Annotated in this window: 57 protein-coding genes and 1 tRNA gene (1 of these 58 running past the window's edge); 13 read left to right on the top strand and 45 right to left on the bottom strand. The window is 42.7% G+C overall.

From position 1 onward, the window contains the following. Positions 1-380: the 5' end (the start) of an oxygen-independent coproporphyrinogen III oxidase gene (gene hemN, locus PHP90_RS00635; RefSeq protein ID WP_299923725.1), read on the bottom strand. 988 nt of this gene lie to the left of the window's left edge; 380 of the gene's 1,368 nt are visible here — the first part of the coding sequence; the start codon lies at positions 378-380; its stop codon lies beyond the left edge, outside the window. A gap of 182 nt (positions 381-562) precedes the next feature. Between hemN and PHP90_RS00630 the strand changes: the two genes are divergently transcribed. Next, entirely contained in the window at positions 563-1,312 is a 750-nt protein-coding gene (locus tag PHP90_RS00630) for a response regulator (RefSeq protein ID WP_299923682.1), read from the top strand. 3 nt (positions 1,313-1,315) lie between these two features. Here PHP90_RS00630 and PHP90_RS00625 read toward each other — a convergent pair whose 3' ends face one another. The 4 genes from PHP90_RS00625 to PHP90_RS00610 all read right to left on the bottom strand — a co-directional run bounded on the left by PHP90_RS00625 (position 1,316) and on the right by PHP90_RS00610 (position 6,245). Beyond that, positions 1,316-3,592: a hybrid sensor histidine kinase/response regulator gene (locus PHP90_RS00625; RefSeq protein ID WP_299923679.1), complete on the bottom strand. Its 2,277-nt coding sequence runs from the start codon at positions 3,590-3,592 to the stop codon at positions 1,316-1,318. A 70-nt stretch (positions 3,593-3,662) separates the two neighbouring features. Next, positions 3,663-4,472, bottom strand: a complete 810-nt coding sequence (locus PHP90_RS00620; protein WP_299923676.1) for a peptide deformylase — start codon at positions 4,470-4,472, stop codon at positions 3,663-3,665. 68 nt (positions 4,473-4,540) lie between these two features. Next, a complete protein-coding gene (locus PHP90_RS00615) occupies positions 4,541-4,708 on the bottom strand; it encodes a hypothetical protein (protein ID WP_299923673.1) in 168 nt (55 codons plus the stop codon). Positions 4,709-4,775: 67 nt separating this feature from the next. Next, complete coding sequence (locus tag PHP90_RS00610) at positions 4,776-6,245, bottom strand: FAD-dependent oxidoreductase (RefSeq protein WP_299923670.1); 1,470 nt, start codon at positions 6,243-6,245, stop codon at positions 4,776-4,778. Between the two features lie 297 nt (positions 6,246-6,542). On the opposite strand from PHP90_RS00610, the gene PHP90_RS00605 reads away from it, so the two are divergent. Further along, positions 6,543-7,712: an FAD-dependent oxidoreductase gene (locus PHP90_RS00605; protein ID WP_299923667.1), complete on the top strand. Its 1,170-nt coding sequence runs from the start codon at positions 6,543-6,545 to the stop codon at positions 7,710-7,712. 18 nt (positions 7,713-7,730) lie between these two features. Here PHP90_RS00605 and PHP90_RS00600 read toward each other — a convergent pair whose 3' ends face one another. After that, entirely contained in the window at positions 7,731-8,201 is a 471-nt protein-coding gene (locus PHP90_RS00600; protein WP_299923663.1) for an ATPase P, read from the bottom strand. Between the two features lie 119 nt (positions 8,202-8,320). Here PHP90_RS00600 and PHP90_RS00595 point away from each other — a divergent pair, with 119 nt between their 5' ends. Beyond that, entirely contained in the window at positions 8,321-8,710 is a 390-nt protein-coding gene (locus PHP90_RS00595; protein ID WP_299923659.1) for a c-type cytochrome, read from the top strand. 15 nt (positions 8,711-8,725) lie between these two features. Here PHP90_RS00595 and PHP90_RS00590 read toward each other — a convergent pair whose 3' ends face one another. Continuing rightward, positions 8,726-9,352, bottom strand: coding sequence for a DUF134 domain-containing protein (locus PHP90_RS00590; protein ID WP_299923656.1), 627 nt, complete (start codon positions 9,350-9,352; stop codon positions 8,726-8,728). A gap of 184 nt (positions 9,353-9,536) precedes the next feature. On the opposite strand from PHP90_RS00590, the gene PHP90_RS00585 reads away from it, so the two are divergent. From PHP90_RS00585 to PHP90_RS00575, 3 genes are read left to right on the top strand one after another with little or no spacing between them, the layout of a single operon-like run. Next, a complete protein-coding gene (locus PHP90_RS00585; RefSeq protein ID WP_299923653.1) occupies positions 9,537-9,911 on the top strand; it encodes a NifB/NifX family molybdenum-iron cluster-binding protein in 375 nt (124 codons plus the stop codon). A 9-nt stretch (positions 9,912-9,920) separates the two neighbouring features. After that, positions 9,921-10,346, top strand: coding sequence for a NifB/NifX family molybdenum-iron cluster-binding protein (locus PHP90_RS00580; RefSeq protein WP_299923650.1), 426 nt, complete (start codon positions 9,921-9,923; stop codon positions 10,344-10,346). Between the two features lie 3 nt (positions 10,347-10,349). Next, on the top strand, positions 10,350-10,727 hold the full coding sequence (locus PHP90_RS00575) for a hypothetical protein (protein ID WP_299923647.1): 378 nt from the start codon (positions 10,350-10,352) through the stop codon (positions 10,725-10,727). Positions 10,728-10,739: 12 nt separating this feature from the next. Here PHP90_RS00575 and pepN read toward each other — a convergent pair whose 3' ends face one another. Continuing rightward, a complete protein-coding gene (gene pepN / locus PHP90_RS00570; RefSeq protein WP_299923645.1) occupies positions 10,740-13,343 on the bottom strand; it encodes an aminopeptidase N in 2,604 nt (867 codons plus the stop codon). A 75-nt stretch (positions 13,344-13,418) separates the two neighbouring features. On the opposite strand from pepN, the gene PHP90_RS00565 reads away from it, so the two are divergent. Beyond that, positions 13,419-14,624 (top strand): hypothetical protein, encoded by a 1,206-nt coding sequence (locus tag PHP90_RS00565; RefSeq protein WP_299923643.1) that lies wholly within the window; start codon positions 13,419-13,421, stop codon positions 14,622-14,624. Here PHP90_RS00565 and PHP90_RS00560 read toward each other — a convergent pair. The 15 genes from PHP90_RS00560 to PHP90_RS00490 form a co-directional block, all read right to left on the bottom strand. Next, positions 14,608-16,035, bottom strand: a complete 1,428-nt coding sequence (locus PHP90_RS00560) for an FAD-dependent oxidoreductase (RefSeq protein ID WP_299923640.1) — start codon at positions 16,033-16,035, stop codon at positions 14,608-14,610. The two genes, PHP90_RS00565 and PHP90_RS00560, sit on opposite strands and share 17 nt — an antisense overlap. Before the next feature lie 100 nt (positions 16,036-16,135). Beyond that, entirely contained in the window at positions 16,136-16,885 is a 750-nt protein-coding gene (locus tag PHP90_RS00555; RefSeq protein WP_299923637.1) for a DUF695 domain-containing protein, read from the bottom strand. A 3-nt stretch (positions 16,886-16,888) separates the two neighbouring features. Then, positions 16,889-17,230 (bottom strand): hydrogenase maturation nickel metallochaperone HypA, encoded by a 342-nt coding sequence (gene hypA / locus PHP90_RS00550; protein ID WP_299923634.1) that lies wholly within the window; start codon positions 17,228-17,230, stop codon positions 16,889-16,891. After that, positions 17,231-18,223, bottom strand: a complete 993-nt coding sequence (gene hypE, locus PHP90_RS00545) for a hydrogenase expression/formation protein HypE (RefSeq protein WP_299923631.1) — start codon at positions 18,221-18,223, stop codon at positions 17,231-17,233. A gap of 10 nt (positions 18,224-18,233) precedes the next feature. Next, entirely contained in the window at positions 18,234-19,325 is a 1,092-nt protein-coding gene (locus PHP90_RS00540; RefSeq protein ID WP_299923628.1) for a hypothetical protein, read from the bottom strand. Then, a complete protein-coding gene (locus tag PHP90_RS00535) occupies positions 19,322-21,142 on the bottom strand; it encodes an AAA family ATPase (protein WP_299923625.1) in 1,821 nt (606 codons plus the stop codon). The genes PHP90_RS00540 and PHP90_RS00535 overlap by 4 nt, the downstream gene beginning before the upstream one ends. A gap of 78 nt (positions 21,143-21,220) precedes the next feature. Then, positions 21,221-21,445: an HTH domain-containing protein gene (locus PHP90_RS00530; protein WP_299923623.1), complete on the bottom strand. Its 225-nt coding sequence runs from the start codon at positions 21,443-21,445 to the stop codon at positions 21,221-21,223. Positions 21,446-21,536: 91 nt separating this feature from the next. After that, the gene (gene hypD, locus PHP90_RS00525; protein ID WP_299923620.1) at positions 21,537-22,658 is read right to left on the bottom strand and encodes a hydrogenase formation protein HypD; all 1,122 of its coding nucleotides are present in this window, start codon (positions 22,656-22,658) and stop codon (positions 21,537-21,539) included. Next, complete coding sequence (locus PHP90_RS00520; protein ID WP_299923617.1) at positions 22,655-22,948, bottom strand: HypC/HybG/HupF family hydrogenase formation chaperone; 294 nt, start codon at positions 22,946-22,948, stop codon at positions 22,655-22,657. The genes hypD and PHP90_RS00520 overlap by 4 nt, the downstream gene beginning before the upstream one ends. Before the next feature lie 2 nt (positions 22,949-22,950). Beyond that, a complete protein-coding gene (gene hypB / locus PHP90_RS00515; protein ID WP_299923614.1) occupies positions 22,951-23,826 on the bottom strand; it encodes a hydrogenase nickel incorporation protein HypB in 876 nt (291 codons plus the stop codon). Positions 23,827-23,850: 24 nt separating this feature from the next. Continuing rightward, a complete protein-coding gene (locus PHP90_RS00510) occupies positions 23,851-24,561 on the bottom strand; it encodes an ABC transporter ATP-binding protein (protein WP_299923611.1) in 711 nt (236 codons plus the stop codon). Beyond that, entirely contained in the window at positions 24,554-25,102 is a 549-nt protein-coding gene (locus tag PHP90_RS00505; RefSeq protein ID WP_299923608.1) for a hypothetical protein, read from the bottom strand. The genes PHP90_RS00510 and PHP90_RS00505 overlap by 8 nt, the downstream gene beginning before the upstream one ends. Then, positions 25,092-25,394: a PDGLE domain-containing protein gene (locus PHP90_RS00500; protein ID WP_299923605.1), complete on the bottom strand. Its 303-nt coding sequence runs from the start codon at positions 25,392-25,394 to the stop codon at positions 25,092-25,094. Before PHP90_RS00500 ends, PHP90_RS00505 begins: the two co-directional genes overlap by 11 nt. Continuing rightward, the gene (gene cbiM, locus PHP90_RS00495; RefSeq protein WP_299923602.1) at positions 25,391-26,059 is read right to left on the bottom strand and encodes a cobalt transporter CbiM; all 669 of its coding nucleotides are present in this window, start codon (positions 26,057-26,059) and stop codon (positions 25,391-25,393) included. The genes PHP90_RS00500 and cbiM overlap by 4 nt, the downstream gene beginning before the upstream one ends. Positions 26,060-26,174: 115 nt before the next feature. Further along, positions 26,175-27,377: an OprD family outer membrane porin gene (locus PHP90_RS00490; protein ID WP_299923588.1), complete on the bottom strand. Its 1,203-nt coding sequence runs from the start codon at positions 27,375-27,377 to the stop codon at positions 26,175-26,177. A 161-nt stretch (positions 27,378-27,538) separates the two neighbouring features. Here PHP90_RS00490 and PHP90_RS00485 point away from each other — a divergent pair, with 161 nt between their 5' ends. Further along, the gene (locus PHP90_RS00485) at positions 27,539-28,225 is read left to right on the top strand and encodes a transposase (RefSeq protein WP_299923585.1); all 687 of its coding nucleotides are present in this window, start codon (positions 27,539-27,541) and stop codon (positions 28,223-28,225) included. A 4-nt stretch (positions 28,226-28,229) separates the two neighbouring features. Here the strand turns inward: PHP90_RS00485 and PHP90_RS00480 are convergent, their stop codons facing one another. From PHP90_RS00480 to PHP90_RS00380, 21 genes are all read right to left on the bottom strand, one after another. Beyond that, complete coding sequence (locus tag PHP90_RS00480; RefSeq protein ID WP_299923582.1) at positions 28,230-29,312, bottom strand: DUF4424 family protein; 1,083 nt, start codon at positions 29,310-29,312, stop codon at positions 28,230-28,232. 12 nt (positions 29,313-29,324) lie between these two features. Next, the gene (locus PHP90_RS00475; RefSeq protein ID WP_299923579.1) at positions 29,325-29,867 is read right to left on the bottom strand and encodes a HyaD/HybD family hydrogenase maturation endopeptidase; all 543 of its coding nucleotides are present in this window, start codon (positions 29,865-29,867) and stop codon (positions 29,325-29,327) included. 3 nt (positions 29,868-29,870) lie between these two features. Continuing rightward, positions 29,871-30,428 (bottom strand): hydrogenase maturation protease, encoded by a 558-nt coding sequence (locus tag PHP90_RS00470; RefSeq protein ID WP_299923576.1) that lies wholly within the window; start codon positions 30,426-30,428, stop codon positions 29,871-29,873. Then, entirely contained in the window at positions 30,425-32,665 is a 2,241-nt protein-coding gene (gene hypF / locus PHP90_RS00465) for a carbamoyltransferase HypF (RefSeq protein WP_299923573.1), read from the bottom strand. The genes PHP90_RS00470 and hypF overlap by 4 nt, the downstream gene beginning before the upstream one ends. 108 nt (positions 32,666-32,773) lie before the next feature. Further along, the gene (locus tag PHP90_RS00460) at positions 32,774-34,696 is read right to left on the bottom strand and encodes a hypothetical protein (protein WP_299923570.1); all 1,923 of its coding nucleotides are present in this window, start codon (positions 34,694-34,696) and stop codon (positions 32,774-32,776) included. 95 nt (positions 34,697-34,791) lie between these two features. Then, positions 34,792-35,508 carry a cytochrome b/b6 domain-containing protein gene (locus tag PHP90_RS00455; protein WP_299923567.1) on the bottom strand — a complete coding sequence of 239 codons (717 nt, stop codon included), beginning with the start codon at positions 35,506-35,508 and terminating at the stop codon, positions 34,792-34,794. Positions 35,509-35,518: 10 nt separating this feature from the next. Then, positions 35,519-37,294: a nickel-dependent hydrogenase large subunit gene (locus tag PHP90_RS00450; protein WP_299923564.1), complete on the bottom strand. Its 1,776-nt coding sequence runs from the start codon at positions 37,292-37,294 to the stop codon at positions 35,519-35,521. Continuing rightward, the gene (locus tag PHP90_RS00445; protein WP_299923561.1) at positions 37,287-38,525 is read right to left on the bottom strand and encodes a hydrogenase small subunit; all 1,239 of its coding nucleotides are present in this window, start codon (positions 38,523-38,525) and stop codon (positions 37,287-37,289) included. The genes PHP90_RS00450 and PHP90_RS00445 overlap by 8 nt, the downstream gene beginning before the upstream one ends. 197 nt (positions 38,526-38,722) lie before the next feature. Beyond that, the gene (locus tag PHP90_RS00440; RefSeq protein WP_299923558.1) at positions 38,723-38,962 is read right to left on the bottom strand and encodes a nickel-dependent hydrogenase large subunit; all 240 of its coding nucleotides are present in this window, start codon (positions 38,960-38,962) and stop codon (positions 38,723-38,725) included. Positions 38,963-38,966: 4 nt separating this feature from the next. Further along, positions 38,967-39,962, bottom strand: coding sequence for a cache domain-containing protein (locus PHP90_RS00435; protein WP_299923555.1), 996 nt, complete (start codon positions 39,960-39,962; stop codon positions 38,967-38,969). Between the two features lie 166 nt (positions 39,963-40,128). Next, positions 40,129-41,424 carry a nickel-dependent hydrogenase large subunit gene (locus tag PHP90_RS00430; RefSeq protein WP_299923552.1) on the bottom strand — a complete coding sequence of 432 codons (1,296 nt, stop codon included), beginning with the start codon at positions 41,422-41,424 and terminating at the stop codon, positions 40,129-40,131. Then, positions 41,411-42,307, bottom strand: coding sequence for a hydrogenase (locus PHP90_RS00425; protein WP_299923549.1), 897 nt, complete (start codon positions 42,305-42,307; stop codon positions 41,411-41,413). Before PHP90_RS00425 ends, PHP90_RS00430 begins: the two co-directional genes overlap by 14 nt. Then, positions 42,288-42,881 carry a TetR/AcrR family transcriptional regulator gene (locus PHP90_RS00420; RefSeq protein ID WP_299923546.1) on the bottom strand — a complete coding sequence of 198 codons (594 nt, stop codon included), beginning with the start codon at positions 42,879-42,881 and terminating at the stop codon, positions 42,288-42,290. Before PHP90_RS00420 ends, PHP90_RS00425 begins: the two co-directional genes overlap by 20 nt. Positions 42,882-42,925: 44 nt before the next feature. Continuing rightward, the gene (locus PHP90_RS00415; RefSeq protein WP_299923543.1) at positions 42,926-44,611 is read right to left on the bottom strand and encodes a nickel-dependent hydrogenase large subunit; all 1,686 of its coding nucleotides are present in this window, start codon (positions 44,609-44,611) and stop codon (positions 42,926-42,928) included. 75 nt (positions 44,612-44,686) lie between these two features. Next, positions 44,687-47,116 (bottom strand): hydrogenase small subunit, encoded by a 2,430-nt coding sequence (locus PHP90_RS00410; protein WP_299923540.1) that lies wholly within the window; start codon positions 47,114-47,116, stop codon positions 44,687-44,689. A gap of 3 nt (positions 47,117-47,119) precedes the next feature. Continuing rightward, positions 47,120-47,551 (bottom strand): 4Fe-4S dicluster domain-containing protein, encoded by a 432-nt coding sequence (locus PHP90_RS00405; RefSeq protein ID WP_299923537.1) that lies wholly within the window; start codon positions 47,549-47,551, stop codon positions 47,120-47,122. A 9-nt stretch (positions 47,552-47,560) separates the two neighbouring features. Beyond that, a complete protein-coding gene (locus PHP90_RS00400; protein ID WP_299923535.1) occupies positions 47,561-48,646 on the bottom strand; it encodes a nickel-dependent hydrogenase large subunit in 1,086 nt (361 codons plus the stop codon). Next, a complete protein-coding gene (locus tag PHP90_RS00395) occupies positions 48,643-48,987 on the bottom strand; it encodes an NADH-quinone oxidoreductase subunit C (protein ID WP_299923533.1) in 345 nt (114 codons plus the stop codon). Before PHP90_RS00395 ends, PHP90_RS00400 begins: the two co-directional genes overlap by 4 nt. Next, positions 48,980-49,501: an NADH-quinone oxidoreductase subunit NuoB gene (gene nuoB / locus PHP90_RS00390; protein WP_299923530.1), complete on the bottom strand. Its 522-nt coding sequence runs from the start codon at positions 49,499-49,501 to the stop codon at positions 48,980-48,982. Before nuoB ends, PHP90_RS00395 begins: the two co-directional genes overlap by 8 nt. Further along, positions 49,498-50,316 (bottom strand): complex I subunit 1 family protein, encoded by an 819-nt coding sequence (locus PHP90_RS00385; RefSeq protein WP_299923527.1) that lies wholly within the window; start codon positions 50,314-50,316, stop codon positions 49,498-49,500. Before PHP90_RS00385 ends, nuoB begins: the two co-directional genes overlap by 4 nt. Next, on the bottom strand, positions 50,313-52,133 hold the full coding sequence (locus tag PHP90_RS00380; protein ID WP_299923516.1) for a proton-conducting transporter membrane subunit: 1,821 nt from the start codon (positions 52,131-52,133) through the stop codon (positions 50,313-50,315). The genes PHP90_RS00385 and PHP90_RS00380 overlap by 4 nt, the downstream gene beginning before the upstream one ends. Before the next feature lie 274 nt (positions 52,134-52,407). Between PHP90_RS00380 and PHP90_RS00375 the strand changes: the two genes are divergently transcribed. Next, positions 52,408-52,908 (top strand): CZB domain-containing protein, encoded by a 501-nt coding sequence (locus PHP90_RS00375; protein WP_299923513.1) that lies wholly within the window; start codon positions 52,408-52,410, stop codon positions 52,906-52,908. Positions 52,909-52,980: 72 nt separating this feature from the next. Here the strand turns inward: PHP90_RS00375 and PHP90_RS00370 are convergent. Next, a tRNA-Met gene (locus PHP90_RS00370) sits at positions 52,981-53,057 on the bottom strand. Between the two features lie 210 nt (positions 53,058-53,267). On the opposite strand from PHP90_RS00370, the gene groES reads away from it, so the two are divergent. The 4 genes from groES to PHP90_RS00350 all read left to right on the top strand — a co-directional run bounded on the left by groES (position 53,268) and on the right by PHP90_RS00350 (position 57,230). Beyond that, positions 53,268-53,528, top strand: coding sequence for a co-chaperone GroES (gene groES / locus PHP90_RS00365; protein ID WP_299923510.1), 261 nt, complete (start codon positions 53,268-53,270; stop codon positions 53,526-53,528). 30 nt (positions 53,529-53,558) lie between these two features. Next, the gene (gene groL, locus PHP90_RS00360) at positions 53,559-55,187 is read left to right on the top strand and encodes a chaperonin GroEL (protein WP_299923507.1); all 1,629 of its coding nucleotides are present in this window, start codon (positions 53,559-53,561) and stop codon (positions 55,185-55,187) included. A gap of 375 nt (positions 55,188-55,562) precedes the next feature. Continuing rightward, positions 55,563-56,660 (top strand): site-specific integrase, encoded by a 1,098-nt coding sequence (locus tag PHP90_RS00355; protein ID WP_299923504.1) that lies wholly within the window; start codon positions 55,563-55,565, stop codon positions 56,658-56,660. A 135-nt stretch (positions 56,661-56,795) separates the two neighbouring features. Beyond that, positions 56,796-57,230 (top strand): hypothetical protein, encoded by a 435-nt coding sequence (locus PHP90_RS00350; RefSeq protein WP_299923501.1) that lies wholly within the window; start codon positions 56,796-56,798, stop codon positions 57,228-57,230. Positions 57,231-57,671 lie beyond the last annotated feature (441 nt).

Below are 57,671 nucleotides of genomic sequence, written 5' to 3'. Positions count from 1 at the left end.
TTGATCGCACTGATGATTCGGTTCAGTTGATCCGCATCGAAAAACGTCGGCGTCCCGCCGCCGAAGTGGAGCTGAATGACAGGACGATTCACATCAATATGCTGCGAAAGAATCTGAAGCTCACGTGTAAGATAGTCAATGTAACGCTCTTTCTTCTCTTCTTTAGAGGTAAAAACAACATTACAGCCGCAAAAATAGCAGGCATTCTTACAAAACGGCAAATGGAAATAAAGCGAAAGAGGTCTCGAAGGATCTTGTGAGTGGAGCTTTCCGAGGTAGCTGTCGTAATCAAACGTGTCACTAAACTCTAATGCCGTAGGATAACTCGTATAACGAGGTCCCGGTTTGGAATATTTGGTAAATTTATCAAAGTCAAGCATTGTCATCCTATCGTTACCTGTGAATGACGCGATTATGCCCCTTTTGGGTTGAATAACGGATAAAAAAGAAATATTATTCTACAATAGCGACCGCTCATCACAATATTTGCGTGCATTATCGTACAATTTCATCGACAATGTGATAAAATAATTACTAATAAAACTATAATAAAAGAGGATACATGAGTATGATCAAAGTGCTTGTCGTTGAAGACGACGAAGTCACGGCAATGAATTTGAAAATGTCCCTTGAAAAACAAGGGTACGATGTAATATCCATTGCCGATAATGCCGTTACAGCACGCAATAAAATTAAAATTTATAATCCTGACATTGCTCTGATCGACATCGGCTTACAAAAGACGATGGACGGAATCGAACTCGCACAATTTATCCGTGATAAACATCCGCTCCCCTTTATTTACCTAACAGCCCATTCAGACAATGATATGCTTGCAAAAGCGAAAAAAACCGAACCATATGGCTACATCGTCAAACCATTTGATCCTATTAATCTGCATACCACGATTCAAATGGCACTTTACCGGTTTAAAGAAGAGCGAAAACGCAATTCCAATATTGATGAACTCAAATCAGACCGGGAAGAGCTTGAAAAATTAGTCTACGCTAAAAAACTCTCCGACAAACCGATTGTCGAATTCGGCGAGGGGTATCGTCACGATACCGGATTGGGTGAAACCTATTACCAAAACCAAAAAATCAAACTCACCAAAAAAGAGAACGCATTTATCCGTCTGCTGGTTGCACAGCTAGGGAGTGTCGTCGATTTCGAACAGGCGATCAATTATGTTTGGGAGACCAAAGGGGCTACCGACAACAGTGTCCGGACACTTGTTTGGAGACTACGGAGTAAACTCCCAACCGACGTGATTAAAAACGCTTCGGGAGTCGGTTATTATTTGGAAGAATAGCCGCTATATAAACTTCTTTATAAATTCGGATCGGAGCACTTCGTAGGCTTCGATAAAATCAAACTCGTCATCTTCTCCTACCGCCGATTCTTCAATGACATATGCCAGTCTGGAGAGCTCCTCAAAACGGAAATTAGCGCTCGAACCTTTAATCGCATGGGCGATAAAGGCAATATCCTCATACGATTTTTTCTCTATCGCACTCAAAAGTTCATGAAGGGAATGTTCCATTTTATGATGATAGATTTCCAACAAATGTTCAATCTGGTCTTCTTCGAGCATTAAAGCACTCTTGAGATGATCCATATCGATAGCTCTGCTGCTCAACACTTTAGTCGATGCACTCTCTCGCAAAGGGAGAACCGTAGGTTCCAAATAGCGTTCGAAAATCTGCTCTATCTCACGCAAGACGATCGGCTTGCCTAAAAATGCGTCATACCCGTTTTGGATGGAGCGTTCACGTGCACCTTTAATGACATTGGCGGTTAATGCTACAATCGGAGTATGTTTTTCTCCTCTTTCTTTCTCGTATGCCAAAATAGCTGCCGTTGCTTCATTTCCGTCCATTTGAGGCATCTGCTCATCCATAAAAATGAGATCAAAATTCTCTGATCGGTACTCCATCAGTGCTTCTTGTCCGTTCGCAGCTATGACGTATTCCAAACCGTATCGTTCTAAAATAATTTTAATGAGTTCCTGATTGGCGAGATTGTCTTCGGCAACCAAAACCTTGCCGATAAAGCCGAGTCTCCCGTTTTCCCCTATTTCAATCGGATGACGGGAATGGGTAATCCCCAAAACCTCACTCAAAGCGCTTTGGAGTTTCGTACAATAGATCGGAAAGGTAAGCGGCACAATCGTAGAAGTTGTATCATAACGATCATCCAAAAAGTCCAAAATTGCGACGGATGGAATACGATGCCGTAGAATAATTTCCCGTTTTTCATCATCCATAGAACTCTCTAAAAAGATCAGAAGATCACACTCTTCCTGAACGGTTGATACCTGCTGTATATCCAATCCGAAATGTTCCCAATATCGCTGAAGCGATTCGAGTTTATAACTCTCGGAAGGGTCATACTCAAGAAGGCCGAATCGGATACCGTCAAAAATTGAAACATCGAATTTAGGTATTTCACACTCATAGTTGGCAACAACAGGTATTTTAAGCGTAAACAAACTCCCCGCCCCTAATTCGGTTTCAAGTTCGATTGTCCCTCCCATATGCTCTGCCAGCTGGTTACAAATGGATAAACCTAAACCGGTCCCCTCATTAATTTTCATCATCCCCTCTTGTGCTTGAGAGAAAGCGTCGAAAATTCGTTCTTGATCTCCCGGTGCGATACCGATTCCGTTATCTTTCACGGATAGGGATAGTATTCCATCTGTACATCTTGCTTCAACATGGATCGCTCCGCCGGGATGACTGAATTTAACTGCATTACTCAAAAAATTCCCGACAATCTGTTTGATTCGAAGTGCATCCGCAACAATTTCATACGGGATAGAGGGATCGATAAAACTGGTCAGGGTAATACTTTTGGAGTTGGCACTCGGAACAAAAAGCTCCATGGTATGCGAAATCTCGTCATGGATATTAAAGGGCTGAGGATCAACCGTAAATTCTCCGCTGCGGAGTTTTGAGAAATCAAGGATATCATTGATGATATGCAGAAGGTTCTCACCGCTGTTGCTGATAATATCGAGATACTGCTGATAACGCGGATTCGTTGTTTCATCACGCAAAAGGGATACAAATCCCAAAATCGCATTCAGCGGCGTGCGGATTTCATGAGACATGTTAGAGAGAAAATACTCTTTGGCTTTGGAAGCATTGAGTGCTTCCTGCTCTTTTTGGTAAATGGTATCCGTATAGAGTTTTAATACGCTGGCAAAATTTTGATCAAACAAAAAGCTGATCACATTGAATACCGACTGATCATTAATCCCTAAACGGTACGTTGCATTGATAACCGAACGCTTAAAATGGGTACATAAAACGAACAGTTCATCTGCCCGAAGATCTTTGTTTTTCAGGTAATCGATTAGATCAGCGATTACCGGACACTCACCGATCGCCATATTTCCGGAAACAACTCCCATGAAGTAATCATAAACACTGCCGGCATAATAGGTACGAAAAAAATCGGGTTCAATCTCATGACGCTCTAAAATCGAAATACACAGCTCGGATTCGACCCATTCGTGTAATATAGAGTCCTTTTCAAAGAGGAGTTTCTCCTTGGAACGGACTAAAGGGGATATATCCGGTAGAGACATTCGGATTCCTTACTGCTAAACAATTTTTAGGGTTATGATACTGAAAAAAGGGTAAAAATATAATTTTTTATTATTTTAGTGCAATCCAGAAAAAAACGCCTAAACTGATAATTGCATATTGAAAAAGCAAAATTGCCGTCGTACCGATAATATTTCCGGTTTGACAACTCGTACACTGTTTGTAGATCCTGGCCTCGTACTGCGCGTACAAAAAGTAAGCAACCAGCAATAACGGAATGAGGATCAAAATATAGGTGTCAATCGTATACACCCATTTTTGGATTTCAGGTGAAACAAAAAACGGAAGGATAAAGGTAAGCGCTGTAAAGGAGATCAAATATTTCGCACCTCGCTTAAAATAGTCCCGATAAAAGACAATCGGACATGAACCGCCCCCTTCTACGAGACCGTGTTCCAAATGATCATTAATCCGCTGTTTCATCTCTTTATCAACACGATCTACAAAGGTACTTCCAAAACAATAATCGAGCTGCTGCTGAAAGGTTCTGGACATTTCGGCATCCAAATCACGATGGTGAGGGTTCCCTTTTTCGTCTTCATAAATTACCGTTACATTCTCAAATCGATCAACATCTACACTGATTCCGGGGTAATAGGTACTCCGTTCGGTCTGCGTACTCATCCCTGAATGTTTGATCAAACGGGCATTTATATACGGGATATAGTTTTCCCCTTCTTTCATAACGATTACATTGTATTGGATACCTATCATAATGGCACTGAGGGCGCTAAGATCATTCGCTCTCATCGTGTCGATCATATCGGTGATCCACTGAGACAATTCGTCATTAAAGAAACGGACATTGGCGGATATAAGCCGGATAGTCGGATCGGGATAGGTGATGAGATTTTTAATCATAATTAAACTTTAACGGAAAGGTTATAAGGAAGACATGACGGCCGGATGGGCCGTCTAAAAAAAATCACTTAGTGGCTTTTGCCTACTACAATAATCATTTTAATGTTGATGATTACGAAACGGATAAATTGCCAAATTTTGCATGTACGCATTGCACGGGCAAATTTTCCAGGAATCATCGCGGTATTGAATTTATCATTCTTAGCGAAGTTAAACTCTTCTTCTTTTACTGCCATTTTTTTCTCCTATTACAATATTTTAGGTCCAAAGAGAGACATCTCTCTTTAGTAATTGACTTAATGCTTATTCCGGAATTACTTTCCAGAACGGTTTGAGTTTTGCTTTATAGATAAACAAATAATGCAAGATGTGTTTGATCCAGTGACCCGCAAGTCCGATTTCCCCGAAAGTATAATCGGTATCACGGCCTGTTCCAGGGTATTTATCAAAGTCAGGTACAACCGGATAAACCGTCATAGCTGCTGCTTGACCGTCTAACCATCCTTTACCGGCTGATGCAACACACGCCGCACCCATTTCTGCCATAGAAGCTTCGTGCAAGTGTGCACTTGGGCCGTGTTTGATCAAATCGCAAACACTGTGTGCAACCGCTTTACCCATGATTCCGCTTGGCATACCCGTACGCGGAGGAGTTGGATTGATCATTGTACCGTTAGGAGATTTCATCGGTTTAGAGATGATGTGCGGAGGTGCGAATGCAATCCCTGCAGCAAATAGATTTTTATAGGTCGGATTTTGGTATGTACGAGGCCAGTCAGACGCTTTCCACTCTTCGTACGGTTTCGGTGTATAGTTAGCATCAACTTTCATAAAGCCGTTTGGTGCAAATACCGTATCGGTAATATCTTCACCTGCTTTGTTGTATGCTTTAAGACCGACACCGGCGAACGGTGGAATCAACATTGAGAAATCAAATGTTTCTTCTCCGATAGAACCGTCAAGAAGTTCATACGTTACTTTCCCTTTTTCTACTTTGTTGACATGTGCACCTGTGATGTAGTTAACACCGCGCTCAGCAAACAAAGACTCGGTAAAGATACGTGAGCTTACAACGTAACCGCCCACTTTCATGTGAAGTCCGCCCATACCGAAGTCACCCATGAATGACTCATTCGAGATCCATTGGATATCGGCCATATCACGGAGACCTGCTTTACGGATTTCGTGTTCAATATTGAAAATATACTCGAATGCCGCACCTTGGCACGTACACATACCGTGTCCTGTACCAACTAGGATTTTTTGGCGTTCGCCTTTGCGCATTTTATCCATAACTTTTTTAAGTTCATGCGCTGCATGATCCGCGTGATCCGCTGTACATACAGAAACAGTGAATTCACCTAAGTTTGACCCTTCACCCAAGCCCGGAGTCGCACCGAAGTTAAGTTTCGGTCCGGTAGCATTGATAAGATAATCAAACGTAATCTCTTCGCTTTGACCCGCTTTGCCTTGTCCTGTAAATTCAATCGTTACAAAAGATTTATCCGTTGAGCCATTCCCCTCAGGATTGATGCTGACCGCTTTTGCTTGCTTGTACGTGATCCCTGCTTTTTCATAAACAGGAGCAAGATCAAAGGTTACGTCCTCTTTTGTCATTCCACCGACACCTACCCAAATATTGGAAGGGATCCAGTTCCATTTTGAGTTAGGGGTAACTACTACTACTTCGTGTTCTTTTCCGAGCCAATCTGCCGCAAATGTCGCTGCAGTATGTCCGGCGACTCCGCCGCCGAGGACAACTAATCTCGCCATATCTTCTCCTTAGATGAATTCCATAAAAAGTGATTATAACCCCAATCCATCACATTTATATCACATCCTTAAAATAAGCCTTGCATTTTATACTAAAAAAAAATTACAAGCAGCCAATGTTACATTTTTTCCCAATCTGTTTGGAAAAAAGCCTTTATATTTATTCTCTCAAACCCCCATAGTGACGTATAAATCTGTTTCTTGTATTGACTTTTACCGTCATTGCTATTATAATTCTTACTGATAGTTAAAAGCTATAATTATTATTTGTATATCGAAATACAACAAGGTATAACAATGCAAAATGTTCTTATCATCGGTGGTGGAATCGCCGGAGTCGAAGCGGCGATCTATTACCGAAAAGAGGGATTTGATGTTGAACTCATCAGCGATCGTCCCTATGTATTCATTTACCCTATTGCGATTTGGATTCCGGTAGGAACGACTACATTCGACAATGTTGCCTTTCCTTTAGAGAAACTCGCTGCACGACACGGCTTTACGTTGAGCATCGATCGAGTGACATCCATTAGCGCGAGACAAAGAACAATCACCCTCGAAAAAGGGGGTAAACGGACAACCGATCACCTCGTAATAGCGACAGGTGCAAGCAAGATGAAACACGCCGGAATCGAGCATACGCTCTCTATCTGCGGTGCGCCCGAACAATCCGTACAACTTAAAGAGAAGATCGACGCTTTAATAAAAAAAGGAAGCGGAAAAATCGCATTCGGTTTCGGAGGTAATCCCAATGACCCTAGCGGCGTACGCGGCGGACCGGGATTTGAGCTCTTTTTCAATCTCCACCACCAACTTAAAAAGCTCGGTATCCGCGACAATTACGAAATGACCTTTTTCGCTCCGATGCCGGAGCCCGGGGCAAGAATGGGGAAAAAAGCCCTCTCAATGATGGAAATGATGTTCAAACAAAATCGATTCGGTTCACGCTATGGTAAAAAAATTGCCCGTTTTGAAGAAAATGGAGTCGTCTTTGAAGACGAAAGTATTCTTGAAAGCGATTTGACGATGTTTATCCCTGCAGGAGATGGATCGGTGTTTATCAAAGAGAGCGATTTGCCGCTTAACAATGCCGGATTTATCCGTATAGATGATTTTTGTGAAATCGTAGGGGTCAAAGGATGGTACGCCATTGGTGATGCGAGTGCGTTAGAGGGCCCGGACTGGAAAGCAAAACAAGGACATATCGCCGAAGTGATGGCTCGAAATGCAGCGCACAACAGTGCTATTGCTTGGGGATTCAAATCAGGCGAGAAAAAAGGATACAAAGACCATCTCAACATCCTCTGTGTGATGGATATGGGAAACGGCGCGGGATTCGTTTACCGCGATGATAAAAAAGCAACTTTGATTCCGATGCCGATCATCGGACATTGGATGAAAATCGCTTGGGGCTGGTACTATAAAATGTCCAAAATGGGCTATATCCCCCGTATCCCTGGGATGTAAAAAAATATAAAATAACTATTAATTTCTAAGGGTTGCTATCAGCCGGTTAGGATTTAGCAGTGCTTCAAGGGCATCATTGATCGATTGAAACACAACATCCGAAGCCAAAAGTGTTTTTGTACTTATCCCCTCTTCTTGAATCACCGCAAATCCCAATGCCGCATGTGAGAGGATAAGCAGATCATTTTTCCCGTTTCCGATCGCGACACAGTGCTCGGGTTTGAGTGATTCGAGAAAAGTCAGTTTTTCCCGATCTTGATGATATTTTCCGATCACATGGACTGAAATATTATGTCCATGACATTGCTCGTGAACGGAGCCGTACGTATCGGCTGTTATAACATGAATATCCAGTAAGACCGAAAGTTTCCCCAATCGCTCCATAACTCCCTCGATGAGTATCCCGTTAATCGCTATTGTCCCGTTATAATCCAATACCAAATGCTCAATCTCTAACCTTTCCATTCCCGGAACTTCAATTCTCACCATTTATCTACTCTCTTCTTTTTAGATTTATCAATTTTTTGATTTACCTATCATTATATTAATAATAAGCTAATTTAAACTGTATTAGAATGAATCCTATAGATTCATATGGAGGTTCTGTTATGAAACTGCATCCGCTCACTTTAAGTCTTCTCGTCATTTCATTGGGAGCTGTAATATCAATGGCACAAGAAAAAGGCTCAACCTTATTCGAGGAAAAATGTGCCGCTTGTCATGTCAAACAAAGACCGGCCTACGAAGAGATGAAAAACTTGATTGCACCTCCGATTATGGGAGTTATGACCCATGTCAAAAATGCTAAAACCACCAAAACTGAAGCGGTAAGTTTTATCAATGATTATATCTTCGATCCGACACAGGCCAAAGCACTTTGTATGAAACAGTCAATCGAACGTTTCGGTCTTATGCCCTCACAAAAAGGGTCCCTAACAAAAGAGGAATCAACCGCTATAGCCGAGTATCTTTATGACAATTATGGGTATGGGAAATAAATTCCAATACTTTTTTCAGTCTATCAGCTCTGCAACCACCGCATCAAGATCGCTGGTTGCGGTTAGTGCAATGCTTATCCCCATCCCTTCTATATTGCGACGTATTCCATCGCCCAATGTTCGCGCAACTAAAATGTTTGCGTCTTCTAAAAGGGGTGGAATGATCCGTCCTGCCGCCAATCCTTTGGCACTCTCGTCATTGACAATCTCTTTTTTGGTTTGGAAAAGCTCTTTATAAATGGGATTCTCTTTATAGGTAATTGAGCCGATAACCCCATCTTCCACTTTGGCAAATGCAAAGTATTTTGCGATCAAAAAATAAGGGTGGACGGAGATACGGTCATCGCTGGGAAATACAAGGGTAAAACTATGAGGTTCTCGTATAAGCTCGATCCCTTTTCCGAACATTATCATCTCCACCATTTTTTTGCGGGCCTGTTTGATAAGCTTGGCAAATGTCGGACGCGAAACCCCTAATGAGTGTGCACACTCTTCATGATAGAGCGCTTTGAAATCGGCGAGATAAAGCGCTTCGAGTTCATCATCTCGTAACTGTATCATCTCTTTTGGAGCTTGCGTTAAAGGGCCGAATGAAAAGCACGTAGGTTTAAAGGTAATATTGCGTTTTTTACCGGTCTTCATCGTATTTCCTAATGTTTACATATGTTAATTATAGTCATTTTAACCCAAACAGTTTCTGAAGCCTTTAAATAGGGGATAAACATCAATACAATAGAACTTATACTCTTTATAAGCTACCATTAATATCCTTTTAATTTTACATATGTTAAATTGTTTCTAGATATTTTACATAAGGAGTTTCACTATGAATAGAAAAATAGTCTTTCCTACCAATGAACACCAAGGGCTTCTTTCAAAACGGGATGCCCATTTCGGCAGAGCCAACTTTTATACCGTTGTTGAACTGAATCCCGAAGGCAAAACCGTAGATGTTCTTGTCGTTAAAAACGAAGGGCACAAAAGCAGCGGATGCGGCGGTGCCGTCGAAAATATCTGTATTCTCGGAGCCGATGCCCTGATCGTATCAGGAATAGGCGGTTCCCCGTTGCAAGGATTTGCACAAAAAGGGTTAGCGGTATATCACGACAATATCTCCGTGAGTGTCGAACAATCGCTGAACGCTTTTTTAGCCAATCAGCTAACCCTCATGCAGCCTGATATGAGCTGCTCACACCATTAAGGATTTATTATGATTATCGCTATGCCGATTAAAACATCGTCCCTCGATGCTGCACTCGCTCCCCTTTTCGGGAACGCCAAATTTTTTGCTTTTGCAACCGATACAACACAGATCGATGTTGTCAAAATGGACCAGCTCGGAGGACGTGACGTCGCCCGTACCCTCGTTGCCAATAACGTTGATGTATTGATCACATCCCATTTGGGATTGAATCCGTTCGCCCTCTTGAAAAGTTATGGCATCAAAGTCTATTTTGCAGGAGAAGAGCGATTAACGATAAGCAATGCCCTAAAGCTTTTCTATGCCAATGAGCTCATAGAAGTAACTTCGAACAACTTTGATTCCCTTTTGGGGGAACATGACCATCACGGAGAAACTCACGGACATTCCCACTCCCATGGCCACAATTGCTGCGGCCAACACTCACATGCGTAACGTATGAGAAAAAACCTCTTTTTCTTTTTCTGTGCACTCGCGTTAAGCGGGTGTTTGGAACGGGAGATTTTTACAGAGATTAATGATCGGCATTTTGTCGGTCATCCTCCATCCGCACTCCGCATCGAAGATTTAAGCGGTACGCTGAAAAGTACAAATGATCCGAATGCCCGTGTATCGGTGATAGTATACATTCACAGTGCACACTGTACCAATGCGCAAAGCAGATCATTAGGATCTGATTTTGACGGATATATCCGTATCACAATCAAAGAGAACAATACCCAAATTGCACGCGCACAAATGGACTATAAAGGGGAACCCGACGGCGACAAAATCCGGCAGGTTTACGATCACCTTATCCAGCAGTTGAAATGGTGAACATTGTTGCGTTTACTCTGCTTCTAAAATCTTTGTAATAATCTCAAATACATTATTCGAAAGATCCGGATGATTTTTAATCCGCTCTAATTCCCTCTGCATCTGTACTTTTTGCAGTACGGAGAGTTTCCCGTAATTTTTAAATGCCCCTGCAAGCCCGGATGCGATTTGCGGATTCAAGGCATCAATTTCGATCACTTTGTCCGCTACAAATTTAAACCCTTCTCCGCTCTCATCATAAAAAGCGACCGGATTTCGGGCAAACGAACCGATCAACGCACGAACAAGATTAGGTACTTTTGGATCATATACCGGATCGTTTTGCAATGCCTGAACGCGTCCAAGTGTCCCATCCCGACGAGATGAGGCACAAACACCGAAGTATTTGTTCATGACCAGCGTTTGGTCTTTATAACGGGTATAAAAATCATTTAACGCTTCGCCAACATCATTTGGAGCATAGTTTTCCAGTAGATCCAGGGCGCTTAAACGATCACTCATAGAGAGCGACTCACGATATTGGCGTATACACAGGTTTCGGATCGATTCCTCATCCAAACTCATTACAAGAGCCAGCAATCGATTTTTGAGGGCACGTTTTCCCATACTTTCACCATCGATCAAAGTATTGGAAGGATCAAATAACGCTTCAATCATATTTTGCAATTCGGAGAAATAACGTCTGGCAATTACCTGTTTCAACTCCTCTTGCGCCTTCACGATTGCCGCTACGTCGATAATTTCCTGACGCTGCATCATAGTCGTGATGGTCGGAAGCTCTAATATTTGGGATTTAAACATCGGATCAATCGTCACGTCACGCAGTAATGCACCATAACTCTCGATATAGTGTTCATTGACCGTATCGCCCGCTATCATGGATTCCAATGTTTCAATACCGAAACGGTGTGCCGCTTCGAAACGGACAAATCCGTCACGCTCATTTGCCATCAAAAACGGGTAATCGATTGTATCGCACTCAATGATCACCGGTGCACTGAATCCGCGGTTTAAAGAGAGACGAGGCGGTTTTGGAATCTCTTTGAAACGAATCTCATGAATTTGGTTTTCTATCCATAGAACATCCTCATGCAAGAGGGTAATATCATCGCTGACCAGTGGGTATTCGCTCCCATCAGGGGCTAAAAGCGCCATTTTAAACGGCATTGCATACGGAAGCTGTTCGTGATTTTTAGTATTTTTCGGGATATTCTGGATGATTTTCATCACCAGTTCAGACGAATCCGGAAGGTATTCGGTTGAAATCTTGAGAGTAGGTGTTCGTTCTTGGGAATACCATCGTTTAAACTGGGTCAAATCAACAGGACTTTGCGTCTCCATTGCCCATAGGAAATCTTCCGTTCCTACCGCTTGGCCGTCAAAATTCTCAAAATATCGATCCATTGCCGTCCGAAACCGCTCACGTCCCAAAAGCGTATACATCATCCGAATTACTTCCGCACCTTTTTCATAAACGGTTGCGGTATAGAAGTTATTGATCTCCATATAATGATCCGGCTTGATCGGATGGGCGGTCGGGCCGGCATCTTCGACAAATTGACGTTCGCGCAATGCCCTTACATCATCCAGACGTTGAGTCAGCTCTGAGTTCATATCAGCACTGAAGGATTGATCTCTGAATACGGTTAGCCCCTCTTTGAGTGTCAATTCAAACCAGTTACGGCAGGTAATACGGTTTCCGGTCCAGTTATGAAAATACTCATGGGCAATGACACTCTCGATCCCCATAAAATCGGTGTCGGTTGCCGTCTCTTCATCGGCCAGGACATAATGAGAGTTAAAAATATTGAGCCCTTTGTTCTCCATCGCTCCCATATTGAAACTATCCACTGCAACGATGTTATAGACTTCTAAATCGTATTCACATCCGTAGGTAACTTCATCCCACTCCATCGATTTTTTCAAACTGCGCATCGCATGATGGCATTTATTTTCATTGCCCAGATCGCAATAGATCGCCAAATCGATCTTTTTACCGCTCATCGTCGTAAACGTATCATGGATACTTTCCAAATCTCCAGCGACTAGAGCAAACAGATAACACGGTTTCGGGATCGGATCTTCCCAAAGAGCCATATGCTTACCATTCTCCAACGTTGCCGTTCCGCGCAGATTTCCGTTACTGAGTAAAACGGGACACGTTTCTTTATTGGCAATGATTTTCGTGGTGAATTTCGCCATTACGTCGGGACGGTCGATAAAATAGGTGATACGACGAAACCCTTCCGGTTCGTTTTGGGTGCACCAAATACCGCCGGAACGGTACAATCCCTCTAATGCGGTGTTTTGATCCGGATAGATACGGTTGATGATCCGGATACGGGCACTATCGCAGTCGAGAGGAAGGATCAATGCCTCTTCGGTTTTGGTATACATCTCTTCGGAATAGAGAACATCATCCACCCAGATGAGTTCCAGATCGAGCATCTCACCATCGAGTCTCAACTCTTTCGCATTAGGATCGCATCGCTTGATTTCCATAATGTTTTCAACCCGAGTCGAGCTGTTTTCGATAATAAATTCAAGCGAACAGGTTTCAACTGTATATGAACTGGGTAGATAATCTTTAAAATAAATCGTTTTATGATCTTGCATGCTTAATCCATCTATTGTTTTTTGAAATAATACTCAAATTACGGTACACTTAAGACATTAAAATATAAAGTCACAATGATGCACAATAATCTAAACCTTGCACGACAACCGATTTTAGACCGATCCGAGAACATTATCGGCTATGAATTCTTTTATCGTGACAATTATGGAGAATGTGTCATCGATGATCCGAGACATGCAACCGCATCGGTTTTGGTCAATCTCCTCAACCAAATCGGCTCTAGTTCAGCATTTGGAGAGACGCTGGCCTTTATTAATACAGATGGTCCTCTGCTGCTCACCGATATCCTACGCACCTTACCCAAAGAAAAATTTGTCTTTGAGCTCTCGGAATCGACCAAAATTACAGCCCGTATTCATGAAGCCTTACGCCATTTTCACTCACTTGGGTATCGGTTTGCTTTGGATAATGCATCTTTTAATCCACATTACCTCGAAGCGTTCATGCCCCTCTTCCCTTATATGGAATTTGCTAAATTTGATGTGACACAAACGGATATCGAACAATTCAACCATGCACCGAACCCCTATGGAAAAATGAAGCTCATCGCTCAAAAAGTCGAGTTTTACGAAATGGCGGAAGCATATGAAGCACTCGGATTCGAGTATTTTCAAGGTTTTTATTTTGCCCATGCTCACCTCATCACCGGACGCCGAATCGATCCTCAATACATGGATGTTATGGAGCTCTTCACACTGCTCCAAGACGATGCCCCGATGGAAGAGATATGTGATTCATTTAAGTATCAGGGTATCCTCGCACTGCAGCTTTTCCAATTCCTCCGTTCGGCACATCCGGAATACATTGAGGGTGCCATTTCCATTCGGGAGATCATCGAACGTTTCGGCAAAAGTGCACTGATGCAATGGCTGTTGTTGATCATCTATTCCAAATCCGGAACCCGGGCGATCGATGAGAAAAATTCTCACGCCGTTTTCGCCCAAAACCGAATCGACCGAATGGTCTCACTCTTGGAAAAATGCACTCCATATCCGACTGAACTACAGTTAGAACAAATTCAGCTTATAGCGATGCTTTCGTTATTGGAAGGATTGATGAATGTTCCGATGGAGAGTCTCCTCCAAACGCTTCATCCAAACCAAGAGATTGAAGACGCATTGATAGCGCATACGGGGGTTTTAGGGAGAATTTACGCCGCTTCTCTCAAACTGGAAAAGGGCGATGTGAACAGTGCATCACTGTTGCTCAAGTCCTACGGGATCACTCCCGAGGAGATATCGATTACATCAATCCGTTGAGCATCAAATAGCGATACATCGGCTGAAGCATATACAAATCAAATGCCCACCATATCCAGCGAGGTTTCGCCGGATCGAGAGGGAAAGATGGAGCCAACCCGTCATAATTGAATTCTGCCATGATGATCTCTCCATAAGAGACTTTTAATGGACAAACAGTATAGCCGTCAAATTTCAACGTCGGCTCTTTTTTCTCCATGACCGAAATCAGATTCCCTACCATAATAGGGCCTTGATGTCGTGCACTTCCCCCCGTCTTACCGATCGGAATACCGCACACATCTCCGATACCGAAGACATTTTTATAGCGGCGGTGCTGAAGCGTCTCACGATCGACTTCAAGCCACCCTTTCGCTGTCCCTTTTTGCCATCCCAGCAAAGAGTTGGCAACCGCTTCCACCGCAGACGTCGGAGGAACGATATGGATAAAGTCGTATTCCATATCGACATCTTCTTCTTTATCAATCATGTCGTATTCGTTAAGGTCTTTATCAAATTCGCCTTGGACTTGATATTTGTGATGGAAAGTCGCTATTTTTTTCTCTGCATCGATACGGATAAGTTCATGAGCGAATTTATTGGTAATATTGCCGTATCCGTCTTGAACTTTATGCAATGCCGCATCGATTTCAGGAAGACCAAACAGTTTTTCACCTGCTGTTGCAAACGTAAATTCTGCAGTCAATTTGTCCCGTTTGAGGAAATCATCACTGAGATAGAGGATTTTTTGCGGTGCACCGCCGCATTTGAGCGGAGTGGACGGTTGGGTACAGATAACACGCGGTTTAGAGGTTTTAGCCGCTTCATGCAAAGCTTTGAACCAATCACGTGTGATTGTTCCGCCCTCTGCCGTTCCTGCCGCCAAATCGTTCAAATAGACACTTGAAATATTATTTTTTCCAAGCATATCAACAGTGAGACCTTCGATTTGCTCATAATGATATTGCACACCTGCCGCAACAACGAGGTAATCATACTCGACTACCGTTCCATTTTTGGTTGAGAGTTTGTTATTGTCGGGATCAAACGTTGCAACTTCATCTTTAATCCATTTGACTTCGTCACCAATATAGCCGGTGTTATCGAAAATAATATCTTCAGGATCGTATTCACCTGCAGCGACAAAAATTTGACCCGGCTGATAAACATGTTTTTCGTTAGGAGCGATAATGGTAATATCGGGTTTGGAAAGAGCTCTGCGTAAGCGTGAGAGTGCCATTAATGCACCGGAACCCCCTCCCACGATCACTACACGCCCTGTAGCATCCGAAGAAGCATTGGCGGTTGCCGGAGCACCTGCACTTGCCAAGACGGATGCAGCTACCGGTGATAGTGCCATCATTTTCAGCGCACTACGCCGTGAAAGCCCTTCATTCTCTTTTACTTTTTTAAATATCTCATCGTAATTCATTTTAAACTCCTTTTCCAGTAATCTATACATTTCTATCTCTATTATCACCGTGAATAGATTAAAGTATCTTAAAAGTGAATGTACTTTCAGTGATTTATTACTATATTTTTACGACACTGGTTTCCCAACCGTCATATTGACCTTCACATTGGTATGTTATCTCAATCAAATGCAATGTCAATGTATCAATATCGTAATAAAATGGTTTATCCTGACGGTAAAAACTGAGTCCAAGCATCGGAGTGTTTTCGTTCGCATCCATCAGGTCTTTGACCTTGAATGCTTCGGATTCGATCCGTTCCACAAAAGCAGCTCTCTGCTCTACCGTTTCAAAATAAGCCTTGTGCTCGATTGCTCTCGGCAAATGCAGCGAATCGCCGTTGGCTTTTAAATTGTCGCATACTTTATGATTGTGAATAATCTGCCACTCGATCGGTGTCGGGAAAAGAAGTTTATTGTATACCTCCCAATCCGAATCCATTTTTGAACCGAATTCATATTGATACCCTTCAAAATCATTCATCGCCGCCGCTACAACATCCGGCCATTCAAAATCATGTTTAAGATAGTAGATAAAAGTAATTTCACCGTTGGAAACGATCTTGCCGACGTAATTACCGATACGGTATCGGAGTGATTCCATCTCGATTTTATCTTCGATGAAATTGAGCTGTACCTCTTCGTTCTCGGAAACGAGACCTCTCTCATTTGGAGCTTTCATGGCCATTTTGATAAATCCGACATAATATTTATCCTCACTTGGCAGCTCGGCTGAAATTCCGGCATTGACTAAAACCGAGGCAATATTGCCATCGATTGTTTTCATATATAATTCCCAATATTCCTGCATACCCTACTCCATTTCCAACGTCATTAAATACATATCTTCGCCGTCGATCACTTTGACATCCAAACTTTCACACGCGGGACATTTATAAAAAATCTCATCCAAGGTTGTCTGTACCCCGCACTCTTTGCACTCGATCACCAGAGGCTGTACGTTCAACACAAAATCGGCACCGTCACATACCGTTTTCTCTTTAAAGGTATTGAATGCGATTTCGAGCAGATGCGGTTCCACTCCAGACATTTTACCGATCTTGACAATGATCTTCGTGACCGACTCCGCTTCATTTTCACGCGCTATATCTTCACACTGCGTTAGTAATGCTTGTACTATCGAATATTCATGCATCTAACAGATCCTCGGAAGCAGTTCGCCGTTAGGGGTCTCTAAAAACCGAGACGTCCCCCACGGACTTTTCAAGATCACTTTTTTCGGGTACTTTTGGGTCACTTCGCCTACCGCTGAAGCCATAGCGCACACCTCGAAACTCTTGAGTATCTCTATGGCCTTTTGAGCGTCCTCTTTTTTGATCGCCAGTACAAACGTCCCCTCATTCGCCAGAGCAGTAGCTTCAAAGCCCAGCATCTCGCAGATCCCCATAACCTCATCGCTTATAGGGAGTTTTTCTTCGTCGATCTCGATACAGACGTTCGATTGGCGCGCCCATTCGTTGAGCACCGCAGCGACCCCTCCGCGCGTCGCATCACGCATCGCCGTGATCTTCACCCCCGCATCCAAAAGCGCTTTGACCTGCGGGTACAATGAGTTACAGTCGGAGCGTAACGTACTGCTCATTTCAATCCCCTCACGCGCGGCGAAAATCGTCGCCCCGTGGCATCCGATGTCGCGGTTGATGAGGATGACATCCTCTTCGCTCACGTTGTTCGAGCTGATCCCCGCTTGGACGATCTCGCCCAGACCCGTCGTGTTGATGAAAATCTTGTCCACGCTCCCCTTCGGCACTACCTTGGTATCGCCGCTGACCACGACCGCACCGTTGATCGCCAATTCCGCTCTCATGCTCTCAACGATCCGCTCCAGCGACTCGACTTCAAACCCCTCTTCGATAATGACGCTGCACGTCAAATACTTCGGCTGCGCCCCCATCATGGCGAGGTCGTTGCACGTTCCGCACACGGCGAGCTTGCCGATATCCGCTCCCGCAAAAAACAGCGGACTCACCGTAAAGCTGTCGGTCGTCATCGCCAGATTCCCGATCACCGCCGCATCTTCGCTCCGCTCTAATATCTCGTTTTTAAAGGCTTTGTAAAACACCTTTTTGATCAGTTCATTGTTCTCTTCGCCGCCGTTGCCTTGGGCGAGGGTTATGGTTTTGGTCATTTCATTCCTTTTAAACAATTTTTTCTTTTACTGCTAACTCAATTTTATATAGGATTCCCAATTCACTGACGATATCTTTAGTAAGTTTGCTAAGTGGTCTTTTATGTAAATCATTAACATCTAAATAATTTGAAAAGATAAAGCGATAAATTTCTTCTTCAGTAGCAAACCCATTACTAATTAATTCATTAATATAACTCTTCGGATAATTAATCTCTTTCAAAATGAGTTCAATGACTATATCTTTATGATTTTGATAAATAGTCTCCAGTTGGAAATATTCATTATTTTTTTCATATTTTCTATCGAGAGTGATTGTAATATTTTTCTCATCTTCTAATTTGATATTTTTTTTATCGATAATATTTAAAATATCAAGATTATTTAAAGTATATGAGAATGTAAAATCACTATTTTTTACATCATAAGGATGCACCAAATCTCCAGTTTTTTCATCTTCGTAACTATCATCATCACTTTTCATATGATTACAAGCACTACAACTTGGAATGAGATTGTAAAAACTACAAGCTAAGAATGGATAAATTGCCTTGGGATAAAAGTGATCAAGTTGTGGACGAGTTTTTTTCTTTGTTTTTTGGTTCTCTTCATCTTTTTTTTCATTTACAAATGAAATATAACTTCTATTGCAATAAGGACAAGTTTTAATTCCTAAATTTTCAACTAATTTATAAGCGTGATATTCTTTTTCTTCTTTGAATTTATTCTTATCTTTTTGCTTCTCAACTTCTACTTTTGATAAATAATCGTCATATCCATTATCTACAAAAATATTATAAACTATTGTATAAATAGGAGGTTGATTCTTTTTATCTTCATGTTTTTTTGCAACACAAGGGTATTTAAATTGAAAAAATTTTATGATTTTTTTCAGTTCATCGGGATTTGCTCCAAGAATGATTTCTAAATTATTTTTTATACAAAGCAAACAAGATTTTATATGATCATTTAAATGTATATCATTGTTGTTTTTAGTAATTTTCCCACCTATTATTATAGTGTCGATTCTGTCTTCAAGTTTGGGTTTTAAAAAATCTATATGAATTTTCTGTAAAGACAAATTCTTTGTAATTTCAATCATTTGCTTAACTCATCATATTGTCTTATTAGCTCATCAATTTTATCTTTCAAACTTTGCTTTTCTTTTTCTTTTTCATCTTCAGAAAGTTTTTTACGATATAAATTTAAAAGCTTATTTCTTAAAAAATCTTCACCGATAGACTCTATAATAGGTTTTATTTGATTTTCTTGTATAGTTTTTAATGCTTCTTTATCATTGAGAAAATTTAAAATTTCTGTGATTTTTCCTTTCGCAAACTCTCCCATCAAACCATCTTTCATAAAAAAACCGTGAGAAAGGAGGGTGTGGATGTTTGCGCCGAAAGTGTCAATTTTTGTTTCTGTAGTTACATTTATACAATTTCCAGTAGCCTCATCTTTTTCCAAAAAAATCACATTTTCTTTGGGTATGTCAGAGAGTATGAAAGGGGAATGAGTAGCTATTAATAAGTGTATTTTTACAAAAGGAGGAAAAACAAATTCTAAAATTTTAAGAAGTTGACCAAATAAAAATTTTTGCCAATTTGGATGTAAATAGAGTTCTATTTCATCAAATAGAATAGTTACATTATTTGTTAAATTGTCAAAACTATGAATTTTAATTGAATATAGCTTGAAAAATAAATTTAAAAAAGTGATTTCACCGGAACTATAAATAATTGGACTTGTCGTTTCATCAAGCATGTCAAATTTTATGATTTGTTTTGTTGTAAGTTTGCTATACAGTTGAATGAATTCATCGTCTATTTTATTTGCTAAGACTGCCCATACTTTTTGAGATTGAGACCAATGAATATCTCCAAGTTGTTTTGTTTTTTCAATAAATTTCTTAATGTTTTCAAATTCAGTCAGAAATGCAAATGAGCCATCATATTCATTTTGTGTATTAAAGTATTCTTCAATGCATGGTTCGACTTCATGTGTTCGTTTATAAGACTCAATAAATGCTCTTTCAGAATTGATAATAGGAACTAAATTTTGTGAGGAAATGTATTGACTCAGTAATAAAGCAAGCCATATTTTTTCCTCATAGCCTATAGTTTCCTCAATTGCATCCATTTTTTGTTTTATTTCAGAACATTGCTGCGGTGCACAACCATGTTTTTTTAATGCTTGAATAAAATTATTTGCTCGAATTTCATAATCTTCAATTTGAATATAAAGTACATATACCGTAGGCAGCTTCAAAGAAAGTTGCTCAAAAACTTTTTGGATATCTTCAAATGCTGCTCTGTAAATTAAAAGATTTTCATTAAAGGTAAACAAAATGTCAGACAATAAAATAATATTGTTATTATTAATTGTTTTGTAATTTCCTAGATAATTAAAATTAGCTGTATTTTTATATTGGATAAGAGGGTCTATATGTGATTCTGTCAAATGAATAATTGAATTATTTTCAAAATATAAACTTTTAACACCATTTAGCCCGTATTGAGTAGAATCAGCTTTCTTATATATATCTTTGTATGTTATCTCGCTTTTGTTAATAAAGTTAATATCGTTAATATTGAAAAATTCACAAGATAATATTGTTTCATTCCAAAATATGACAATAATTCTTTCGTTGTATAAAAATTCAAGACTCAGCCTACATAGAAGATCGAATAATCGACTTTTTCCACTCCCATTTTCTCCAACAATTGCCGCGACATTGATATTTTCGCCAAAAAAGTTTTCGATATTTTCTTTTGGCTTGATTATCAGTTCACACTTATCTTTTAATTTTCCATCCTCATCATATTCATCTTTAAACTCACACTCAAACTTCGGACTAAAATTAAATCCCTGATGATAAATATTTTTATACTCTTCGACCCATAAATAGACTAATTCCATCTAAATTCCTAATTTCGTATTTCTATTCTTGGGATGGATCCCCGGGTCAAGCCCGAGGATGACGAGATACTTTCAGCATTATTCACTATCATTCAACACTTCCCAATACCCACTTTTCAAACTACCAACCCTCTGCAGTCTCCCCTGCTCTTTGAGAGTCGCCATATCCCTTTTGATGGTTTTATCACTTACTTTTAATCGCTCGGCTATCTGTATCGATGTGATCTCTTTGTTTTTTTCGATCATTTTTACGATCTCATTCAAACGATTTTTAGAGACATTTATTGGGACATTTTCACTCAAAATATTTTTCAGTTTTGAGGATAAATTCTATAAACGGCGTACTCTCTCCCGTATCTTCCAAAGCCTTATTTAGATTCATAATCTTTATAGATTATACCAAATTCCCATACTTATAATACGCCGCACATGCACCCTCAGAACTTACCATACAACTCCCCACCGGGCTTGTCGGTTTACACGCCGTGCCAAATATAGTACACTGCGGCGGAGAAGCTTTCCCTTTTAGGATATCGCCGCAGATGCAGAGTTTATGATCGTCGATCTCCTCTTTTGGCAGTACTGCATCGTAAATCTTCTCGGCGTTGTATCGGTCATACTCCGGACGCAGACCCAGTCCACTTTGGGGGATATCGCCTAATCCGCGCCAGCGAAAGTCTACCTTATGGAAATATTTATCATTCAACGCTTGGGCTTTAAGATTTCCATCGCGCGTCACGGCGCGATGGTATTCCACTTCGAGTTCACACCGATTTTCAATGAACTGTTTGACAATCATACTGATTGACTGCATCACGTCCACCGGCTCGAATCCGCTGACGACGATGGGTTTTCCCCAATCTCGCGGAAACTCTTCGTAGATTTTGCTTCCGCTGATGACACTGACATGCGAAGGCCCCAAAAACGCATCGATGATGCACGCCTCGTCACTGATGAGCGCGCGCATCGGTTCGGGAACCGTGACATGGTTGAGATGCAAGAGGATATTGGTAATATTCTCCTTTATCATCGTATCCAAAAGCGCCGCAGTCATCGGAGTGGTCGTCTCAAACCCTATGGCAAAGAAGATAACCGTTTTATCGGGATTCTCTTTTGCGATCTTCAGACAATCCAGAGGCGAGTAGACGAAACGAACGTCCGCACCTTTGCTCCGTGCGTCCTGCAAGCTTCCGTTACTTCCGGGGACTTTGATCATGTCGCCCAATGTCACCAAAATGACGTTTGGCTGCTGAGAGAGCACATAGGCATGATCAATCCGTTCTTTGGGCATGATACAGACAGGGCACCCCGGACCGTGAACGAATTTGATATTCTCAGGCAACAGCTGCAAAATACCGTATTTCATGATGGTATGGGTATGTCCGCCGCATACCTCCATGATGTTGATGGTACGGGAGAGCTTTTGTGCGTCTGCCGCAATCAGTTTTTGATACCCTTTTATAACCTCGGGATCGCGAAACCCATCATAAAGATCTTTGAGTTCGAGAGAGCTCATGGGGCTTCTCTATTGACACAATTATCATCTTCGAGAACAAGTTGCCGACGCTCTTCCTCATCGAGTTTTTCGAGAATTTCCTGATAGACCCTCAGCGATTCGAGAGCATCCTCTTCATCGATTTTGTTCATAATAAATCCGATATGCAGCAACACGTAATCGCCGACTTGCACAGAGCCCTCTTCCATCAAATCCAATCCGGCAGTACGCTGAACACCCATCGTATCGACCGTAGCGATGTTGAGATCCGTATCGATTTTGACCACTTTTGAAGGTATGGATAAACACATAATTATGCTCTCATCTTTCGTTTAAATTCGATCCATTCGATCACCCGTTTGATCGAAGCTTCGTCGTTAATGTTTACTTCCAAAATATCAACGTTCGGTTTGATTTTACGGGCTTCGGCTTTTTCGCGCTCGATGTCGTATTGGAAATACGGAAGCAGATCGGTTTTCGTAATAAGGATCAGATCGGCTGCCCTGAACATCACCGGATATTTGGCGATTTTATCTTCTCCTTCAGGGATAGAAACCAATACGATATTGAGATGCGATCCCACATCATAGCTTGCCGGACAAACGAGGTTTCCGACATTTTCGATAAAACAGACATCCAAAGGGGCCAGAGGAAGATCATGCAGCCCTTTGTGAACCATAAACGCATCCAGATGGCACGCGCTTCCCGTCTGTATTTGCACTGCAGGAATACCAACCGCTTTGAGACGATCCGCATCGCGTGACGTCTCCAAGTCCCCTTCGACGACACCGAATTTAAACGGGGCTAGGCTACCCATCTTTTCGAGCAGCGTTGTTTTTCCGCTGCCGGGAGAACTCATCAGATTGATCGCCAATACTCCATGTTCATTAAAGTGCTCGCGGTTATAGTGTGCTTCTTGGTCGTTTTTGTCTAAAATCTTTTTGATCACCGCAATCGTTTTGGTGTCGTTGAGCTGCGGGTTATGGTGCAATGTCTCATGCGCTGCCTGATGGGTATGAGAATGTTCATCGTCATGATGATGATGGTGATGTCCCCCCTCGTGAGGGTGTGCATCTTCATCGTGTTCATGATCATGTACGTGGGTATATTCCCGACCGAATTCATCGACATGGGTATGTCCGTGCTGGTGGTGGTTTGTTGTTATAGAACATCCGCAATCTTTACACATTATTATTTCCTTGTTATTTAATTTTTAAATTATCAATCCGGCCCGCGTCAGCAGGTCGATCTCATAAGCATCTTCGCTTTTACCATCGTACAGGATTTTACCGTTTTCGTCTAAAATAATGACACGTTCACCCAACCTCGGTGCAATAGTCAAATTATGCGTCGCCGTTATCGTAGTGATAGGGAGCGCAGCGACGATATCGAGAAATTTTGCCGTACTTGCCGGGTCTAGCGCACTGGTCGGTTCATCCAGCAGTAACGCTTTTGGCGATAGGGACATGACACATGCAAGTGCGAGTTTTTGTTTTTGTCCGCCGCTGAGTTTGAACGGTACACTTTGCAGATACGGTGTTAAACCAAACAACTCTGCGTAGTTACGCACCCGTGCGTCGACATCATCGAACTCCAGTTGTCTCGCACCGAAAGCGATCTCGTCATAGACACTCGGGTTAAACAGCATCGCATCAATATTTTGAAAAACAAGCCCGACATTGCGTCGGAAATATTCATTTTTATGTTTATCTTTTAACGTCCTTTTTGTGAGTGGGTTGTCTTCAAAAAACAGTTCTCCGCTATCGGGAAAAACCAAGCCGTTCAACATTCGCAGCAATGTACTTTTACCGCTGCCGTTTACTCCCAGAAGCACTACTTTTTCTCCGGCATTGATAGACAGGCTGAGATTTTCGAAAACTGTGCTGTCATCACGTTTCAGTGTAATATTTTCAGCTCTAAACATGAAATCCTCTCGATTTCATCGCTTCGAAATTTTCCTTGCTCTCTCGGATATTTTTATCCAAAAATCCTGCAATAGCCGAACCCAGATAATCATAAATCTGATTTCGGGTCGGTTTTTTGAGTGTCCGTGATTTGAGGGCGTCGGTATAGTCTCCGAAAGCACGTTGCATTGTCATGATTTTTGAGACGCTCAAAACCAGTAAAAAGCTCAAATCTTTTGAAAAAGCGACTGCCTCATAGATATTGACTCTGGCCGTAAAAAGGAGCGTCAAAAATACCATATCGAATGATCGCAGATTTACGGTTAGAACATAGTTCCAAAAGGGTTGATTTTGCAGATACAGCATCACCGAATAGCTCAGAGTGATAAAGAGTGAAAAAAGGGCAACCAAAATCAACGATCTGCGACCAATCACTAAAACCGATTTTCCGGACATCACCAAAAGTACTGCAAGGACAGCTAAAAGAGGCTCATAGCTCTTGCACATCGATATGGCTATGAGCGCACCGATGTATAAAATGAGATAGGTTTTAGCTTTCACGTTTCACCGATTTTTTGATTCCAACCATAACCGCAAAGACTAAGAGAGCGCCAACAACGGCACTGATCCAGGTAGAAGCGATAGGCGAAAGTCCGCTGATTTCATAATCCGGAATGATTGCCCCGATCAGAGGCTTTGTATTCTCAATCGATTGAGGAACAAAACCTATCATAGCCCGGATCTCCTCTACGCTCCATTCCCCCCAAGCAGGACCTTGTGCAACAAGACCAAGTGGGGTTAGAATGATCAGGACTAGAATAAAAGCCAACAGGTACTTTTTGTTTTGACTCATATCACCACCTCTTTATTGGTACGCTGATTGGAGATTTTCGCAATAAATTTCATAACCAACATCGTTGCAAACCCCTCTACAACTCCGAAGAATAGAACGTGTGAACCGACTACAGCAGGGATAGTAACATTCAGCCCAAACGGAAAATAAATCGGATGTCCTACAGAATCAACACCCAAAAGAGGCTGGATACCCAAAGCTACGGCGACCACAAACGATGCGGCAACGATACCGCTCCAGCCGGATAGAAACAGAACGATCGAATTGTTCAGTCTGTTGTTGAGGAGCTTGTGAACATAGAATGCTGCAAACGAAGCAACAAACCCCATCGCCAGAGAGTTAATAGCAAACACACTAAGTCCTCCATCCCCAAAAACAAGAGCCTGAATAAACAGGGTAAGGGATATGCAAAAAGCCGCGACCCAAGGACCGAACATTATCGCCAGAATTGCAGCCCCTATCGCATGTCCGCTGGTCCCTCCCGGAATAGGGATATTGAACATCATAATGACAAAGGAAAATGCGGTAAGGGAGGATAAGAAGGCAAAAGATTCATCATTAATCGCTTCTTTTGTTTTTTTAAAAGCTATCATCAGCAGAGGAATAGCTGCAACCGTTGCCGGAAGATAGGTAGAGGGAGATATAAAACCGTCCGGAATATGCATAAAAACTCCTCTGTTGAATAGTTATTCAGTTTTGAAATAATTATAGGTAGTTAACCTAAAAGAGAGGTAAAAACAATACTTTCTTATATATTTTTAGCACTTACTGCGTTTCAAATTAAAAGTTGTAACTCATACGGAGAAGAAAGTAATCATAACCGCCATCGTAATCATGTATACCGTCATTCAACCTATTTTTATTTTTATCCCCAATCATTGCATAACTCATTTCAGCGCTAAACGCTTCACTGATTTGATAGGCTGCGATCAAATCAATCTCTTTTACGTTTAAATCCGCAGGTGCACTTTTGAAATTACCGTACAAAGCACTAAACATCAATCCTTTGATTCCGATACTTGCTAGATCCAATTCACCACTTAACTGATACGCTTTGGCATCTTCCATACTACCGATACTCATCTCTTCCATCGATGTGAAGTATGGGCCTCCGCCGAAGCCGTTTACGATTGTTTTTCCATTATCGTTGATTGTTTTGTTGTATGCCGCACCCAAAGATACCATTCCTATATTAAATGTACCGGCGATACCGTATACACTCCCATCTACATCACTTGATTTTTTTTCAGCAAAGTATCCGTATTGTCCGGAAAATTGGGCATCAATGAGTTCATTGACCGAAATCATGTAGGTTGCATCCGTATAAAGTATATTCGACACATTATCGATTCCGTAATACCATCCCTGCACGGCAAGATTTTCGACACTCTCATTGAGTATACCGACAATAGCTGCACCATGACTGTCTGCAGTATCAAGTTTTTTAAAGTGAGTGATATCATCTCCGGAATCGTATCCGGCCCAGCGTGTAATGTATCCGCCAACCAATGTTGTTTTGTCGATTCCGCTATAGGTAGCAATGGCCGCTTCAAAACTGTTTCGGTGCATACGGATATCATCGGTATCCGCTAGCGGAGTATCGATGAGCTGACGCCCTACTCGTAGAGAAAAGTCATTTGCACTGTAATCGATATATCCTTCACCTATATACGCATAGGATTTAGCATTTGCAGCAAACAAATCGTGGTTCGCTTTCCCCTCCTCCTCATCTCCGGTTGCATAACCGATTTTTTGGCTGATATATGCCGCTATTCCCAGTTTGACGTTATTGCTTCTTCCCGTCTCATATTTCAGCTGACCTCCGAGAGATGTGCCGTAGGTATCGATATCGACTGCATTGTCCTGATTTACATAGGTGATACGAAGTTGTCCGCTCGCTTTTCCCTCATTAAATGCTTCATCGATAGTTTCCCCGCTTAATGCAGCAACAATTGCAAAGCTCATCATCAAAGCTTTTTTCATTTTGAAATACCTTTCATTTTATGAATAATGAATACAAATTCACTAAATGAAGCAGTATAACTTTGGTAAATAATATACGATTGAAGAAATAGTATTCTTATATATTTTTAGAACTATTTAGCCTATTTTTTATACTATGCCAATTTCGATACAATATCTTTATGAACGGACAAACTCACTGCATCTATTGCAAACACACACTTTATTATTTGTCAGATGGGATGGTTAAATGTTCCGTATGCAAAAAAAAGTACAGTCCGATGCGAATCAATCAGATCAAAACGCTTATCCAATTTTTTTGCAATGATGAAAATGCGCTCGAAGCATCCAGATCCCTGAATTTAACCTACGTTACCGTCTCAAAGTACTATCAGAAATTCCGGCATATTTGTGCAGAGTATTGTGAGGATCACTACCATCTCCATCGAACGCAGGAGAGCCAATACGAAGAGTACCTTTATATCGAAAAGTCCAAACGACGTGATAAAACGGCTATCTTTGATTCCCATAATTTTCTGACATTCAGCTACGGAGAACGTGTGTACACTCTGCTTATGCCATCACTAAATATGTACAAACAACAGTTTTTGGAAGATAATCTCGAAGGGGTATATTATAAAGAGTTTTCAAAATTTATGCGTATGAGCAAAATCATCAAGATATCCGAGCATGACAATGCGATTACCAAGTTTTGGCACTATTTTGAACAGTTTATTACTACCTTTAAAGGGGTAAGCAAAGAGCATTTCCCCTACTACCTCAAAGAGGCGGAGTTTAAATTTAATACTCCCATCAAGGAGCGTGTAGCGATTTTAGAAGATCTCTATTTTCGCTCTAATAACCCTTAGATTATTACTGAAAAACCGGCGGTTTCGCTTCTGTAAATGGTGCATTTTTATCAATATTTCCGAAATATACGGACAAATCTTTTTTGGGTTTAAAGTTTTTGAGTTTTACTTCGTAAGTTGTCGGACTGGTTTGTTTTATCGATTTTGAAAAGCAGGATGAAACCGTTTCATCAGGAGTTTTGCTTCGAAGGATGAGATGAAAATCTCTTATACCGTCCTTCCAAGTGTTGGCTGTGCGCAAAATATAACTTATATCAGCACCTCGAAGGCAGGGATATCCCTGCCAATTACGATCATTTTTGGCAAGATTATCTAATTTATCAAGTGTTTTTGCATCAGCACATAAGTATTTAGCAAGTCCTTCTCTCGAGCTTTGCAAATCTCCTCCCAAAAGAGTATTTATATAACAAGCACTCATCCCACTACTTGGAAGAGGGGTATAGGTATGTGATACTTTGAGTTTTTGATGAGCTTTAAATGTTTGTTTCCACTCGTAGGTTACGTAGTTTTTCCAGAGCGATTCAATATCCCAACCTCCAGTGTATACAAAGTCTTGATCAAGTAAACCATTTTTTTTGAGGATATCAGCTTTATCTTGTAATATTTTTTTAATATTATAAGCAGCCATTACAATATCATAATCACTAAAGCCCATACCTCTCAACTTTTGGGTAATATCAGTTTCAGTTCGATTTTCATCATCAGTAACGGCTCTCACCTTCGTCTTAAATTTTACAGGTTGACCGTTAACTACAACTTTAAAGTCTGGTATCGTACCGATATATGCTGGATTTGGGTCACCAACATAATACGGAGGTAAAGGAAATACTATCGTCTCCGTGATATCTTTATCGCTTTCATTGACAAATTCATAATCGACTTTGATTTTGTCGTAACTGATGTCCAAAACCTCTTTTTGCATCGCTATATCATCAGTTTTTCCGATAATGATCCCACCAGCATCAAGTGCTCCGAAACCGTCATTCGCAAAGACTAAACATGGCAATATAAACAACGATAAAAAACTCAAAAGTTTCATAGTATGACCTGCGATCAAGATAGTTAACATTTTATACCATTTAAGCATAAAATCTGTATTTCACAACCCTTGATGACTCGGGTATTTAAATTTTTCAATAATTTCCAAAAGACTCTTTGAAGTCTCTTTTTTTACAACATCAATTCCGTATGATGATTTGAGATATCCGATGATAGTTCCGATATACGCTTCAAATCGTTCTTCAAGTTCCGCACTGAGCCCCATATGAAACGTAATACTTTTAGGGACAATCCCTATCACATTGGATTCGGGCATGGGGTGTCCCATCAACTCAATCATATCCAGACACTGCATGACTCCCACTTCATGTGCACCGCCGCTGTTGAGGCCGTAGCCGCTGAGTTCGTAGGAAGGGATATTGTAAATGCTTCCGGGAGTGTCGTCGAGATTGATCGTATCGAGGATAATGATATAGGCATTTTCCAAAAAGAGGTTCAGCAGATTGATCCCCTCGACCCCTCCGTTGATGATATGGACACGATCATTAAAGGTAAAATTGGCTTTGAGAAACGCCGCCGCATAAATGCCGACTCCGTCATCTTCTTCCAACACATTTCCGACACCCAGAACGACGATAGACATACGTTAGAATCCTTTGCCGTGTTCGATGCTTGGATTGGCGAACTGTTCGAGGATTTCATCGAGACACATGACTTCAGCTTTTTTACTGCTCTTAATCCCCAGTTTTTCGAGTTCATCCACAATCACATCAATGTATTCCGACCATTTTAATCGAAGTGCGGGGGTCACACCCACAGCGACACTGATGATATCTTCGGGAACGATACTGATCATCGACGTTTGCGCACAGTGATGTGCCATCGAGCAGATTTGGAGCATTTCGGTGATCTCGACTTCGTTCGCCGTTTTTTTGATCCCTTGATTGGCAATCAACTCATCGCCGCTTAACACATCGATGGTTCCCACCGCTTTGGTATCATCGGAACTGGTGTTGGCAATAACGACATGCTCATACTCTTGCAACAGAGGCATCAATCTAAACCCAAGCGTTCCGCCATCAACGATGTCCAATGCCGGTTCAAACGTAAAATTTTCTTTGAGATATTTGCCGGCATATAAACCGACTCCTTCGTCCATAAAAAATGCGTTTCCCGAACCGATCAATGCGACTTTAGCGTTCATATTTCCCCTTTGGTATTGTGTATTATATAATAGAGCTGCCCTAATGCAATAGATCCGTCATTGATCGGTGTTTGCTGTTGGGCATAAAAACGTCCCTCACCGAAGCGGCGATACAAGCGTTCCATCAGCGCACGGTTTTGAAATACCCCTCCTCCGACAACCATCGGCAAATCGGGATACATCGAAGCGAATCTAAGCATAATGGCCTCAACCGTCGCGATAAAGCGGCTCGCGATATAGTGTTTCGAATCCGTTTCCGCGGTGAGTGCCATGATCTCTTTCACCATCATTGAAAGATCGATAACTCCGTCTAAAACATTAAACTCAAACGGTTCCGTGATCGATTCATCGACGAATGATTCCATGATCATTCCCCCCTGACCTTCATAATCAAGTGTCTGGATAAATCCGCCCAAGGATGCTACGCCGTCAAACAGCCGACCCATCGAACTGCTCAGCGGGGCATTGATCTTTTTCGACCACATATGGTGAAGCGTCCGTATCTCGTGAGGCAAAAAAGCTTCCGTTGTCGGGGATTTTAACTCCAGAACTTCATCCAGAGTATACGATTCAAATAACAATGAGAGCGCGATTCTGCGAGGTTCTTTGATCGCTTTGTCCCCGCCGAGAAGTGCAAACGGTTTTAAAAAACCGATCCGCTCATATCCATGCGTATCGGCGATCAGCACTTCACCGCCCCAAAGGCTCCCGTCATCCCCGTATCCGGTCCCGTCATACGCAAACCCCAGCACTTTTTCATCCAAATCGTACTCCGCCATACAGGCGAGGATATGGGCATAATGATGCTGTATAGGGATATGTTCTCTTTTTGTGGCAACGGCATACTGCGTCGAGCTGTAAAACGGATGCAAATCACTGGCGATTATGCTTGGTTCACACTCATAAAATCGTTTGAAAGTTTGGATAGTGCGATCAAAATAACCATCTGCTTCCACACTTCCCAAGTCACCGATATGTCCGCTCAATACCATATTGTTGTGTACCCCGAGGGCAATCGCACTCTTTTGGTGCGCTCCCACCGCTAAAACACTCTCCTCAAGCGTGTTGGTCAAAGGGAAGGTACGAGGCGCATATCCCCGACCCATTCTGAGCATAATAACCCTTCCCTCTGCGATTTGAATTACGGAATCATCGAGAGGGTTGATGATGGTGCGGTCATGGCTTAAAACGGCATCGACCACATTTCCCAATCGGCTCACTATCTCATCCGTACGGACAATAATGGGTTCATCGCTGATATTCGCACTGGTCGCAACCAGAGGAAAATCGATTTGTTCGAAAAGAAGACGGTGCAATGGGGTATAAGGTAAAAAAACACCCAGCCGATCGATTGTAGGAGCTACATACTGAGATAAATCCGTCTCTTTTTTGGCACGTACAATGACGATCGGTTTAAGCGCTCCGGCGATGTGTACTCGCTCATCACTCGTAATTTCGGTATAGCTTTCCAGATCTTCCAAAGAGCGAAACATCACGGCCAACGGTTTGGCCTTGCGATGTTTACGGCGACGCAATTCACTCACGGCGGCATCAGAGGTAGCATCGCACATCAGATGAAATCCGCCCAATCCTTTGAGTGCGATAATTTCCCCCGATTTCAGCATTTCCACGGCAAGTTCAAGAGGATTGCCCATGATTGGGTTCCCCTGATTTTCGATCAATTTCAACTTCGGGCCGCATTGCGGACAGCTGATCGGTTCGGCATGATAACGGCGGGAATTGGGGTCGGTGTATTCTGCTTCGCATTCCGGACACATCGTAAAATGTTTCATCGAAGTTCTGACACGATCATACGGAGGAATTTGTATGATCGTATAGCGCGGACCGCAGTCGGTGCAGTTGATAAAGGGGTATTGATAGCGGCGATTTTGCGGGTCATCCATCTCTACTTCGCATGCGGGGCATAAAGCAGTGTCCAGAGGGATTGCGACAGACCCTTCCCCCATAGAACTCTCTAAAATAGTAAAATCTTCGTAGGCAGTGCTACCCGTTGCTTCACTGACACTCAGCGAGTCAATACGGGCTCTTGGGGGGAGATTCGTTCGCAGCGCCTCTACAAACGCATCGCAGTGTATCCCCTGAGCTTCGATCACAACACCCTCAGGAGTATTGCACACCGTCCCTTTTATGTGATGCTGTTTTGCAGTCCTATAAACAAACGGGCGGAATCCGACACCTTGGACTAATCCTTTGATGGTGATTTTGAAATTGTTCATCATCAATTTCTCTCCCGTATCCGAGAGATACGGGTAGCTTTAGGGGGTTGTAGGGACATTTGTCCCTGCCACTTTGCGGGCTTTGCCCGAAAAGTGTGTAACGTTAATTTATAAGTACACTCCACCGACAACGCAATTTTCCTTCCCGATCGGATAATTCACATTCAGCAGCGGAGGCGTTGCTTTCAAATTTCTCTGCAACCGGCTAAAGAGCGATTGTCCACCGAAATAGCTGCCGCACAGTACTATATCCGTCGCTTTGGTTTTCCCTTTTATTTCATTCAACAATTCACTGAAGTAGTCTCCGAACGATTCGAAGATAGAATAGCTTAGATATACTGAATCTACACCCGCTATCTGATAGCTGATGATACTGGATAAAAAAGCGACATGATTAAAACGGTTGTCATGCACTTTCGTATCGATTTGAAGTCCGCCTTTCCCGATAAACTTCAGAGCTTCCCGCATTACACCCTCATAGCTTTTATCTTCCAGTCCCAAAATCATGGCCGTCGCTTCAAACAAAGTGGCATCGCTTTGTTCCAGTTCCAAGAGCAATTCATACATTTGCGGCAATTTATTTTTGATGTTGTCCATCAATCGATTCGAACCCTCACGCAAGGTGCTCATTTTATCGATCAATCCTGCCGCACTGAAGGTATGAGGAGGGACAACGCGAATCACTTTTTTACCGTCATAATACAAAAACGAGGGTTCTTCCTGAAAATAGGCTCCGACCACTTTGGATCCGAATTTACCGTGTTCCGCGATGACCGACATAAAAGAGGCTTCATCTTCCGCCATCGTGTGAAAATTGTTGGATTCAACCGCGGGTGTCTCGTTTTCGAGCTGATTGACTTTCACTGTTGATGCAGAGGTGAATCGCCCCATTTGATCAAACAGCATCCCCTTCTCATCTTTGATTCCCACCAGGCCGTGTGCGATACTCAATGTATCGGTTCCGACAGGAAAACGTGAAGGGAACGAAACCCGCTCACCGGAGGTGATAAATTTGATATCTTTGTTAATGAACAGACGCATATCGCTCTGATGCTGAATATTCAGATCAAATTCCATCACAAAATCCGCTTCGCACGGACTTTCCAATGCTTCGTAAGCAATGTAATCCAGTCCCAGCAGTGTCAGCTCTTTCCCCAGTAAAATCGAAAAACCTTCATCGGGATATTTGACGTCAATAGAGGTTCCGAAAGTACTGCGCAAGCTTTCATCTTTAAGAGCGACATGCAATATCGGACGTTCGATACTGAGCAATGCATTAAATTCATCATTGATCAAAGAGCAATAGTCGGTGATTTTCGCTGCATTGACCAGCATTAATACGGAGCCGTGTTCCAGTTTCTCTGCTCGGTAGAAACGGCGGTATCCCATCGTCGTTTTCATGAGCAGTGTTTTACCGTCACGCAATGCTTTAGCCGCGACTTCGAACATCGTTCTAAAACTTCCCGCATCATTGGCATAGCGTTCTTTATCTTTATGCAGTAATTTAACCGGGATACCGCACTCATGACATGAATTCAACACCTGTTTTTCTCGACGCCCGACATTTTGTGATTCATGTTCACACGTCGGACACGGCTGTACATAACTCAGTGCCGTATTGCTTCGCTCATACGGATAGTGCTCGAAAAACGCGTATTGTCCTCCGCAATGGGTACATTGGGTAAATGGATAATAATACCGTTTTGACGAAGGGTCGAACATCTCTTTCTGACACGAAGGACATAAACCGAGACCGAGAGGATACTCAACCTCGAAATCCGGAATCGCCTCAGGTTCCCCTTCTATATCATAGTGCTGTGAACCGCTCATAAAACACGAAGCGGGCAATGTAGAAGCAATCGTTTCCAAACACAATTGAAGCGTTTCATCCTGAGAGTCGAAAGCACAAATAATTTTTGATTTTTGCTGATGGACAACGGCTTTAATATTAAAAGAGCGAATCGTAGAAATCAAATAATTTTTAATAGTAGGTTGAGAAAAAGAGGTCATAACCTCTAACGTAAATGCCATAATAATCCTTGTTGAATACGCTATTTTTCATCTCATCCCCAATGGGAGGTTAAGAAAAACAGAGTACCGGCGGGCATGAAAGCCCGCACTAGTCTTTACACACTTTTTAACGTATCATCTTTAACAAATTTTGAGCCGCCGATAACGATAGCGATATCTGCTTCTTTCCAGAAAATCGTTCTCCATACTTGATAGTAGATATGAAAGACTACCCAGCAAATAATAAACCACATACTCATATGATGTGCGATACGAACATCCATATTCGTTCCGCCTGTCACATACAATGTCCAATCGGTTGAAACATGCAAGAGCCATGGCCACCATGATCCGATAGAGCTGAGACCTGATTCCAATCCTTGAACATACATTTGCAAGCCGGTCAACAACATCCATATAAGGAGCAAATGGAAAATTGTAAAATAGACCGTATTAAAACTGTCCGAATGCGTTGAATCAAACCCTTTTTTGCGATTAAGTGTCAAAAGGTTGACTAAGACTGCAAAAAATTCCGTTACATTTTTCCCGTTTGGAATCAGTTTTTTATACGGTTTTTCAAATCGGCTGAAAAAATATAGATACGCGATTACAACTGACGTAACATCAAAAATAATGGCAATCATAAAATGCCCGTATCGGTTCCATGCCATAACATACTTGTCGACTGCACCATCCGCTATCAATGTCTGATAGTACGGATGACCGATGTAAAGACCCGTTATGATGGCACCAATCATACTAAACGCATTCAACCAATGGATGATGCGCATAGCAGGTGTCATACGTTTAACTTGTTTGTACCCCTGTTTCATGATTGGCTCCTTAGATACTGCAAGAGGTATCTACTTTGTAAACAGCAAGCTCTTTACCTTTGGTATCGACAACGTGTACCGCACAAGCAATACAAGGGTCAAAACTGTGAATGGTTCGAATGATCTCAAGAGGTTGTTCCGGATTCGCCACTTTGGTTCCGATCAAACTCGCTTCATACGCACCCAAACGTCCTTTATGATCACGAGGAGCTGCGTTCCATGTAGAAGGGACAACCGCTTGGTAGTTTGCCACTTTTCCATTCTCAACGCTCACCCAGTGTCCCAATGAACCACGTGGAGCTTCAGCCATACCGTGACCTTTTGCACTCACACTTACTTTATCGAAGTCAAAGTGTGTCCATGTACTCTTATCTCCTGCCATTACGTTAGCAGCAAGTTCGTCTACCCACTCGATCATCACATCGGACATCAATGATGTTTCAACAGCACGCGCAGCAGTACGCCCGACGGTACTAAAGAGCACTGCAATCGGTAAGTTACCGCGTTGTAAAAATTCTGTTACATATTTGGTAATACGAGGATCTTTACGTGCTACACCGATTACCATACGAGCCAACGGCCCCACTTCAACACGGGTATCGTTATAGATCGGAGATTTGATCCAGCTGTATTTTTCTTTTGTTTTAAGATATGCGATACCGTCTTCACGTTTATCAAGACCCGTATATTCCGGAATCGTTTGTCCCTCATACGGGTGAAGAGGTTTATCCCCTTTATACCATGAGTGTGTCACGTCTTCCGCAATTTTTGCTTGATCGACATCTGCTACTTTACTGATGTCACCGCCATAAACAACACCGCTTGGGAAGAGAAGTGCTGATTTATAAAAACCGGTATCATCGAGACGGAAATCACCGTAACTCATATAGTTGAGTAATCCGCCGCCGGTTCCACCAACCCCTTTTCCGCCCATAAGTTCCGTAAAGGTCGCTTTTGAGTCGGTTGCTTCACCCGCATACATCGTACCCGCCATGTAAACATCCGGCAAATACGCTTCTTTTACAAATTTACGCCCTGCAAGGAGTAAGGATTTAAACAATGCGATACGTGCCGGATTTTCAATGTCTTGGACACACGTTACACCACCGACAACAATCGATTGAGGATGCGGGTTTTTACCCCCGAAAATCGCCTGCATTTTTGCCAAATCGCGTTGAATGTCCAATGCTTGCAAATAGTGTGCAACACCGATAAGGTTTTGTTCCGGAGTCAACTTATAATGAGGATTACCCCAATATCCGTTACCAAAAATCCCTAAACGCCCTTGTTTTACAAATTTAGCCACACGATCTTGGATCGCTTTAAATTCGCCCTCACCGTCGATAAACGGTGATTCACCCGCAACTGCCGCCCATTTACGTGCTTCAGCCGCCGTTTTAGCCGGATCTGCGGAAAGTGCAGAAACAACATCGACAAAGTCAAGTGCATGAAGATGATAGAAGTGAACAAGGTGATCGTGTACATACAACGCACCTTGGATCAGGTTACGTACGATACGTGCATTTTTAGGAATTGTAACTCCAAACGCATCCTCAACCGCTTCGATAGAACGTTGATAGTGTGTACCGGTACAAACACCGCAAATACGCATTGCCAATAGTCCGCAGTCACGTGGGTCACGCCCTTGTAAAATCGTCTCAATTCCGCGGAACATAGTCGATGCACTGTACGCATCAACAATCGTGTTATTTTCATCAATTACCGCCTCGATGCGTAAATGTCCTTCGATACGGGTAATTGGGTCAACTACTATATGCTTACTCATGGCTCTCTCCTGAATTATCTCGTTTACCTGCTACGGTGCTTGCTGCTGCATGGATCGCGATACCGATACCGGCTGCGGTCAACATACCCAAACCGAATTCATCCACACTTTTCTCAACTCCACCTGTCGGTGCTTTGATCTTAGCATCCGCCATCGGACGTTCATACGCGTATTTATCCCAGAAATCAGGTTCAGAACACCCGATACATCCACGTCCTACACCGATCGGCCAGTTCACCGCTTCGTTATAACGGACGATTGAACAGTTATTGAATGTCATCGGCCCTTTACAACCCATTTTATAGAGACAGAAATTGTTTTGTGCCCCTTTGTCGCCCCACTCTTCTACATATTCACCAGCATCAAAGTGTGCGCGGCGTTCGCAGTTATCGTGGATACGGTATCCGAATGCGAATTTAGGACGGAGAAGTGAATCGAGTTCCGGTACTTGACCTGTCAATAGATAATGCAAAATAACCCCGACCATATTTGCCGGATTTGCAGGACATGCCGGAATATTGATAACCGGTTTATTTTTAACGAGATTCATAACCCCTACCGCACCGGTAGGATTCGGAGAAGCAGCCGGGATACCGCCGAACGTTGCACACGCACCGACAGCGATAACCGCTGCCGCATTTTCAGAACAACGCATGAGATGATCGTGGAACGTTTCACCGGCAGCACCGATCGTTCCGTATTGACCGTTCATCCCCATCGGAATAGAACCTTCTACGAATAAAAGATATTTTCCTTTGAACGTTTCCATAGCCTCATCGAGCTGTTTTTCAGCCTGAAAACCGGCTGCAGCTTGGAGGGTCTCATGATATTCGAGGGAGATGATATCCAGTACGATTTCATCAATTTTCGGTCCGTCAGCACGTAAAAGCGCTTCGGAGTTACCGGCACAGTCTTGAAGCTCCAACCAAATAACAGGGGCACGGTTCATCATCACCGCAGCATCAGCAACCAACGGTGTAAACATCGGAGGGAGCATCAACATAGCCGTCGTCGCACTCGCCCATTTCATAAACTCTCGTCTGTCAATTCCATTCTCTTCTAAAAGCTCAGAAAAGTCGAGTCTATTTGCAGGCGTTTGAGCACGCATTTCATTTAATCGCGCTTCACATTTCGCGAACAACTCTTGGTAATATGTATCACCCTTGTTCGTTTCAACGCGCGAACTTTTCGAAGTAAACAGTTTTTTAACCGCTTCTATTTTATCGGACATGGTCCCCTCCTCAAAATATTTATGAACAATCATTCAGTATTGTACGTCTGGATAACTTAAACGAATATTTAAAGCATAAAATTTATTGAAAAATATAATTTCTTATACATTTTAAGGACAAGAAATAATTTTAATTTCCTATATAAGGATAAAAAAAAATTATTTCTGTTTAAAAAGTTAATTTTTAAAAAGTTATGTTAGTGTGACGGAGTGATAATAGAGTATGACACAATTTTCTCTTTTTCAACCGTTGCACGGTGGATCAAAGAGCCTCTGGGTGCCTCTACAACCCCTACACCTTTACCGCTTATACTCTCAATCGGTACGGGAGGAATAAAAGAAGATTCCGTAAGATCAAGTGAAGTGAGGAGCATTCGAATATAAGCTATAAGGGAAACTACCTCATCGATTCGGGCCGTAATTCGGACAAATGCCATTTCTCTATTTCGAAATCCATACCCGAATTTGAAAAATCATGATACGGAGAATGATGATAAATAAAATCAAGCTCAAAATGCCCAGAACCGAATTAAGAACAAGTTTCTCTATCAATAAGCTTTTAGTCTCTTTTACTTTTTCGTCCAATACCTCTAATTTCTGTCCAAGTAAAGCATAAGCTACCACATCTCCTGAGAAATCTTTCACAGGAATGACTTCCGTATAATAGTGTTTGGTATTGAAAGTTTTGAGATTGGTATTCAAAGCCGTTGTCTTCAAATCTTCTAAAAATGTTTTATCAGCCATCTTTTCATTTGTTGCCAAAATTAAGTTTTGATTTATTTTAGTGGCATGTTGAAGCTCTTTTGCCGTATCACTATAACGATTATCTAATGCAATGATTAGATCTATGTTGAATTTATTTTTTAATGCTTTAACAATCGTGTCGGTTCCTTGCATGAATTCAACCGAACCAACATATTCATCAGCACTAAATATTGGAATAATACCGCGCAGTTCAACTCCGGTGACCCCTACCTCAAGAGCAACAAGAGGTGCGTGTTTTTCTTTTACTGCAACGATAGACTTACGAAATCCACTAAGATCATCGCCATATTTATCCGGATTCCAAAGTCGAACGAAACTGTGAATATTTCTATCATGCACGTGAATTTTAACATTACCGAATATTGTGTTGCTTTTATAACTTTTTTTAATCGATTTAAGACTCTCTAGTACCATATTTCTGTCGTTTATCTTTAGACCCTGTATGATTCCGCTGTCTCTTGATATATTATCAGCATTGGTCATTACCACATCGCTTTCATCTTTAATGGCTTTTGCATAAACTTTTTCCATTGTTATTGTCTGCTCTGTATAAATCTTATCTTTGACTTCAGCGATAGAATCTAAATTCTTTGACCAAATGACAACAAGAGCAATAACCACCGCAATGGTTATAAATATGTAACTTTTTTTAAAAAAACTATTACTATTCATGATTTTAATTCCCATATCTAAATAAGATTTTTTGATTATGGCAATCGTATTGTTTAATTGTAAAAATAAAGTAAAATATTTATACACTGATCAAAACAAAAAATGTATATCTTTTAATATTTGGAAAAAACTGAAAGAAAACCTCTTGTTATTTTACACATCTATATTAGTGTGTTGTGCAGACAGAGCAAACATCAAAAGTGCGAAAGAGCAATGAGGCTTTCGCAGTGGACTCTGCACCGATCATTGCTTTCTGTGCTGTCCCCGGATTCGTCATTGTTCCGTTACCGAGGTTCCATTGGGTCGGGGTGATGATCGAATACGATGCAATGCGCCCTTTTTCAATCCTTGCACGATGGATCAACGATCCGCGCGGCGCTTCGACGATGCCTACACCAGAGCCGCTGATACTCTCAATTGCAGAGGGGGTAATAAATGAGGGGTGAGAAAGATCGAGCGTGGTAAGAAGTTGGCGCACATGCGCTGTAAGGGTGAGAATCTCGTCGATACGCGCTGTAATTCGAGTCAATGCACTGTCGCTATGTCGCTGATGCATAACCGATATTCCCTCTCGTTTCGATACAAGGGCACGTGCCAAAGGGCCACTTTCGTAAAAGTCTCCGTTGTAGAGGGCATTTTTAGCGTAGGTATTTCCACCCTCGGCAAAGGTCTGCGAGCTGTCTTCACTCACCAGTGCGATATCGGCGATACTTCGTACACCGTTTGCTATCGATTCGGCATTGTCTCCCAAAACCAAAAATCGGCCGTGGCTCTTTCCCGCATCTAGCAGCCCCAAGCGATCCATCTGTCGCAAAAGTTTTCCGAAATCTCCCTCCAATAAGAGGAGCGAATCGTTACTCATATGATTGCCGAACGCTTCTGCACTGCATCCTAGTACTTCATCTTCGATAAAACGCTCTACTTCGGAGAGGATTTTAAGTGCCTGCATCACTTCGATATGGGTCGGATCGCATGTCACACCGCCCGGAAGTGCATACGAACTATGGGGCCACTGCCCGCTGAAAAGGGCACAGAGTTGATTAATCTTGGATGAGGCATATAGAGCTTTTAGTGCAACCGAAGGCTCTTCTCCCAGCAGTTTTCCGCTCTCATGGAGCATGACAAGATAGAGCCATTTGATATGATTTTGGATGAGTTCGCACGAGAGGGTGATTTCACGAATTGAATGAGCTTTTGGAGTAATACTGAGCGAAAATCCGGCATCGATATACGCATTTTCGATCATCCGAGCGGCTGCAATCAGATGTGAGTGACCGCAGATACCGCAGACGCGTGGCGCAATGACAAGAGCATCGAGGGCATTGCGCCCTTCCAAGATCGCTTCCATTCCCCGAAAATGCAAAAAGCGTATCTCGGCGTCCTGAACCGCTCCGCTCTTATCCGTTTTAAAATCGAGTACCGCTTCCCCCTCGATCCGTTCGATCAGTTCATGCGTTATCATCGATCAATTTCCCCTCAAGCCGTTTGATATGAAACGATTTCGCCGCCCCTGCCAATGCAAGATAACTCCGTTTAGGAATTCCAAGAGGCATCTCAGCGGGAATCGACATATAGGTTTTGGTCGTAAAAAGTTCCCGTTTGGGAAAAGAGGGCTCGGTGCATCCGACACATGGTGTACCGGAACGGGTTTTGGAGCTTACATCATTCCAAAGAATTTTATTACAGCTGCCGTGAGTAAATGGTCCTTGGCATCCCTGATCGTAAAACAGACACCCCTCTTTGGTTCCGAATGTATCGCAATCGACTTTCCATTCGAAATACTCGTTACGTAAACATCCGTTATGGACGAGATAGCCGTACAACTCTTTCGGACGGCGAAACTCATCTACTAAAATTGTTTTACCCTGACATATCATGTCGATTACAAAACTCAGCCACTTCGGATGGGCAGGACAACCGCTGAGAGTAATTACTTTCTCACGTATCTCCCTCAAAGGTCCGCTCTCTTTTTCTTTGTCAAACAAAATACCGCTTATATGATCAGAGTCCGCTTCTTTGAATATTCCTCCGAAACTCGCACAGCTTCCCATTGCAATAATATGTTTTGACCTGGAAGCAAGAGTCATCAAAAGTTCTTTCATTGCCATACCGGCACGCTCAAAATCAGCTTTATACGCCCCTTCGAAAATGAGGATATCACTTTTTGGAAGTTTTTTAACGAGTTCTTGGAGTGTTTTACTGCACGGGAGGAGCGGATGATGGATAAACTCCACCGATTCCAGAAGTGATCCTAAAGAAAGATCATTTAAAAAAGAGTGCGTGTTGCCGTTGCAGGTGATTCCCTGTAGCCAAATGACTTTGAGTTTAGCGGGTTTTGAGGGCATAATAGATATTTTCAGAGATGGAGGATTCATAACTTTCCAACGGTTTTGGGAGAATTTTTTCACCGTTTATAAATACCATTCCGCCCAAATACCCCATAAAAAGACCAAATGCACTGAAAAAATCCTGATCTCTGAGATCACCGGAGCGAACCCCTTCTTCGAAGAAAATCATCAATTCGGTCACAAAGGCTGATACACAGATCATCCCTTCGCAGCAGTTTTGAAATACTTCGCGGTTTGAGAGATAAACACGCAAAAAATACTCGATCGTCTCAGGACGCTCTTGGGCGATTCTAAAATACATGTGAACAATCGCATCGATTTTTTCTTTTGTATTAAGAGGACTTTCGTTGATTTTCCGAATCTCTTCACCCAAAATATTGGCGATATAGAGGATAAGGTCTTTCGCAAGCATCTCTTTGGAAGTAAAGTAGTTATAAAGATTCCCGACACTCATTCCGATTTTTTCAGCAATAGAGGGCATTGTCGTTTGATAAAACCCCTCTTTGGAAAAGAGTTCCAATGCTTTCGTCATGATGGAAACTTTACGTTCTTCTTTCGTTAATCGTGCCAAATGCTATTCCTATTTTAGATTCATTGGCATAATTATAGCGAATACTAATTCAGAATTTTATAGTGTGACAATTCCCGTCCTGTTGCATCGATCACATGTACCGCACATGCCAGACACGGATCGAAAGAATGAACCGCGCGTAAAACTTCGAGCGGAGCGGACGGATCGGCGAGTTTAATCCCGATCAACGACTCTTCATACGCTCCGCGTCCTTCTTGTGCTCCCTTAGGTGATGCGTTCCAGGTTGTCGGAACAACCGCCTGATAGTTGGCGATTTTTGCATCTTCGATTCGGACAAAATGTCCGAGTACCCCGCGCGGCACTTCAAAAATCCCCGCCCCTTTTGCCTCATGCGGCAGCTCTTCGAATACATACTTCGTCCACGTCGTCTCATCGTAGTATTTGATATTTTCGATCAAATCGCTCATCGTATCAAAAAGATAATCGCAGCAGATCTGCGCTTCTACCGCACGTGCCGCATTGCGTCCCACTGTGGTCGAGAAATCAATCAACTCCATACCGGAACGTTTCATAAAACGCTCCATATAGGGGCGAATCACCGGAGAATGTTTTGCATACCCGACAATCATGCGAGCCAACGGTCCCACTTCCATGACATTGCCATCATATCTCGGCGCTTTTACCCACGTGTATTTTCCCTCGGTTTTAAGCGATCCGTCCTCGTTTAGATCGGTATAAAACGGGGTTGTTTCCCCCTCATACGGAGAGAGAGGGGCATCGTTTTCATACCACGAGCGGGATGCCTCTTCGGTGATTTTACTGCTGTCAAACGGCTCGATGGAATCAAAATCATGCCCTTTTATGACACCGCTCTCAAAGAGCTGCTGATCTTTACCGAAACGATATCCGCCGCAGCACATGAAATTCCCGACGGCACGTCCTTCTCCCGCTTTGATCGAGTCACGGTAAGCATTGACGAGCATCAAAGTATCGGGGATATAAGCACGTTCGATAAAGTCCCTCACCTCTTTGATAATAAATAAAAAGTCGTTCAGACGCTGAGGGTTCAGCATATCGGCAACGCTTGTCACCCCTCCCACAACCAGATTTTGGGGATGGGGAGTTTTCCCCGCAAAGATCGCTACCGCTTTGGAAAGCTCGCGCTGAATCCGCAGTGCTTCGAGGTAATGGTTCATGTGTACCAGATTCTCCTCAGGACTCAAACGATACGCCGCATGTCCCCAGTAGCCGTTGGCAAACAGCCCCAACCGCCCCGCTTTGACAAACCCTTCCAGCTTCTCTTTGATTGCTTCGAGATGACCGTCCGAGTTGCGATAAGGGTGATCAGACCACGTCTCGGCATCTTTGGCGGCTTTTGTACAATCGGCGCTGAGAGCACCCGTGATATCGACAAAATCGAGCGAATGAAGGTGATAATAATGAACAATATGATCTTGGACAAACAGTGAGAGAGTGACCAAATTACGGATTATCTCGGCATTATGGGGTATTTCGATACCGTATGCCGCTTCCACCGCACTGATCGAGGCACGATAGTGAACATTTGTACATACGCCGCAAATACGCTGGGCAATCAGCCCTGAATCGCGCGGGTCACGCCCTTTTAAAATCGTCTCGATCCCTCGGAAAAGCTGCCCTGAAGCCCATGCCTCAGTCACAACATTATTTTCATCAATCTCGACTTCAATCCGCAGATGTCCCTCTATTCGGGTAATCGGGTCAATAATTATTTTTTTCGTTTTATTCATTTGTATGTCTCCTTCGAGAGGAGCAAAGCCCCTCTCAAATTCCTTTCACTAAAGCTACGGCTGTCGCCGAGAATATCATTTCTCATTTTCAACCTCCAATTTACGGTTGTTTGCGTAGCTGTCAAATGCGATTTTCCCCTGACCGCATGCGAAACATCCGTGTCCCGCCTGCACCGGCCAGCTCGTCCCCTCGTTAAATTTCACGAGTGAGCAGTTGAGATCGGCGTAGGGTCCTTTGCACCCCATCTCAAAAAGACACCATCCCTTCTTCGCCCCCTCATCACCCCATTCACGGACAAACTCTTCCGCATCGTAGTGACCGCGGCGTTCGCAGTTGTCATGGACACGGAAACCGTACGCCCATTCGGGACGGTTTTTGGAATCGAGTTTCGGAAATTCATCGAACATGATGTATTGCAACAGGGTTCCGACGATATTGATCGGATTCGTCGGACAGCCGGGAAGGTTGATAATATCCGATCTCCCTAGCGCTTCCGCAACACCGACGGCACCTGTCGGATTGGGAGCGGCGGCGACTACCCCTCCGTCATACGCACACGATCCCACTGCCATTACGGCTACGGCATTTTTGGCAACACGTCGCAACAGATCGACACCCGTTTCCCCCTTCGGACCAATCCGTAAAAATTTACCGTCCATTCCTAAAGGAACCGCCCCCTCGACGATCAGAAGATATTTCCCGCTGTCATTACGCAAAATATTCTCCAGCGCCGATTCCGACTGATCCCCAGACGCCGCCATCAGCAGTTCATGATAATCGAGCGAGATGTATTTGAGGATCAGATCGTCGACTTTTGGATGGGAAGTTTTGATAAACGCTTCGGAATTACCGGTACAATCGGCGAGTTCCAGCCAGATAATCGGGATTTTGTTCAGCTGCGTCACCCCTTCTCCCACGACCTCTTCAAACTGTGGATGCAGATGCATCGATGCGGTAATCATCGAGATCCAGCGGTTGAATTCCCGGCTCATTTCAAACGATTCCAATGCCTCGTGGAAATTCTCCGCATTGAGCTGATTTCTCGGATGAAGACGATTGTATTTTTCGATCCGTGCGCGCACTTTTTCGAGTTCCGCCGCCTGAGCCGCCGCTTCTTTTTCAGCACGCAGACGCGCCGCTTCTATCGGATCGACAGGGGTTGCGGAGATGATCGCACAGACGTCTTGTTTGCACCGTCCGCAGGTACGTCCCGCTTTGGAGAACTCTTTGAGATCGGCGAACGAGGTGACGGCATTTTCGCGGATAATGTCGACCAGTTCCAGCTCATGGACCCCTTCGCAGCTGCAAATGAGTTTTCCATATTCAGACATCAGACGGTTTGAGTAGAGATACGCCGCATCGATCGGGGCATCGGTTTCGATCAAATGCTTAAGAGCAAGCAGATCGATGTTGGTATTGATCCCGATAAAGCGTTTGAGCCGATCATGATTGACGATGTACTGGTCGATCCGATCTCCGTGAGAAATGAGGATATTTTCGTTCTCTTTGTCATTCGGATCAAAATCGGTCGCCGTAACGTCGGCAAACAAAAACGATCCCACTTTAAGTCCGTCGATAGAGACCTCTTCTTTAAAAGTTTTACTCGCATCACCCAAGATATTCGCAATGGCGACATCGGCCTCTATCGTGCACTCTTTCACCCGTCCTGCGATGAATCCACCCTCACGAAGTTGTGCCGCTTCGCCGACACAGTAGATGTTTTCATCCGAAGTGCGCATCCGTTCATCGACCAAAATGCCCTTATCGCATTCGAGCACGTCACGGGCAAACGGAATGTTCGGATCTATTCCGACTCCGAAAATAAGGAACGGATCTTCAATTTCCGTCCCGTTACGGGTCAAGATGCGAGTGATTCGGGATCCGACGATCTCCCGATCCACTATCGCGTCGTTAAAATCGATTTTGATACGAGGATCGGCTTCGAAAATCTCCCGTATCAGCGCCAATCCTTCACGGCTGATTGAGGCGGAGTAGAGATAGTTTTTTCGTACCAGCAAAGTGATGCTTTTCGGAGCATCGCTGCGCATAAGGGTATCGAGAAGCTCCAAAGCGATGGGACCTGCTCCTACGATCACTACATTTTTGCCGATCATCCCCTGCGCGATCGTTTCGCAATCTTTTTGACTTCTAAACGTTGCCGCATTTTCAATGCCGGTGATATCAAAAAGAGACTTTGGACGCGAACCTGTTGCGATGATCAGCTTGTCATAATGAAATGCAGCATTCTCGCTGAAAACGCGTCTCTCCGCAGGATCGATAGAGATGATTTTTTGGTTCAGTTCCAATCGAACGGCAGGGTGAAGTTCCAATTCTATAGAATCAATACACTTGCAATCATCTACCAATTTACACAGATGTATCCGATCATACGGAGGATGTTCTTCATCCGAAACGATCACTACCTCTGAGCCGCTATTTTGTTCCATAAGAGTATTGGCAATATACACAGCGGCTATCCCGCCTCCGACAATTACGATACGCATTCTCTACTCCTCACTCTTATTTTGGGTTTTAGACGCTTGTTTCGCCGCTTTAAAATCTTCACGGCTTTGTTTGCATGCTTCTTCGTAAACAAACCATCCCTCGTTTGCCCCATCCTCTTTCACAGCTGAATGTTGTTTTGTTTCACTTTGCCACAACGCTTCTTCGGGTTTGGGGCAGGCGCGTACACATTCACCGCAGTAGATACAAAGCCACGGGTTATAGCGGTACTCTTTTTCACCCTCTAGCGGCTGATAGAACAAAATCGCCCCCGGAGGACACACCTTTTCGCATTTATCGCAGAAAATACACGATTCTTTGTCGTATTCGATCAGTCCCCGATACCCTTTTGGAAGAACAATATCTTCTGCGGGATAGTTTACCGTATGTACAGGTTTAAAAAGGTTTATCAACGCCGTAAACATAGACTTAAACATATGCCTCTCCTACTTCGCCGTACAAGACATACACGGATCAAACGAGGCGAGGATCGCAGGTGCATCGGCATATTCAGAACTTTTGAATACTTCCATCATCGCCGGAATTCCCGAAAAAGTCGGAGTCTTGATACGAACCCTCTCAAGCATGTTACCGCCGTTACCGCGCACCAGATAAAAAAGCTCTCCGCGAGGAGCCTCGACACGAACCACCGCTTCCCCTTTCGGTTTTCCTTTGGTCTTCTCCAGTATCTCACCTGCAGGGAGGTTATCTGCGATATTTCGACACATGGCAATCGAGTTTACAATCTCCCGAAGCCGGACAAAATTACGCGCATGAATATCCCCTGTGGATTCGAGGATCATTGTGTATCCTATATCCTCATACGGAAAATCGCTCGTCTCGACGCGTACATCCGTCGCCAGGCCGGCTGCTCGGGCCAACGGACCCAGAGCATTATAGGTATAAGCATCCTCCAAACGCAACACGCCTACCCCTTTGTATTTGAGCGAGAGCGACCAATTATTATTGAACAGTCCGATCAATGCATCGATTTTTTCTGAGAGTAAAGTGAGGTTTTTATGAATGAGTGCAGTCAATTCAGGGGTCAGATCCCGATTCACTCCGCCAATAGCGATAAAATCAAACTGGACACGGTTTCCGCTGATCGCTTCTTGAAGGTCCATCACCAGTTCCCGATCGGCCATGATCTGCATAAACAGCGCTTCAAATCCTGCATTTTCCGCCGTGTGCGCCAAACACAGCATATGCGAATGGATACGGTCGAGTTCCACCATCAGCATCCGCAGATATTTAATCCGATCATTGGCCTCATACCCCAGCAGTTTTTCCGCCGCGAGGGTATAAGAGAGCGAATGGGTAATAGCACAAAGCCCGCAAACACGGGCAACAACATACCCTACCTGCTTAAACTCAAAACTACGGGTACAGGCCAGTTCTACTCCCCGATGGACGAATCCGACATCGGCATCGACCCCGATGATCTTTTCGTTTTCACACTCAAATTTAAACCGGATCGGCTCGAGCAGGGAAATATGCTGAGACCCCAGAGGGATTTGGATTGTTTTTTTCATGATTCACTCCGTAACGGATGTTGCAAAGAATCCTCATCGAGATAAAGCCCTCTCTCCGCTCCGTCCACTTTAAGACCGAACATATCGACGATCTCCCTCTCCCCCATAAACGCCGAAGGTATCAAACTCACCAGTGAGGGGACAGGAGTTTCATAATCACTAAGTGCATAATAGATGACGATTTCATCTTTGACTCCGTATTTCGAAAAAATCCATTGCAGTTCGATTTTTCCTTCCCCCAGATCGATCCCGTTGACCGTCAGAAAATGCCATTTTTTCGGCTCATAAAAAGTGCCGATATCCGCTAAAAGGGTCGCTAATGTTGTCTCTAATTTAGTCATGTTTCACCCTTTTTGCCATATTAAGACGACTGAGTTTGTTGCCGATCGTCTCAACGCTTCCGAATAGTTTGAACGGTTTTTCGATCTCTTTGCTTTTATTTTCCAAAATCTCCAACGCTTTGACGATCGCATCAATGATGAGCTGAGGCGTGGAAGCGCAGCCGGGAACATAAACGTCTACCGGAATATACTGATCGATCCCGTCTTCAACGTTGTACATCCCACGGAATACCCCCCCAGTGGTTGTACAGGATCCTACCGCTATCACCACTTTGGGTTCGGGAATTTGCGAATAGAGTTCGACGAGACGTTCACGGGAGCGGTACGTCACCGGCCCCGTCACCAAAAAGATGTCCGACTGCTTCGGATTCCCCGTATTGATCACCCCAAACCGCTCCAGATCGAACTTCGGTCCCAGTGCAGCAAGGATCTCGATATCGCATCCGTTGCAGCTTCCGGCATTGTAATGCAGTATCCAGGGTGATTTTTTACGAAAAGAGGTAAAGAATTTCATAGCACGATCCACAAAATATTAGCGATAGCCAAACTCATAGCTACAGCATAAATGATTTTAACCATATGCATTGTATGTACACGGGCAGTCGCATTATCGACCAGATTCACCAGTAAAAATACCCCTGCGACTAAAGCCGCTCCAAGAGCGTACGATACACCTGCGAAGATAAAAACAAAACTATAAATAAAAATATATTCAAGAAACCGTGCCATATATAAGAATTCGTAAAACATACCGCTGTACTCGATCTCAACACCGCCGACAATCTCCTGATGTGCCTCACCGACATCGAAAGGGGACTTTTTCACTTTAATCGGAACGATCATTAACAATGCGATAAACAGCAGTGGCATTTGGGCTAAATATCCGCCCCCGCGGACAATCTGCGCGATATCGAAACTTCCCGATACCAAATAGAACCCGACCGCTACGAGAATCAATATTGGTTCATACGCAACGAGCATCAAAAGCTCCCGATTCGCACCCAGATGCGAATATGCCGATCGCACGCTGTAGCCTGCGAGAATCAGCACTATTTGGGCAAACAGATGGAGAAACACGATATAGAGGAGATTCCATCCCAAAAAGATCGCTGCAACACTAAACCAAAGAGCAAAAAAATGGGCTACCGCCAACAACGCATGAGGAGCATGCACGATCAGCGTCCGCTTGTCCAGAAGTTTGAACATGTCATAAAAAGGCTGTAAAAACGGAGGTCCCTGACGTCGCTGCATCCGTGCACGCAATACCCGCTCCCCGCCGTAAACCAATCCGCCCAAAATCGGTGCAAATGCAATCCATATCCAGATCATGAGAGGGCTCCGACAACGGCTACGGCTGCAAACAGCAGGGTAAAACTCCAATAAATCATCTGCTTCACCCGTATAGTAGGTTCATAATAGATCAATGCCGTATCAAAAGGCTCTTTTTCACCGCAATGGTAAGGCTCAGTACGATCATACCGTTCCATCCCCCTCATAATCCACGGCAGAACAAAGACAAAGATCAGAGGAAGTGCCAGTAATGCAAGTAACGCATCATGCTGGATGACAATAAATCCGGCACCGGTGCCCACGATAAGAACGCTTAAAAGAATCAACGGAAGGCTAAAACCATAGGGAATGCGCTCTTCTTCAGCAGAAAGCGTATCCGACGGATTGGAGAGAAGTGCCGAAGAGACTTTAAAATACAAAAGCACCAGCAAGGCACTCCCGATAATCATGGAGACCAGCACGATCAAAAGCAATGGCCGCTCCCGTAAAAGCGAAGCCACCGAGGTGATGGCAAAAAGTTTCCCCATAAAAAGACCGAACGGCGGCAAGGTCAACGAAACGAAACCCAGCAAGATATATCCGACCGTTTTGGGGGCACGGTGAACGAGCGCGCTCATCTCTTCAATGCTTTTAAGATGATACTGTTTTTCCAGTACCCCCGCCGCTAAAAAGAGGAGCGCTTTGGAGAGGGCATGAAACCCCATCAATACCATTGCGAGCATCATACTCTCTTTCGTGCCGATCGCCGCCAACGCCATCATCAGCCCCAAAAGGGCCACGGTGGAGTATCCCAGGATCTCTTTGAAAACAAAGCGGGACAATGCCAGATACGAGGCTGTGACAAATACCAGACCTCCTGTTATCGATAAAACCCCGCCGAGCAGCGTCGCCCCCAGTGCCGGTGCAAGTTTTAAAATCAAATACGGCGCGATCTTGACCATCGTTGCCGAATGAAGCATCGCGCTCACAGGGGTCGGCGCGACCATAGCCCCAAGCAACCAACCGTCAAACGGAATCGAAGCTCCCTTGACCAACGCCGCCATGCTCAGCAATGCAACTGAGAGAAACAATACTCCGCCTGAATGTTGCAACAGTGTATCAAACATCACGGTGCCGAATCCTAGAACTGCCACCAACACTCCGAGCAAAATAACCACCCCACCGATCTGATTCATCCAAAGCGCTCTGAGGGCATTCGTGCGACTGACCTCATCATTTCTAAAGGCGATAAGGAGATACGATGCCAATGTCGTCATCTCAAATAAAAAGAAGAAAAGCATCAGTGAATTGGCGCAGACAAGAGTATTCATAACCGAGAGGAACAAGAACATTGCAGCTATAAAAAGCTGTTTTTTACGCGGTGTTGCCGTTTCATCTTCCATATATCGAACCGAATAAAGGACAATGATTCCGCCGACGATGTTGATGATCAAGAACATAAATCGAGAAAGCTCATCAACTGCTATCTCTGCTGAATGTCCAGAGGAAGTATCATATTCTATTGTAAATTTAGTGATCCCATCGACCACTACCTGTGCTGAATGCCCTGCTGAAACATGCTCAATGTATAGAAATAGCAATAACTGTACGGCAGCCAACACTATAACTTTCAGACTGTTATATTTCTTACCCTGATATAAAAAATAGAGCAATAAAACGATATCTGCGGCAATAATAACAGTATTAAAAAAAGAAGAGAGATAAAACGACACGTTTTCTGCGGAGGTAAAAAGTAAAATCGAGTAATAACTTCCACTCGCTAAAACGGCTACACTCAAAAAATACTGTATATACTTAGAGGAGAACAGTATTAAAAAAGCCGCTGCTATCGGTAATAAAATAAGTGTTAATAGCATCTTTGCATCCCTTTTAGGTGCTAATTTCGAAGATTATAACACATGAACCGTTCAGAAAAGTTACTAAAAAAATGTAATTCTGCGGTAATAAATGCGGTTTAAATAATTACAAGTGTCATCTTTTTACTGTGCTCGTGTTTCAAAGGGGATCTTCTATACGGTATCTTCTAAAAATAACTATTTTTTAATTATTTGGGTTTTTTATTATTATTTTTTAAAGAAAGCATCGATAGAATAATTTATCAATGGTTGGAATTCAAAATAGGGAATTACGATGACACAAAAAGCACTTATAGTTGGATTACATGAAGCACAAAAATCACATCATCGATGGATAAGCAGGGTCGAGGAGCTTGTCAAAAACAATCTGCCCGATTCCCCTCTGATCGAATCATCCGCTACCGAATGTGTACTTGGAAAATGGCTTAACCATGAGTTTAAGTCAATCGATCGAAATTCCAAAATCTTTAATTCATTTACTACCGTTGATACACTTCATAAAGAACTGCATGATATATATTTAGAAATTCTTTCATTAAAATCCGGCAGAGGGCAAAATAAGATGTTATTTGGATTCCAAAGAATTGTTTTATGGTGGCATCCAACCCTATCCATTTCTTCTCAAATAAAAAAGAAATTTCATCTGTTAAAGAAAAAGTCAGAAGAATTGTTCGCCGCTCTCGATGTTCTGGAAGGGGCTATCAGTATGCATGGAGCTCAGTTATTTAAATATACAGGGAAGGTTTTCTCCGATGAGATGGTGCAAAGGCCGTAAATACTAAATGAATGAGAAAATACCAAGTGGCTTATTATCGGGATTTCTAAGGAATTTTGGATGATTGTAAGATGGTGGCGGGGGGGGGACTCGAACCCCCGACCTCCGGCTTATGAGACCAGCGCTCTAACCAGCTGAGCTACCCAGCCATCTTATGTAGAATTGGATAAGGCCGGAATTATAGTGAACCATTGCTTATTAAAAACTAAAAGCTACACTAAATGTAAAAATAAATAAGGGTTAACTTCAATATATATAATATAAGCTCACATTAATTGAGTCATAGAGACTAAGAGATTGACAATTAACCCAAACTCGTGTACAATCCCGAGCATATAAATCACTTAAAAGGAAATGCTATGAACTTCCAACCGCTTGGAAAACGTGTCTTGGTCCAACGTCTCGAAGAGGCAACCAAAACCGCATCAGGGATTATCATCCCGGACAACGCAAAAGAGAAACCTTCACAAGGTACTGTCCTTGCTGTGAGCACCGAGGTAGAAAACGTTTCTGCAGGAGACACTGTTGTATTCGGCAAATATGCCGGCAGTGAACTTACTCTTGATGGAAAAGCGTATTTGGTCATCGAAACAGACGATTTGCTCGGAATTATCAAATAATCAACCACTATATAAGAAGGAAATATTAACATGGCAAAAGAAATCCATTTTTCAGACGACGCACGTAATAAATTAGCCGCAGGTGTCCAAAAACTAACCGACGCTGTCAAAGTAACTATGGGGCCTCGCGGACGTAATGTTCTTATCCAAAAAAGCTATGGTGCACCAACCATCACAAAAGACGGCGTATCAGTAGCTAAAGAAGTGGAACTCAAAGACCCTCTTGAAAACATGGGAGCGCAGCTCGTTCGTGAAGTAGCTTCTAACACTGCAGATGAGGCAGGAGACGGTACGACTACTGCAACTATCCTTGCCAACGCGATTTTCAAAGAAGGACTTCGCAACATCACGGCAGGTGCCAATCCGATCGAAATCAAACGCGGTATGGACAAAGCTACAGAAGCAATTTTGGCCGAGCTAAAAGCAGCATCACGCGTCATCAACGATAAAAAAGAGATCGCACAGGTTGCAACCATCTCTGCAAACTCCGATGAACGTATCGGTGCAATGATCGCAGAAGCGATGGATAAAGTAGGCCGTGACGGTGTTATCACTGTTGAAGAAGCCAAAGGGATCAATGACGAACTTGACGTTGTAGAAGGTATGCAATTCGACCGCGGTTACCTCAGCCCGTATTTCATTACGAACTCTGAGAAAATGACCGTAGAATTGGATCATCCGTTTATCCTCCTTTTCGATCAAAAAATCTCAAATCTCAAAGACCTTTTACCGGTATTAGAGCAAGTTCAAAAAAGCTCACGCCCTCTTCTCATCATCGCTGAGGATGTCGAAGGTGAAGCGTTAGCAACATTGGTTGTCAACAAACTTCGTGGTGTATTGAACATCACAGCCGTAAAAGCTCCGGGATTCGGTGACCGCCGTAAAGCAATGCTCCAAGACATCGCAGTATTGACTCGTGCACAAGTGATATCAGAAGAGATCGGACGTACACTCGACAGTGCAACCGTAGCTGACCTCGGACAAGCGGCACGTGTCGTTATCAGCAAAGACAACACTACCATCGTAGACGGTGCAGGTGAAAAAGCTATGGTTGAAATGCGAATCAAAGAGATCCGCACCCAAATCGAAGCAACAACCAGCGAATACGACAAAGAGAAACTTCAAGAGCGTCTTGCGAAACTCTCAGGCGGTGTTGCCGTTATCAAAGTCGGTGCAGCTACCGAAACTGAAATGAAAGAGAAAAAAGACCGTGTAGACGATGCACTTTCAGCGACCAAAGCGGCAGTTGAAGAGGGAATCGTTATCGGCGGCGGGGCGGCATTGATCCGTGCGGCAGCCAAAGTAACACACGATCTTAACGGCGATCAAAAAATCGGATGGGAGATCATCCTCCGCGCAATCAAAGCACCGGTCAAACAAATTGCTGAAAACGCGGGATACGATGCGGGTGTTGTTGTCAACACAATTGCAAACGCAACCAACGAAAATATCGGATTCAACGCTGCTACCGGCGAATACGTCGATATGTACGAAGCAGGAATCATCGATCCTCTCAAAGTTGAACGTGTTGCATTGACCAATGCTACATCGGTATCAAGTATGCTTCTAACAACGGAAGCAACGATCCATGAAATCAAAGAAGACAAACCTGCAATGCCGGACATGGGCGGAATGGGCGGAATGCCGGGTATGATGTAACTCTAGGACATCAACCGATTTTGTAAACCTAAATATACCTCTAAAGTTCCCTAAAATAGGGAGCTAAAGAGGTTATTACTTCACACTATCTTTTCCTAACTACTTCAATTTTTCTAAGTCATTTCAACCCATACATCAAAATACGAGCAAATATTTCACAGTTCCTTAGAAAAATTCTGAGCTGAACTTAGAAAACTAGAAAATAATTTTACCCTACTGAAAGCACCTGAATAAGGTACTTATAGAGTATAGTGGTAAATGAAATTATTGCCATAGAGTATCGATTTCTAAGGTGATTTTATTTTCTAAGGTCTTTTCTAAGGTCGTATCATTTTTCTAAGAAGACGATTGATTTGCTTGTGACAGGAATACTTCATGAGTGCAATGATTAAATCAAAGAAATACAAAGGTGTCTATCATAGACAAAGAAAAGATGGTGATGTTACTTATTACTTCACTTATCAAAACGAGGATAACAAAACCCAATTTCAAAAAGTTGGCTTAAAGTCATCAGGTATCACTGAAACATATGTAGATGATTTACGAACTCGAACCATATTAAGTTTGCGTAATAATGAACTACCGCCAAAGATAGTAAATAAAACTCGTTACGACACCAAGGTTGATGATATTGCTGAGGTTTATTTCTCTAGCCATAAAACTGTCTCTACTGAGAAACGACACAGACAATACAATAATCGGTTGAAATCATATTTTGGTCATATGTGTATTTATAATGTAACAACTGAGCACATTGAGAAATACAAGCAAAAAATGCTTAGTGAGGTATCTCCGCACACTACTATTATGTATCTTGAGTTACTATCTACTATCTATAACTATTACATCAAACAAAACGGGGTTAAAATTTCCAATCCCCTATTAAATGTAAAGAAGCCACGGATAGATAATAAGCGTGAGCGATTCCTATCCAAAGACGAAATTAATACCTTATTGGATGAGATATCCAACGACTTCACCCTGACTCTGTTTGTTGCATTATCATTAAGTACGGCAGGTAGAAAAGGTACTGTACTTAATTATTCGGTCAAAGATGTTGACCTGAGCCACAGTATGATAACTTCTGAGGATATAAAGAACGGTTCTACCTATAAGAGCTTTTTAGACGAACGCACTATTGAGCTTGTAAAAATAAGAATCAAGCAATCAACTAATCCCAATGATAAATTGGTATACAACCCAAATATAATTGATTTGGATAGATGGATATCTAGGAGCTTGAAAATTGTCTTTGATAACCTATTCAATATAGGTCTTGAAGCCGATGACAGGAAGAACCGAGTTGTGATACATTCCCTACGCCATACGGTTCTATCCCACTTGGGAATGAAAGGATGTAATCAGTTTGTACTACGAAAAATATCCAATCATCAATCATTATCGATGTTGAATAGATACGTAAAATTAGATGGCGAGACGGGTCGTAAAGAAATTGAAATGTTATGGAAATAAAGACTTCTCATCGAAAACTATAATCGATGATGGCATATTTTAAGCTTTATAATCGTTATTACAATACTTCGTTGCTTGTAATAAATATTGTTAAAAGAAAGTATAATATATCAATTTTAATTGATTGGAGTCAATATGAGTAAAACATCAATGGGTAAAACCTTAATAAAAATTATTTGGCCATTTGTTAAAGATGTAATCTTGCCTATGGTAAAAGAATTTATAAAAGCCGTAGTAGTCAAATATCTTGCTAAGTTTTTAGAGAAAATGCATAATGAAATGGATAAACGTTTCAATAATAGATTTAAAGATGCAACTGAAAAAGCAAATGAAGCTGATGAAAATGCTTCCAAAGCTACGACTGATTGTGAAAAAGAAAAGTATGAGAATATCGCAAAAGTATGGAGAGAAGTAGCAGATAATTTCAGAGTTGAAAATGAAGAACTTAAAGCAAAACTCGAGACCCTTACTACTGAAGCTAAAGAAAAAATTATTATTGAAACTGAAAATATGAAACCAAAAATAGATGATAAAGATGGAAGCATATTGATTGAAAACAAAAAGAAATAAGCAGTTTCTTTCAGAACAAATTTGAAAGATGAATATATAGAAGAAGTTTTCAAAACTTACCACTATACTCTATAAGTACCTTATTCAGGTGCTTTCAGTAGGGTAAAATTATTTTCTAGTTTTCTAAGTTCAGCTCAGAATTTTTCTAAGGAACTGTGAAATATTTGCTCGTATTTTGATGTATGGGTTGAAATGACTTAGAAAAATTGAAGTAGTTAGGAAAAGATAGTGTGAAGTAATAACCTCTTTAGCTCCCTATTTTAGGGAACTTTAGAGGTATATTTAGGTTTACAAAATCGGTTGATGTCCTAGAGTTACATCATATTCCCACAGTCATATACCCGAATTGTACCACATACCAATCAGCTCTATTTCTAGTAGTTATGTACAGATAAATACATCCGCAAACTATCTTATGCAACTAATTTACGCTTCTTCACA

The organism is Sulfuricurvum sp. (assembly GCF_028712165.1).
GTDB lineage: Bacteria > Campylobacterota > Campylobacteria > Campylobacterales > Sulfurimonadaceae > Sulfuricurvum.
The sequence above is the reverse complement of the archived record's forward strand: the minus strand, read 5'-3'. Positions and strand labels throughout refer to the sequence as shown.

Coding starts and splice junctions, on each gene's coding strand:
- PHP90_RS00605 (WP_299923667.1), top strand. CDS start 6,543: ATGCAAAATGTTCTTATCATCGGTGGTGGAATCGCCGGAGTCGAAGCG.
- PHP90_RS00475 (WP_299923579.1), bottom strand. CDS start 29,867: ATGTCTATCGTCGTTCTGGGTGTCGGAAATGTGTTGGAAGAAGATGAC.
- PHP90_RS00460 (WP_299923570.1), bottom strand. CDS start 34,696: ATGGCATTTACGTTAGAGGTTATGACCTCTTTTTCTCAACCTACTATT.
- PHP90_RS00580 (WP_299923650.1), top strand. CDS start 9,921: ATGATTATCGCTATGCCGATTAAAACATCGTCCCTCGATGCTGCACTC.
- groES (WP_299923510.1), top strand. CDS start 53,268: ATGAACTTCCAACCGCTTGGAAAACGTGTCTTGGTCCAACGTCTCGAA.
- PHP90_RS00470 (WP_299923576.1), bottom strand. CDS start 30,428: ATGAACGCTAAAGTCGCATTGATCGGTTCGGGAAACGCATTTTTTATG.
- nuoB (WP_299923530.1), bottom strand. CDS start 49,501: ATGAAATTCTTTACCTCTTTTCGTAAAAAATCACCCTGGATACTGCAT.
- PHP90_RS00485 (WP_299923585.1), top strand. CDS start 27,539: ATGAACGGACAAACTCACTGCATCTATTGCAAACACACACTTTATTAT.
- PHP90_RS00510 (WP_299923611.1), bottom strand. CDS start 24,561: ATGTTTAGAGCTGAAAATATTACACTGAAACGTGATGACAGCACAGTT.
- PHP90_RS00350 (WP_299923501.1), top strand. CDS start 56,796: ATGAGTAAAACATCAATGGGTAAAACCTTAATAAAAATTATTTGGCCA.
- hypB (WP_299923614.1), bottom strand. CDS start 23,826: ATGTGTAAAGATTGCGGATGTTCTATAACAACAAACCACCACCAGCAC.
- PHP90_RS00400 (WP_299923535.1), bottom strand. CDS start 48,646: ATGAAAAAAACAATCCAAATCCCTCTGGGGTCTCAGCATATTTCCCTG.
- PHP90_RS00560 (WP_299923640.1), bottom strand. CDS start 16,035: ATGAATTACGATGAGATATTTAAAAAAGTAAAAGAGAATGAAGGGCTT.
- PHP90_RS00405 (WP_299923537.1), bottom strand. CDS start 47,551: ATGTTTAAGTCTATGTTTACGGCGTTGATAAACCTTTTTAAACCTGTA.
- PHP90_RS00450 (WP_299923564.1), bottom strand. CDS start 37,294: ATGAGTAAGCATATAGTAGTTGACCCAATTACCCGTATCGAAGGACAT.
- PHP90_RS00630 (WP_299923682.1), top strand. CDS start 563: ATGAGTATGATCAAAGTGCTTGTCGTTGAAGACGACGAAGTCACGGCA.
- PHP90_RS00435 (WP_299923555.1), bottom strand. CDS start 39,962: ATGAATAGTAATAGTTTTTTTAAAAAAAGTTACATATTTATAACCATT.
- PHP90_RS00415 (WP_299923543.1), bottom strand. CDS start 44,611: ATGAATAAAACGAAAAAAATAATTATTGACCCGATTACCCGAATAGAG.
- PHP90_RS00355 (WP_299923504.1), top strand. CDS start 55,563: ATGAGTGCAATGATTAAATCAAAGAAATACAAAGGTGTCTATCATAGA.
- PHP90_RS00480 (WP_299923582.1), bottom strand. CDS start 29,312: ATGCTTAAATGGTATAAAATGTTAACTATCTTGATCGCAGGTCATACT.
- PHP90_RS00535 (WP_299923625.1), bottom strand. CDS start 21,142: ATGGAATTAGTCTATTTATGGGTCGAAGAGTATAAAAATATTTATCAT.
- PHP90_RS00540 (WP_299923628.1), bottom strand. CDS start 19,325: ATGATTGAAATTACAAAGAATTTGTCTTTACAGAAAATTCATATAGAT.
- hypA (WP_299923634.1), bottom strand. CDS start 17,230: ATGCATGAATATTCGATAGTACAAGCATTACTAACGCAGTGTGAAGAT.
- PHP90_RS00625 (WP_299923679.1), bottom strand. CDS start 3,592: ATGTCTCTACCGGATATATCCCCTTTAGTCCGTTCCAAGGAGAAACTC.
- PHP90_RS00395 (WP_299923533.1), bottom strand. CDS start 48,987: ATGACTAAATTAGAGACAACATTAGCGACCCTTTTAGCGGATATCGGC.
- PHP90_RS00430 (WP_299923552.1), bottom strand. CDS start 41,424: ATGATAACGCATGAACTGATCGAACGGATCGAGGGGGAAGCGGTACTC.
- hypF (WP_299923573.1), bottom strand. CDS start 32,665: ATGAACAATTTCAAAATCACCATCAAAGGATTAGTCCAAGGTGTCGGA.
- PHP90_RS00375 (WP_299923513.1), top strand. CDS start 52,408: ATGACACAAAAAGCACTTATAGTTGGATTACATGAAGCACAAAAATCA.
- PHP90_RS00585 (WP_299923653.1), top strand. CDS start 9,537: ATGAATAGAAAAATAGTCTTTCCTACCAATGAACACCAAGGGCTTCTT.
- PHP90_RS00620 (WP_299923676.1), bottom strand. CDS start 4,472: ATGATTAAAAATCTCATCACCTATCCCGATCCGACTATCCGGCTTATA.
- hypE (WP_299923631.1), bottom strand. CDS start 18,223: ATGACCAAAACCATAACCCTCGCCCAAGGCAACGGCGGCGAAGAGAAC.
- PHP90_RS00440 (WP_299923558.1), bottom strand. CDS start 38,962: ATGGCATTTGTCCGAATTACGGCCCGAATCGATGAGGTAGTTTCCCTT.
- PHP90_RS00575 (WP_299923647.1), top strand. CDS start 10,350: ATGAGAAAAAACCTCTTTTTCTTTTTCTGTGCACTCGCGTTAAGCGGG.
- cbiM (WP_299923602.1), bottom strand. CDS start 26,059: ATGCATATTCCGGACGGTTTTATATCTCCCTCTACCTATCTTCCGGCA.
- pepN (WP_299923645.1), bottom strand. CDS start 13,343: ATGCAAGATCATAAAACGATTTATTTTAAAGATTATCTACCCAGTTCA.
- PHP90_RS00595 (WP_299923659.1), top strand. CDS start 8,321: ATGAAACTGCATCCGCTCACTTTAAGTCTTCTCGTCATTTCATTGGGA.
- PHP90_RS00455 (WP_299923567.1), bottom strand. CDS start 35,508: ATGAAACAGGGGTACAAACAAGTTAAACGTATGACACCTGCTATGCGC.
- PHP90_RS00555 (WP_299923637.1), bottom strand. CDS start 16,885: ATGCAGGAATATTGGGAATTATATATGAAAACAATCGATGGCAATATT.
- PHP90_RS00445 (WP_299923561.1), bottom strand. CDS start 38,525: ATGTCCGATAAAATAGAAGCGGTTAAAAAACTGTTTACTTCGAAAAGT.
- PHP90_RS00600 (WP_299923663.1), bottom strand. CDS start 8,201: ATGGTGAGAATTGAAGTTCCGGGAATGGAAAGGTTAGAGATTGAGCAT.
- PHP90_RS00385 (WP_299923527.1), bottom strand. CDS start 50,316: ATGATCTGGATATGGATTGCATTTGCACCGATTTTGGGCGGATTGGTT.
- PHP90_RS00500 (WP_299923605.1), bottom strand. CDS start 25,394: ATGAGTCAAAACAAAAAGTACCTGTTGGCTTTTATTCTAGTCCTGATC.
- PHP90_RS00610 (WP_299923670.1), bottom strand. CDS start 6,245: ATGGCGAGATTAGTTGTCCTCGGCGGCGGAGTCGCCGGACATACTGCA.
- groL (WP_299923507.1), top strand. CDS start 53,559: ATGGCAAAAGAAATCCATTTTTCAGACGACGCACGTAATAAATTAGCC.
- PHP90_RS00615 (WP_299923673.1), bottom strand. CDS start 4,708: ATGGCAGTAAAAGAAGAAGAGTTTAACTTCGCTAAGAATGATAAATTC.
- PHP90_RS00520 (WP_299923617.1), bottom strand. CDS start 22,948: ATGTGTTTATCCATACCTTCAAAAGTGGTCAAAATCGATACGGATCTC.
- PHP90_RS00425 (WP_299923549.1), bottom strand. CDS start 42,307: ATGCCCTCAAAACCCGCTAAACTCAAAGTCATTTGGCTACAGGGAATC.
- hypD (WP_299923620.1), bottom strand. CDS start 22,658: ATGAGCTCTCTCGAACTCAAAGATCTTTATGATGGGTTTCGCGATCCC.
- PHP90_RS00380 (WP_299923516.1), bottom strand. CDS start 52,133: ATGCTATTAACACTTATTTTATTACCGATAGCAGCGGCTTTTTTAATA.
- PHP90_RS00490 (WP_299923588.1), bottom strand. CDS start 27,377: ATGAAAAAAGCTTTGATGATGAGCTTTGCAATTGTTGCTGCATTAAGC.
- PHP90_RS00410 (WP_299923540.1), bottom strand. CDS start 47,116: ATGCGTATCGTAATTGTCGGAGGCGGGATAGCCGCTGTGTATATTGCC.
- PHP90_RS00590 (WP_299923656.1), bottom strand. CDS start 9,352: ATGAAGACCGGTAAAAAACGCAATATTACCTTTAAACCTACGTGCTTT.
- PHP90_RS00565 (WP_299923643.1), top strand. CDS start 13,419: ATGATGCACAATAATCTAAACCTTGCACGACAACCGATTTTAGACCGA.